We start from the raw sequence: 55,454 nt of genomic DNA on the forward strand, positions 1-55,454 counted from the left end.
TTTGAATATAGTTTGACCAAATATTAGTTCCTTCTGCATTTTCTCCTTTAGAAATCCCAAATTTTGCATATGCTTTAGAAGGTTGATCGACTCCATTAATTCGCGGCATGACTTGATAAATATAAAACGATCCTGTACCCCTGTATTTAATATTGTCAGAACCAAGGACGAGTGAAGGTTGAATACTTCCATCATTTGTTTCCATAAATCCTATATAGCCACGTGGCTTATCTGCATCGAAAATCTTCATGTCTTGCTTATTTATTTCAACAAATCTGTTTCCACTCGTTTTAAGTGTTACTCCTTCTAAAACTTTCCCTTTGATATGCTCAGCTGTTACATATCCTATAAGATTAATTCTGGACCCCTGAATTAGAATTTCCTCAGCTGATTGATTAATCTGGGATATAACATCGCCTTTTTTAACCCTAGAATTAATATTTTGATTTGTTAAACTAAAAGCCGCTTCCATTTCCAAAACATAAGCAAATTTTTTATCGGCATCCGTCTTTGAGTACACTTCAGTCGCTTTTGCACGAAAACCTATTTCTTCGGTATTCTGCCGGATTTCTGTCTGCATGTTTGTAGTTACTGTATCAAAATCACTTTTTGCAACCTTGTCCGCTACTAAATCCACTAATTCTTTATAGTTGGTAATGTCTTTTGGGTTTGGCATGTATACAGATGGTTCTTTTCCTTGCTGTAGCTGCGGTTGAGATACCCACATTGTGCCATTACGGCGTACCCATATATCTCCTTGCAAACGAGTTACAGGAACGTCAGGAGCTTTAATGGTTACACTAACTAGTATCCAGGAGCCATTAACTAATAACTCTTTTATTTCAGTTTGCTCATAACCTAATGCGGTTGAACCATTAAAGAATTGAAGCTTAACGCACGCTCCTTGGTCTAATAAGTTTTTATCTACTACATAAACCCATGCAGACAATACATAGTCACCGCTATTTTGTGAGGCTCCAATACTTTGAGCAATACCAGTCCAGCTATTTGCTGCAACCCCCGCATTTGCAATTCTGACCGAGTTATAACCGTCATGGCGTCTGTCTGTTACTGGTGTTACTGTAGCACCTGATACAACTCCTGCTACTGTCCATTTATCGGTACTAGCAACCTCATTTGTTATATTGCCATTAGCATCAACTGTTTTTTTCTTAAACTCTGTGTTGAAGAATTGATTTATACTGCCAAGTGCCCCTACATAAGCTTTCATTTGCTTTTCCGAAATTTTTGAACTTAATGAGTCTTTTGTTTGTGTAATTTCATTCTTGTTTTCTTGAATGAGCTTTCCTTGATCTGTTTGCGTTTCTGTTAGTGTTTTAATACTAAGAGAATTCGAATTTGTGGTCTGCTTCACTTCATTTAGAGTTGTTTGCATTGTACCTTGATCTTGTTGTACTTTCGAGATTGTTTTGGAGTTTGTATTTACTGTTTGCTGAATTTCATTAGTTGTTTGAGTAAAATCGGCTTTAGAAGTAACTTCATCATTAGAAAGTTGCCATGTAGTTCGTATGTTACCTTCTTCAAATTTAGCGTGATGTGAGTTTAAACTCCCATCAATATTGCGCCCAGAGTAATAAAATTTAACTTGAGTTACATCTTTATCTTTTGTTCTAAATGTAACTGATAGTGGTTCGTCTTTATAATCCACATTAATCTTTAATTGCGAGTCAGCACGTACAGATTGCCATTCTTGCTCTCCATCTGTATACGTTATCGCTGTTTCTACGCCAAACCAAGCATTTGTATTGAATTTTGTTATTTTACCAGTAAACAAAAATGAGATAGTAAAAATTTTATTTCTATAGTTGACCTTATCCGATAAAGTCATTTGTTTACTGTCTGACCAGGTTCCAGTCATGTTCTGTTTATTTAACCCTGTTTCTGAACCGCTAGCTAAATTGATTGAACCTACAGAAATATTATTTACAGTAGTTTTTAATTCTGTAATGGTGTTAGTGTTAGATTCGGCTGTCTGTTTAGCAGTATTAGCAGTTTGACTTACTAGTTTAAGATTATCGTTTAGAGTCGTTATCTCCGTTTTCTCTGCTTTATTTTTAATTTCTTCAGCTGTGCGTTCAGCAGTCGTTTTTGTTTCATTTAATACTTTTATATCACCTTTACGGTTTGTTTCGTACACTTGCTTTCCAATAAGGTTTTCGTTTACCCAATCTTTTGTATAAACACCTTCTTTGTTGGCCTTTCCTTCAAGTTGCTGATTTAACCAAGTCTTATCAGGTATATCTTCAATTGTTTCTTTTAAAGTATCAATTTCTGTTTGTGCATTCTTTATATCTTTTTGTAATGGTCCCGTATCCGGAACAACCGATTCCCAAGCTGTACCTGTCCATATTTTTAAAATACCAGGCTTTCCATTACTAATATCACGCCATAGCGTTTTGTTTGGCTTAAGATCAGTAGTTGGTGGTTCTTTACCTTCTATAATATTAACCATATTATTTTCAATATTTTTTTTTAGTTGCTCTGATATATCTTTAGCCTCTTGCGATTCCTTTACAGCTTTTCCCGATTCTTTCTTTGCTTCTTCGGCCAACTTTTCTAGTTGTTCTAACAGTTCCTTGTTAGCCTTCCCCTCTAACCAAGCACGCATTTTATTATATAATTTTCGTAACTCCTCGTTCGAATCTATAATCTCTCGATAGTCTCCGAATACATATTTATCTTGCGAAGGATCAGTATATGATTCATCACCAGCGATTGCCCTTGCTTCAAGGTATAACTTAGGTGTGAAGCCTGTATCTTTGATTCGGATTGTATCGCCTTCATTGATTAGTTCATGTGCTAGTCCGAAAATACGTCCAATCGATTGCGCTTCTACTTCATACGAAACTGACGAATTGACACGTTTTTTTAATTCCGTCTTCATCAAAGTCAGTAATCGTTGCGGTGTCATATTTTGATCTTCTGTTTCTGGCGTGTAGAAACCAAATTTATGTTTACCATGTGCATTCCAGCGTTGAAAAGCATCACTATCTGTAATATAAAGAAGTCCGTTATTGATGCTCTCAATCGTGATAAGTTCTTCACCTTCGCCCCGTACAAATCCGACAAGTGCTGTGCAAATATCCCTGGAATGTTCAATCCGTCTAACGCCTACTAAGTCTTTCCCCAGAGTTACTTCCTTCCCTGTTTCTCTCCCTCGTTTATTTATCATATCGACGTACCATCCAGTAATTTGAGAACCAGATACTTCAACACGATATTGTATTTCCAACTCAAACAAGGCCGCAATTTTCTTTAAAAAAGTGAGGGGATCGATGAATTCATCAATCGTCATCGTGTGGAATGAAGAATAATCCGTTATTCCACGTTGCCATTTTGAATCAGCAAGAGCGATATCAATAAACGTATTAACTGTTTCGCTCTCTATACGTTGAGGTTTAATAATCCCATCTTTGGCGATTTGAACCCAGGCACCAGAAGCATGTACAGTGAGCGATCTATCATCAGAGTCTTTTTCTACTTCATTATTGATAACATATGGAACAATGCGACCATCACGCACTTCCTTTAAAACTAAGTTCTGCTGTTGTAATGTAACTGCATGTGGAGTGCCGTCAAAAGTTGTAAAATCAAATATATCAATGTTATTTTTGATTTCCCAATGACGATTGTCAGCCCAGTAGTCCTTTGGTTGAATAGCGGATAGAATTTGATCTGTTTTGAAATCAACAACATGAAGTAATCCGCTTGGTGTTCTCATCGAAATCTCTCCCTATATTTAACTTTTGCTGTTCCAATATCAGATGGTATAATTTCGAGTATATTAGCGCCTTTATTAATAACAGGAAAATTACTGAAAAACTCTTTTATGCTAATTGCGTTTTTCCCTTCAATACTGACATGACTACTTTCTGTATCAATCACGACTTTATCACCGACATCAACTATATAAGGCGGTGTGTTATTCGTATTTAAATTCACTTTCCAAAACTTTAAATCACTAACTGACATCGCTTCTACTGGCGGTACATCCTGCCACTGCATGATACTAATCTGTATTTGAGCTGCTTTTTCCATATGTTTATTGTCTTTATCCGTCCATCTAGCAAAGCGCTCTGAATCATCCTTTTCTGTCCCAGGCAGAAATTTTGAAATATATGCTTCCCATACATTTCCTGTTCTAGCTATCCACAATCGACCAAAATACTGATTCCATGTATTCGGGTAATCACCACTCTCATAGATCAAACCTGTTTTCCCCGGCTTATTATCATATCCAATTACCATCGTTCCAAAATTTTGCTCAGCTTGCCAATAAAGATCATTCATAGCAATTTTCGAAAGAACTTTGCTGTTTTCATCGAGTATCGCTATCTCAACCCGTCCCATTTCGTTAATCTTTTTACTCTTACATGTAACATAGGCTTGCATAATAAAATCTTGTACTGGACCACCAGGGATACTTTTTTTAACAGCTGCACCGTGCCATCCTTTTCCCGTTCCAGTCCCAAAATCAGAACAATAAAATTGATATTTATCTGATTTCATTTCACCAACCGGTTCCCCATCTTCCATTGAGCTGACTTTACTCCATCCGACGGTAGTGGCCATTTCATCCCATACTATACGTTGATTCCTTTCTACAGGCTTTTCCACAGTTTTTAACGGCATCCCAATACGAAAGTAATCTCGATCACTTAAAGATCCTCCGCCGAACCATACATCTAAAAAAGTGTTTGGCTTTGTAATATCGATTTCAATGATAGGGTTAGAATGAACTGTTCCTTTATTTTGGATATTAGCAACTAACCCACTAACGTCTTTTTTAAATTCAACGGTTTGCTCTTTTCCTAACTTATACGGCATTGGACATATTAGTGTAATAGTTGCTTGATGAATATTAGATTTTTCTAAAGTTTCCTCTACAGATTCCTTAATCCCGTAATACACAATATCCGGTTCGTCTGTGAAGGTAATTTTTACAGGTTCTTCTGTATCTAATAAACCATTCAATTCATCTATCCGTTTCCTTAGTTCAAAAAGAGAGACTCCCTTAAGAGAGAAATCTACTTCTAATACTCTCTTGGGAGTCCTTTTACTTAAAAAATATGAACCTGGGCGGTGAGGTACCGTTAACTCATTAATTTCGTCACTTAAAATTCCGCGACCTCTTATATCGTTAACCATAAAAAATCCTTTTTCGTATTTTTGCTCGAAATATTCTTCTAAATTAATCCCATTAAAAACTAACAATCTACCGCCCTCCTTTAAAATACATCTTTCCGTTTTTTCACAGCTTCTTGCTCTCCAGTAATATCATCAACGAACCTATTAAACTCTTGTCTACCAAGCTGTATATTAATATACGCGGGTTGTCTTTCACTAGCTGTAGAATTTGAAGCAGTTCCGGAATCCGCATTTCCTGAGCTTGCTTGTGGCTTAGCTGTCTGGTACGCACCAAGTCCTCTTGGCATTCCGTATACAGTCTCTACTTGTAGAGCTTCCGGTTTCATCCATTCAGTCATTTGTTCGGTTGTTCTTTGTACAGCACCTTTCATAGCATCTATACCATTAATCCAACCTTTCATCATATTGACACCAATGAAATCTCTGAACCAACGACTCGGTGAGTGAATCGATAACAGACCAGAAATTTTATCTTTAATTCCATTTCCGATGTCCGTAATTTTGTCCCAAATAGCCCCAGCCATAGAGCTTATACCGTTTAAAAGCCCCTGCATCATATTTTTTCCTATGCTTCCTAAATCAATTCCGCTTAGGAATGACTTTACATTGCCAAAAATTTGAGTCACTGTGTTATAGATAGAATTTAGGATGTTAGATGTCGCTGACTTAGCAGCATTCCAAATTGAGGAAATGATGCTACCTGCTGCATTCATAACAGATGAAATAACCGAGCCTATCCCCGAGAAAATTGAGCTTACTAGAGAACCTATCGCTGATAGAACACTAGAAAAAATAGATTTCACTAAATTTAGCCCACCAGTCACGACCGCGGAAATTAAATTTATTGCCCCTTGGATGATATTTCCGATTAATGACATCACACTCGACGTAATGCCTTTCACCGCGTTCCACGCCCCACTCCAATCTCCTTTTAAAACTGAAGTGAAAAGCTTTATTATGTTGGTGATTATCCCAATAGCAGAGGTTATTACGCCCATAATAGCGGGGAAAACCGCCTGGACAATCGACAAAATAAATTGAATCGCCGGGATCACTACGCCTTTTATTATTGTTGCTAGGCCTTCAAGTATCGCAGTGGCTACAGGAATTGCCGCTTGAATTATAGAAACTATTACCGGGAAAACCGCCTGGACGATTTGTAAAATTAAAGGGATAACTGTAGTCGCTATGATAGAGATTACCTGGCCTAATAATTGAATAATAGGAATCGCAATGGAAATCGCAGCAGCTATAATCTCAGCTATTACTGGGAAGACCGCTTGTACCGCCTGGAGAATAATCGGAATTACTGATGTCGCTATGATAGATAGGACCTCTCCAAATCCTTGAATCAGCATCCCTGCTATACTAAACACCGTCTGGATTACTTGTAAAATAATAGGAAATGCTGTTTGAAAAGCTTGAGCGAATATCGGTAAAACTGTAGATGCTAGCTCAGTAAAAATTTGAGCTACTTGTTGTATAGCCTCTGTTATCAATGGCATAATTTCTATTGTCGTATCAGCAAACATCTGAATTAATTCAGTAATCATAGGCATTACTTCTTGTACCACTTGACCGAAAAGTTTGAATAAATCAGATGCTAAAGGTACTACGGCTTGTATTGTTTCTCCGAACAAACGGAATAAATCGAGTGCTATCGGTACTACAGCTTGTACTACTTCACTAAACAAATTAGCTATTGTAGAACCTAACTCACCAAAAGCCGCACCTAGCTCAGAAAGAGCAGGTCCAAGTGTGGCGAAGCTTTCTGCTATAACTTGTCCCGTTTTCGCAAATTCAGGAGCTAGTGGTGCAAATGCTTGTGTAATCCCCTGAGCTATTGACTGAACAACCGGCAAAATCGCAGACATCACAGAACTAAAAATCGATTGTATAGACTGCCAAGCCGACATAAAAGCAGACTTCACTTGATCATTTGTATTTATCAATTTAAATATCGTAGCACCTAAAGAAGCTACAATAGCTATTATCCATCCTACGGGGCCTGAAACACCTAAAAATGATAAACCTAAACGTACAATTAATGGTGTTAAAGTAGCTATCGTATTTCCTATTGAAGAGAAAGACATTTTTATAAAGTTAATTACTGGAGAAAGAGCTGATCCAATTCCAGCAAATGCTGAACTAAGTCCTGATACTGCTGAACCAAACGCACCACTTATCCCCTGACCAAATTCACTAAATTTCGATTTTATTACAGCTAGCGAAATCTCTACAGCTGTCGCAAAACCAGAAAACACTTGACCCGCTTTAATTAACCCTGCCTCTAACGCTGCGCTAATTGCTGTACCCATTGCTGAAAATTTTTCCGGTATTGTCCCGAGATAAGAACCTAAAGAATCAAAAGCAGCTTTCATAGCCTCAACGGCTGCTACTGTCCCATTTTTTATTGATTCCCACGCATTATTCACAGCATTTCGGAAAGTCTCATTATGTTTGTATAATTGGACTAGCGCTACCCCAACTAAGCTTAGAATTGCAATCGTTGCTCCGATTGGTCCTGTTAGAAACACAAAAGCTGCACGCAATGCTATCATGGCATTTCTAGCAATAAAAGCTACAGCTGAACTTTTACTTATATAATTAGCTAATTTACCAAATAGAATCATGGTTGTACCTACAGCATTTGTTACCATACCAATTACCGTTGCTATAACTAAAAAAGCCGTAGTAAATGCTACTACGGAAGCAATCACCGTCTGCACAGGAGCTGGTAATTTCATAAACGCGTTTGCCAAGGTTTCGACTACTCCAGCTACGGCCATTAATGCAGGAGCTAATGCATCAGTAAATGCACGTGCCGCAACATCAATAGAGGCTTCCATTTTCGTCAGTGCTCCGGCCCATCCTTCAAGCATGGAGTCCGCAGCTTTTTTAGAAGCACCGTCCGAGTTCACTAAGGATTGTGTTAAAGCATCAATCTTTTCAGGCCCCGCTGCTACAAGTGCCATCATACCTGATACAGCTTCTGTCCCAAATATTGTTGCTAACGCCGCGCCTTTTTGTGCACTTGTCATACCTTCCATTCCCGTTTTTAATTCTCCAATAATTTGAGACAATGGTTTCATATTACCTTGTTGATCCGTAATAGATACGCCAAGTCGTTTTAACTCATTCGCCGCTGCTTTTGGCGGTTTAACTAAACGTAGTAAAGATGCACGTAATGCTGTACCAGCGGTCTCCCCTTTAATACCGCTATTTGACATAATACCAACAGAAGCCGCTAATTCTTCCATCGATATGCCTAATTGAGCTGCTGGACCCGCCGCATATTTAAAAGCGTATTGCATATCCCCTACACCTGCAGCTGTTGCGTTTGCGGCTGTTGCTAGAACATCAGCAACATGTGTACTTTGACTTGCCTCCATACCAAATGAGTTTAAAGCTGACGTAATCGTATCAGCAACCATCCCCAGGTCTTCGCCTGACGCAGCCGCTGCACTCAACACACCAGGTAATGCGGACGTTGCCTGAGCCGAATCAAAACCTTTCGCACCCATTTCAGCAAAAGCCGCTGCTACCTGCCCTGTTGAATACACAGAATCCTTTGCCATATCAAGAATCGCTTTCTTTACTTGACCGTAGTCACCTGCAGTTAAAACCGCCGCTTTACGAGTTTGTGATTCAAATTCTCGTGACTTTTGAATCATACTCCCTAAAGCAAAAGCCGACGCTGCAGCTGCAGGACCAAATGCATTTTGCATTGTTTGCCCTGTTTGCTGTACACGTCGGCCCATTTCAATTGCTTGATTACCTACTTCTTGAAATCTAGCACGCCACCCTGAATAATCAGGAGGCGGTGGTGCTGGTGGCGCTGGTGGTAATGGTGGAGGTGATGGCGGTTGTGGAGCCGGTGGGATAGGAGGTGGTCTACTAATCTGTTGAAAAAATGTATTCCATGCTTGTGTAGCTTGTCCAAGGTTACTTATTAAATTAGATATATCCGCAATCACCTGAGTTTCTACCTTGTTCTGGCTCATTCACCTCACCTACCCTTCCTCTTCTTTTATTTGACTTCTAATCATCGATTCTATTTGATCAAAGAACGATTCGTTCCTTTGAATTTTTTCAACTACTTCTTTCCGTTCATTTGCTTGTTTTTCAATATCACGAACACTTTCTGGACGTGTATATATATCTGCTAATGACTTGATTTTGTCACTTTGAGCATTTCGATTAAACAAAGCTTGTACACTTGCAAACTCGTACTTATCAAGTAGTTGTTCCTTATATCCGTTCAACATAAGGTGATATTCCTTGAGACTAATACGCCAAGATTGCAAGGTGGTCATATTAAAAAAACGAAAACACTCACCTTGCAATTCATCAATATTTATGCGTACAGGTTCTCGAACGATTTCTGTTGCTCCACTGTCATTGTCCCTAGAAGTTTCTTCACTGTCTTCTGGAAGAAAAAACTATTTAGCACAACTGCTTTGTTGTACTTTAGAATTTCATCAAGGTCTAGTTTTTCAGCATTAAACATATTTTCAATCTCTTTCTGTACAGCTTCATACGTGATTCCCTCATTTGTATGAATCAGTGCGTAATAAACCACATCCGTGAAATTAGTAATTCCGCCCTGCATGGTTTGAGAAACGAATTGCATCGGCCCACCGTTTTCATCTAATAACCTCAGTGCTTGTAAACAGAATTTCAGTTCTTGTTCTTTACCATTAATTACGAAACGTGTATATGATTTTTCAGCCATAATAATTACCTCCAATTATTTTTTGTTCAAAATAAAAAAGCGTCTATATGAACGCTTATTCAGATCTCAGTTATTTATTTTCCACAAATTCATCCATTGTTTTATTAAGCAAACTAATCATTGCTTCTCTTCGCTCACGCGGGGTTGTATTATCGTATAGCTCATTGTGAATATCACTTACTTTGGCCAACTTCTTAGGATCGACATAATTAGTTACCTCTTCATGCCCACCAAGCATCATAATTGTATTGCCTATAATAACCGCTTGCTCTTGTTGATCTAGCTTCATTGTCCACCCTCCTCTGACAAGCTATCAATAATCTTATTTAAAACACTAACTGTCGCTTCACCACATTGTCTCGCTGTTGAATTTCGAGTCGATTCCTCACATAATTCTGATAAACGATTTAAATCAACGTGAGGAGCCAATGCATCCTCTCCGAATGTTGAAAGAATTGAAGATGCGATTGCAATTTTTTCGATTTTAGATATATCCAAAGATCTCCACCCCCATAAACATTCTTAATTAATAGTAAATAGACTTACTATTACGCTTCAGGAGTAGCTACGTCACCAGTTGGCGCGCCATTAGGTACTTTATTAAGCGTCCCTTTAGAAATTTTTCCATTTAATTTTAAGCCGATAGAATACTTTGAGTACTCCTCATTTTCATGAGAAAGTTCCAAACTATTTAACATGTATGTTCCTGATTTAACTTTAAACTCAGAAGCGGTTGCACTACGTAGGTTAACTTCATGAATTCTTACTAAAACTTTATTAAGAATTGCTTCTTCTACATAATCAAGTCCCTCGTCACCTTCAGTACAAATCCCTTCAATACTAGCTGATTGTGTTACGTCACCGTAATCAGATCCACTCTTATCTTTCGTTTTTAACTCGATTTCTCCAGCCTCAATTGACCGTGAACCTGACGTTTGGTTAAAAAATCGGACTGTTTTTGTAGTTTTCCCATCAGGTTGCGGAATGTCAATCAAGTAAAGTGTTTCGGCACCTTTAAACTCAGGTGCATTACTTTTTTTCACTTCTGCCATTTTTAGTCCCCCTCTAATTTCTGATTGTTATAGTAATAAAACTCAAATGTTTCGCTGTTAAAATCTCAACGTCTTTTTGAGACAGTGGTTCAAAATCCTTTACTTTTGCATTAAAAAAACCGATTCGTTCTGGATTCTTTTTACTTGTATCGTACAAGTCAATTGAACCCTTTTCGAATCGGTTAATTATTCTATCTTGCAAATCGTTCCTATCAAAAACTTTATCTGCATACACACCAACTTGAATCAGATGATTACGCGAAAAATTCTCCTTTGAAAACCTGCTAATTGTTCCTGACAAATCCTCAATGGTTATGAAGGGTTTGTCTTTTCCTGATACAGAAACACCATCGTATATCCATGTAGTAGGCGCAAAAACATCTAGCAACTTTTTTAATGAATACATTACATCATTCAACATAATTAATGCCCCTTTGCTACACGTTGAACAGTTTTGTTTATATCCTCAACAAATGGTTGCTCACCTTCAAATGCTGTTTTACGCATAAAACCTTTTTTGGTTTTGTGCGTAAATTCTTGTACCGCCGCGTAAATAAGAGGAGATCCATACGTACCAATAATTCTCGCACCGACTACCATCTTTACACTTGCAGGAATACTTTCAGATAAAGGACCGTGTAATATCGGTGCTCGATTAGAAGCTTGATTAGCTTGTAAGCGTGTATGTTTTTCTACTGTTTGTTCAATTGGTGTTTTGTATCTATTGGGATTATGTGCTTTTAACACATTTGATTTTCCTTTAACAACAACTCTGATTCTCATCAAATCACCCTCTTTACAATGACCTCACGACGGTTTACGCCACCAAGCCCTCGTTCATCGATAAGTTCGATAACGTAAAAAACACCTTTACGTTCAATTTTTTCAATATTCTCTAAGTCCACATTAAGAGGAAATGTAACAAGCGCCTCTCCTTTTTTAACATCGAGATCAGCGAACTTCGTCTTTTCCACTGACGTGAATTTCTTCCAAACTAATTGAACAGTTTCTTTTCGGGGATCACCTTGGATTTCTTCTCCTGTAATTGGATCCTTTTCAGAAACCCCTTTAATGTATAAAATCACCGGTTCTCTACGTCCCTGCTCAATCATTTCACGATTTTCGCGAATCTCTTTAATGTCATCTTCAGTAAGCAATTGCTACACCTCCTCGCTTATTAAGTAGTTCAACCGTGACGAACATTGTGGATGTGGGCTTATTAATTGATTCATAAGGCTTTCCGGAATATTTTTCGGATACTTTCCAGCCCCTAAACCGTACGCATCGCGTCTCGCTAGCTTGTAACACGTGTGCTTTGAATGATATCTGTGACGGTGACCATTATCAATAATTTGATAACCTGTCACAATTTCACTTTCTAATCCATTCTGTATAGTAGCTGCTCGGTATGTGTTAGTACTCTCAGAAACTGCTACACGCTCAACCTTCCATTTCTCATTGTCGTGTACGTCCTTTATCTTTTGAGAAATCATTGTAATGCTCTCGCCCCTTAATACAGATGGACGAATGACACTACTTAATCGATCTCTCATATCTCCAGATAAATTCCATACACGATCAGACAGAACTAAGCCATCTTCACCAGGTCTTTTTATAACTCCTTGAATAATTTGCTTATTTACTGCAGTTATAGATTTCACGTCCAAACCTGCTTCTGATAATTTTGATGTGGTCCATTTCGACGTGTTTTCAATCAATGTATGGAATGACCGCTCTGCTTGTTTACGAAATTCTTTTTCGTATAAAGTAAGGTCTCGTAATAACGCATTTAACCTACTACGCTTCACGATTCCATCCTTTTGATAGTCATTCAATAAATCAACTAAAAACAAACGTATTAGGATAATGGCCTTTACAGTATCAGAAACTTGTTTTTCATGCTCCTCTTTAAATTCTTCGGAAATGGTATCGAGCGCCGCATCCATCTCTTGTTGAGAATCGCTCATGTAATCATCTCCCATCTGCCCGCTTAGCAAATGTTTGGTGAGTACCTTTTCCCCGTCTATACTTCCTGTACTTTTTAAGCGCGTCCGCTGATAACTTCTTATAGTTTGCAAAGATCATCGATTTATCAACCGATTCTTCACCATCTGTATAAGAAAAATAGCGCGCTGCGTCTGCTGCAATCGATTCATAAGCAAATGACAGAGCAAGATAAAAAACAGCATTTGCGTTTAATTCTTCGGTTAATTCTGACTCAGTTTCGGCTTCAGCTAGCCAATTTCCGATGTCTTCCGGAGTTACTTTTGGAACTTTTGCTAACCGACTCTCCAGCCTTTCCGACACCTTCATTTGGCGTCACCTCCGTCACTGTATTTTGTTAAGGCGTCATGATTCCTGCAGCTTTTAACTTTGCAATAAGTGCATTTAAGTCTTTCACTACACCCGCTACGTCAGTCGCTGTACTATCTGGTTGTTTATCAACCTTTTTGGGTATTAGAGATACTTTTTCTTCAAGACCTTTAATAATAGTGCCAAGCGATGTGTCTTTCGCAATCGGCATCGATTTATTTAACCGTTGAGCTTGATTTTCAGAAATAGACATGTATAAAACTCCTTTCAAAATACAAAAAAGGTAGCATAGACGCTACCTTTTAAGCCATTGTTTTAGAGATATTTTCAAGAACAGCGATAGACTCTTTCGCATTCTTAACTTCAAATCCAAATTCCCCACGAATGACACGAGAGAAGTAGTCAGCGCCATTTGGTGTAGCATCTTGATCATAAATTGGAGTTAAGTAACGTGCCTTTACTTTTTCTGTATCAAGAAGTAACGCACGATCTTTAGGCATATTTAAATCAACTACTACACTAGAAATCGCTCCACCTGGTAAATCCGATACAAACGATAAGATTTGGTAACCTGCCGCAGTATCTTGACGCGTAGTACGAATTGTATCGCCACCAAGTTTTGTGATTTGTCGTGCGATATTCGGTCCACATAGAATCGTATTTGCTGAACCGCCTCGAGTAAATACTTGTTCTACAGCGTCATTTAAAGGTTTTGCCGCAATTTCGTTCCCTTTAAAGTCTTGCTTATGTGAACCTTCAATACCCGCAAATGCAAATAAACCACCTGTAGTACGTGGTTGTGTTGGAGAGCCAACATTTCTACGACCATAGATTAGAGAAGTGTTAGCTTCACGAATCATCTCTTGTAAACGCAAGTTTACTTGATAATCTAATTCGTTTGATACGCCGTATGTGTTCACTTGTTGTTGTGTACGTGAAACAGATGCGTATCTTGAAAAGATTTGTGAGAAGTTATGTGACACCAAACGGTCATTGATCTCATTCTTACGGAAAGCATCTTCACCTTCTGGTCTCGGTCTTGCAATGACTTTTAATTCACCACCAGCTGTAATTGCTTCCGCTTTCGTACTATCATAACCACGTTGCACAGTGATTTTATCCGCGTTTTCATCGACACTTACTACACGTAGCACTTCTAAGCCGTTTTGTACCAGAGCATTTTCAGTGAATTTACGAGCCTCACCTTTTTCTAAAACTAGGTCCGTATCCCCAACAGCTGCGGCAGTTTTTACAATACCTGTATCAGAGTTTAAATAGTCGTTCTGCCATTCAAATTTAGTTTGTGTTAAAGCGTCTCCTACACCAATTAACCCGAAAAGAACTGGTGCTTTCGTGAGAATTAAATCCACATTCGCTTGCATTTGTCTTACTTGTTGTTGAAATTCGTACGTAGTTAGTACTGGCATATTTGTAGCCCCCTCAAATTTTTAAAATTAAAAAACCGCTGACTTTTAATCAACGATCCGTTATTTCTTCGATTTTGCTTCTAACAACTTGTTATAAATACGTGTTACTTCGCCCGCAAATTTTGAATCTTTTAACGCTTTTGTTTTTGCTTCTTCCAGCTCTTTTTCTAAAGCAAGAATTTCATTCGCTCTCGGATTTGTTCCTGGATTCGCGCCACCAGCTGCATCTGCCCCCACAACTTTCTTGAACATCCAAGGTTTACTTTCCTTTAGCGCATTAACAGCCTCTTCAACTCCTTGATAATTACCATTCTCATCAAGTTGAATAGTCGACTTATCTAAAAGCGCCAATACGTCACCTGGATCATTTGCATCTAAAGCACGTGCAATACTTTTAATTTCCGTATTTAGAATACGTGTATTTGCTTTTTCTTGTGCTTTTTGCGCTGCTTCGGAAGCTTCTAGTGCCTTTTTGTCAGCTTCTTCTTTTTCAGCCTGCAAACGTTCAATTTCTGTCATTTCTTGCTTTTTACGCTCTTCTTCAGCTTTTTCAAATTCTGCTAATTTCGCTTTTACATTATCGTAGTCACCGTATTTCTCAGCGGATTTACTACGTTCACGTTCTAAGCGCTTCTTAACAATTTCGTCTAGTTCTTCTTGCGTAAAAGTTTTTGACGGGTCGTCAGTATCTCCAGTTTTTTTGTCTGGATCATCTCCAGAATCTCCACCATCAGAGAAAAATTGAAGGTCTAATCGAAGTGGGAACTTAGGTGTTTTTTGTACTTGTTCTACAAAATACTTTAATGTTATAGCTTGTTTTGCGTATTCCATTTGCAAATCCTCCATTTTGAGCCTGTCGGCTATAATTTCCGAAAGTTTATAGCGCCATTTCGTAAGGCAAGTATTACTTTTCGTTATACGGATCCTGAGACTGTCTTTTCAACATCCGCTCTTGCATAATCTCCATGAACTTTTGTTCCGCATTTTCTTTACCACTTCTCGTAATAGCACCTTTAATTGATTCGATTTCGTTTGAAATTTCATCGCCTAACTGTTCGATAAGTGCTTTTTGATCTTGCGGTAACGGTAAACCGAAAATAATCTTACTAGCATAATAGTTATCTACTTTTGCTAACATTTCTTTATCGTATTTGAATTTGGAGTCATCCTCCCTAGCTTTCATATAACGTAAAATATACTCATTTAAGGTTTGTAGACGGGACTGCCATATCACCCATGAGCGTTGTGTTTTTGAAATGATATTACTGAATAAAAGCTGTACCGCCATGTCATTTATACCGCCCGTATTCATATCAGCAGTGTTCACCATCGGTACCTCTGCTTTTTCGTGTAAGCGTTTCTGCAATCGGTCCAGATACGCTTCAATAGTTTCTTTAAATCTAAATCCACTTTCCAATTTCTTAGCACTTGGTTCACCGGTCTCTTCCGCACCATCACCTAAATCCCATTTCGCACCTGGTGCTACTTGAAGTGGATTCTTTGGATCCTCGTCTACATTCGTTAGTAACGTAATGGCGAACATTTCAAAACGTAGCGCATCCGAGTAATCAGACATCTTTTTGTCGATTTCGTCAGAAAGCTTAATCGTTTTTTCAAGCTCACTATAACCTGTAGTTCGCTTACTGAGCTTTTCAGTCGGCACTGGTACAACAGGAATAAAATCGATGCCCATTGATGAGCGCTCAACCCTATCCTCTTGTTTTTCTAAGTCACCATTGTATACAGCCTCTTCAATTTCACAGTCGTACTCACCCGCTTCTTCATGCCAAACTAAGTAATACGATAATTTCCACATTTTCGTTTGTTCTTCATCAAGCCATGCAATAAAATGAATCTCTTCCAGTTGGTCTATATCCCAGTCGTTATACTTTGCAATAACTTCTGTTGATGGATGCCAAATAATCTTAAATTCACCGCGACGTTTATCGTAATGAATCCGAGCATACACACCAGTTTTTGAAATAGCCCTGTCTTTTGCTGCTGCTAATAACTTCTCATGCATTCGGTTGTCATCCCAAACCCATGTTAATAACCGTTCCTTTGCTTTCGCTCTACTGTTTTCTGCTTGTTGCTCCTCACTAGGTTCATATCCTGATTGAATCATAAGAGCTGGATCGTCTATCACATCAGGAGGAACTGTGACTTTCGGTTCTTTTTCAAATTGCCACGCTGCAATCATGTTTACGATTTTTTGAGGATAATCAAGTTGTATTTTCGTAGGTTCGTAGTCGAGATTGTCTGGTTTTTTATAATCAGACCATACGTTTAAGTCTCCTTCATAACGCTCATACAAGCGAACCTCAGACATAATGCGTGTCCACTCAGAATCGCCGAGTGCGGTACGAACTGGCATTACAATTTCCACTGGATTCATAAAATTACGATCACCTTGTACTCTCATTCAAACCCCTCCTTTCTCAATATCTTGAATTCCCTGTAGTGCCTGCTTTACGTCTTGCACGTTTATATGCGATAGAAAAAGCCATTTGAACCGCATCCGGACCGTCATCGTGTGGGTGCATCGGATACATTTCAAATTGCTCCAATAAAGCACGTAAATGTTTCATAAAACGTAATTTACCGCTCTGTATATCTGGTAATAACGACTCAATACGTAGTGCTTTTCGTGTACGCTGCTTAATTTGTTTTAAACGAGTCGATGAAGGATATCCTTTTTTCTGCAATGCCTCTCCAACCTTATCCGCAAACCATTCCTGGGCTTGTTGTGCCTCTACCGCAAGTGCTTCGTATTGATATTCCAGCGTGTATTCTACAGCCTTTTCTAACAACGTATTTGGATGCACACGCTCCATAAAAATATCGATAACGTAACAAGTGCCTGTTTCAACATTTTTCGCAAGTGTAACTACTACACTATAGTCACCTTTTTCTTTACCCATCGCGAAATCAACCGCACCGTAATACAAAAGTTTTTTATCTTTTAAATCATCTTCAGTACAGTACGTGAAATATTTAGGTTTAAATATCTGTCTTTCCTCATCAGTCGGGTTACATAGATACTCCTGGTTAAACGCTTTGGTACCGTCATCTTCCCTAATTTCCATCAGATCGATGTATGGGAAATGAGATGGCCATAACGTTTTTGTACCACGGAGCATTTCTTCTTTGTTTTGTTCGTAAAATTCACGAGCTTTATCAGAAGCGCCCTCTTCATCCACTTGACGAATCTCACGCCATTCTTGCCATAAGTCTTCGCGCTCTGACCATTTCAAAATTGCCGGGAATGATCTTGATACAAAGTCACGACGGTTTTTAATAACATGGTGCAATAAGCTGTCGTAACAAACGATAGTACCCATATAAATACAGGCACCTTCTTGTCGACTTAAACCTGGAAGCAATTCTTCCTTGAACCAACGCTTATTTTTCGCGATTAAATCAACTGTCGCGGTATTTTCTTTACTCTCCAAATCATCCAAAATATAGAGCTGAACCCTTTTGGAACCGTGACGTAACCCACGTACCTGTGTCCCTATACCTTTCGCTTCGACTTTCGTGTTTGTTAAAGTCACGAACTCTTTATCGTTATCTACTTCATTTCGGCTTTTTTGTTCGTGAAGTAAGATACCGAAATCTTGACGCAATTTTTCGTTATACTTTAACTGATCACGTGCCCAAGATATAAAGTCACCGGCTACATCGGAAGTTTCAGAAATCAAAACAATGTACTGCTTTAATCGATACACGACTTGATGACACAAATAACCGTTACTCAGGTATGCCGTTTTCGCATGGCCACGCCCTACACTCCAGGCCACTTTTTTCTTTTTCTCCCTACCTGTTGTGATGTCATCTAAAAGCCCACATAACGTTTGGTGAAATTCAGCTGCATCATCCATCGTTACTCCAGCCGGAATTAAGTTATCCGGATTCCCGGGATTTCCTTCTTCCGAAAAATACTCATACATGAAGTACAACATGTCATGTTCTCCACGATGCACCCTTTTTAACTTTTCTAGCTCATCGATGTCAGCAAGTAGTGTATCCATGTAATATTCTGTAGCCTCACCAGTTTCGTATAACTCCTGTAACTTCTTTGCTCTTTCTGCTACAAGATCGATACGCTCCTGACGTTCATGACGGGCTAACCATTTACCGTCTATATATGCCATGTAGCCCGCCCTCCTTTTACTCGCCTGTCAATTTTTTTAATTTCTGAAGCTGTTCTTCGATTTCCGCATTTGTACGGGTCGCATTTCCTAGATCACCCTCGATTACTTTCTTATCAGTCAGTAAACCAAATCGCTGCATATACAATTGCATAGCTTTTACACTCGGTTGCGGCCCTAAAATTAACTGCATTAACTTGCTGTACACCTGCTCACGCTTCTCTGCGAGAAAACTATCGGCCACTTCACTCTTGAATGCGATGAAGTCCTGGTTCTTAGTTCGCCACTCCCAAAGCGTTGTCCGATTTATGCCTAGTTCGTTGGCCATTTCGTCCTGAGTCCTTTTTTCTTCGTTGTTCGATTCCATCAACTCGTTTTCTACAAGCAGGTACGCCGCTTGAATTTGTTTAGCCGTAAGTTTCTGTTTTAACTCGTCTAACTTAGCCATTGTTTCGCTCCCCTTTCTTCGTGAAATAGAAAAAGGCAACCGATTTAGTATCGACTGCCTTGAAATTCGTATATTTTGTATAACCCCCCGAGTTTAAAAATTCTGGCGGAACGTTACGAGCGCCTGCCAGCCCCTCACCAGATTTGACCTCCCCCCGGGGGACTGAATATTTTCTCGAACAAAAAGAAAAAGCCGAAATTATTTTTCCGACTCTTTTTTCTTTTTTGCTCGTATTAGTGTACTTTTACTGATTCCAGTCATTTCTTCTACTTGCGTATATGAATGCTTATCTAGTAAGCCTAATGCGTGTTCAATTTGTTTCTTGTTATACTTCCTCGGTCTACCTTCTCTGAAGTCTGCACGTTGTTTAGCGATAGCTTTACCTTCTTGCGTTCGTTCAACAATCATGTCACGTTCAAATTCAGCGAACGCACTCATGACATTGAATACTAAACGTCCTGTCGGTGTATCCTCTATCAGCCCCATGTTTAGCACGTGAACCTTTACACCTTTCTCAAATAGTTCTCGTACAGTATGTATCGCATCGACAGTTGAACGTGCGAAGCGATCCAGCTTAGTAACTACCAACGTATCACCTGACTCCAACTTCGATAGCAATTCCTTAAACTTAGGCCGATCAGCTTTAGTACCGGTGAACTTCTCTGAATAAATTGTATCGCAACTTTCCTTCTCTAGCGTTTGAATCTGTGCTTCTAAGTCCTGGTGAACTGTACTTACCCTTGCATATCCGTATTTCATTCGTATCAGCTCCATTTCGGCGCTAACTAATGAATCTAAGTTATGACACCGTTTGATACCTTGATATTATCACACCATCAAAACGTTGTCAAAACCTTTAAGTTATGATACCGATATGAATGATTATGACCCCCTGAGTCTCAAAGACCCTTCTCTCTCAGCGAGCTCGGCTGATAAAAACACCCATCGGTTTCACCTTTCGTGTTGCCGACAGTTAGATAACTACTACAGTAGTCACCTTAGTTTCTACCTACTATATATGCCACAGTCAGTCCAATCCAACGGGCATAGAAAAAGCCAGGTACCCATGTGCTAGGTTCCTGGCTTTTGACATAATGAAAATATGGAGGATATGTACACAAAATACCTATCCTAGCATAAATTGTACCTAGAAAAACCCTACTTTGTCAAGCCTTGCTCAACTTTTTTTATTAGCTGGTTCATACCAACCATGTCACCATTGATTATCAGATAGAGCGTATCTACAGCTTTATCACAGTACTTATAATACTCATTGGCATTAATACTCAGCGTATGCAGTATTCGTTTCCGCGGAACCTTAACCACGTACCGCGCAAGTACGACATACCGCATATTCTTCGGTAATTGTTTAATCGCCTGATCCAGCACAATCTTATTCAACCGCCCATCACCTTTCCCGTCCTGTGCACCAGGTCCAGTAAAGCTAGGCGGGGCATCAGGGAACCGATCACCTACAGCCAGTGACTCGTAATTCTCCATCCATAGTCGTATTGTCTTCTTTGAAACATAGCCATCAATTCTGGTCATCTCCGAACCTCCTGACTCAGAAAATCAAACCCCTAAAACAAACATCTTAAACCATTAATAGTATTACATACTATATAACTATTAATAAATACTACTATATATATAATATATAATTATTAGTTTTATATTTATATTATATATATAAGGTATATTTTTTTAAGGGGGGGTTCTTTTTTATTGTCTTTTTCTTTTTTGAGTACTGTAGTGTATTAGACCCCCTCCTAAAAACTTTTCTTTTATATATTTTTATTTTCGTGTAATCAGCTGTGAATCTCCGAATCTCGAAACACGTGCCACGCCGCTGTTGTCTCATAACCACGTAGCACCGACTTTCCAGCTAAGAGAAACCGTTCCTCAGTCACTTTCGCAATCAATCCTTCTCCAGCATATACATTGCCCTGCTCTGTCTCGATATTCACATCACGTAACTGGTTCGTGGCCACAAATTCACTTATCCCATAATCCACAACATGGAGACTCCAGGTGAGCTTACCCGTAACAACTCCTTCTTGTACCGTCACATATCCATCGTAAAACGGAACATCTACTCCATCGATTTGTAAGTTACGGATTTCTTCAGATGTCATGTTCCTTACTCCCGCAGCCACACGTTCCACGAATTTCAGTTGTTGTTCAATATACGAATCATCTTCTTTCCCGCCACTTACGATCCAATCCTTAATCCGGTTCATCACATCTTCTAAAACGACCGCCGGTACTTGCGTGGCAAATTCCGTGATACGATCTATATAATTCACTTGCCTCATTCTCTAAACACCTCCGTATTCGTTAAAAATTACTCAAAAAAATCTTTGTTACAGTTTAGAATCTTTCAATCTGGTTATAATGTTAATAGAGACTTATAAATAAAATAGGAATGGAGAGAGAAACGCATGACTTTAATTGCAGGAACTATATTACCAAACGGAATCATAATGATGAGTGACACTCGTGCAATAGATAGCAAAGGACGTCCTTGCGAAGAATACCGTCGCAAAATTATAGAAGTCACTCCTAAAACTCTGGTAGGAACATCAGGAACCGGTAATACCGTTTTGGCCGCTTTAGCTCAACGACACGCTTTATACGATAAATCAGAAAATATGAAAACAGGCGAAATTCGAGAATCATTAATAGATCAATATTTAGAACTCTATGAACCTTTCCGGAAAACAAATGACACATTTGGTAGTTTTCTTATAGCTGATTACGATAGTACTAGTAATACTTACTCTTTACTGTCACAAATTAATGACGATTCGCGTGCGTTTAAAAATGTCACTGATACAGTATTGATAGGTTCTACCCCACCTATAAGAGATTCTGCGAAAAGTGATATTCAAGATTTATTAGAGCAATTTACCACTGAACAAATCGCTGATCCGAATTTTTTTATGAAGTTTTCACATCATGTGAAAATTATTTTTGAACACTACTCTAACCAGGATCACACTATAAATGATAAACTTTATTGTGAATATTTAACGATTCGTAATAACAAACTAACTATCTTGAAATATTTATTCGAAACAGACAACTCCATTCATTTGATTGACAGAGAGTACGATGGGTTTACAATTGTTAAACAAGGCAATTAATTAGCCTATTCCCTTCTTCGCTAGAAACTGTCTTGCGTTATCCGTAAGCCGGTAATAATAAACATGCTCATCATCTTTCGTGACTTGCTCCAGTAGTCCTAACTGAGAGAGTTGCCCCAGCCACGTATCGAACTGCGTGGCTGGGATTTCTCCTCCTGCCTGGTGCATCGCCCGTAAAATCGCCTCAGAACCTTTCACTCTATACCACGTGATTTTACGATTTCCAGCGCTTGTTGTTCCGTAAAACCTTCCGAAACAAGTGCATCAAAACGCGCTTTAAGTAATTTAGACATTTCACGCTGCATTCGTATCTGCATCGGTAACGCCTTTACAAAGTTGTCCAAAATCATTTCTAGTTCGATATTTGAATATTGGCCACCCGAATTACTCATCTTATCGCCCCTTCAAATGTGATTCGATTTCCACTAAAATTTGGTCGATTCCCTCAGGACTTAGCACGAGTTTCCCACCGGCTAATTCAATATTTTCGTCAGAAACTTCACCTGTAATTTGGCAAGAACCATTTGGATTATATTTTTGTAGAATAATAGATTCACCATCTACGAAAATCTCCATTGGATCCTTTTCCTGAATACCTAATGTACGACGTAATTCCATTGGAACTACAATTCGTCCTAGTGGGTCGATGTTACGAATGATACCTGTTGATTTCATTTCTCTTCAGCTCCTTTTATCCAACTAGATTGAAGACGTCGTTCCCCTAGTTCTACAAGAGTGTTAACTTCATATTTTTCCGCAGGGATTGGAACCATCTTTCGCGGTTCACTTTCTGTATCAATATGAACACCTGGTACATACGTTAAAGCCTCAGCTACCGCATAACTACCATCAGGATTCTTCTGCTGCGTTGTCACCTGCATCACGCAACCGCCTTTTACGTTACAAACCTTAGTTGATTTCATCCAACCTTGTTCTTGAGAACTCGCTTTGCAAAGTAAAGCGAACATATCTCCATCACCATAAACTTGTAAGTCTGAAATGTTCTTTTTCGCACCACGTACTTCTGAAATGTTTAAATCTTTTTCTTTCATTTCTCTTCAGCTCCTTTTCTTTACTTCTTAATCGTTTCTATAACGCTAGCTAAACCAAAGAATATTACACAGATGAACCACGTTGTCCAAATCGGATATTCGTATATAAGTTCCATCCAGTCACTCCTAGTCTTTATTAATTAGAATTACAGCCGGACCCTCAACCGTAATACCGGCTACTTCAATCTTTTCATGGGGGCTTACTTGCACCGTTGTGACACCTTCACGTGTTTCCAGTTCTTCACTTATGTTTTTTGTAGGTATATTCTTCATCTTTACTCACCATCCAAAATAATGCTGTATTCATCATTAGCTACGTAAAAGTTACCGAATGCATCGCGTTCAGGGAATCCATTTTTCGTTGCGTGTACTATCTTGAGTTTCGCATTACATTTATGGCATTTCGTGAATTTGTTCTCTTTGTACTCATATTGATTCCCGCGATTCCCACACATGCAGCACTCATAGCGTGTACGATATCTCGGTTTACCTTCATCGTCATACTTAATACCTGTTTTCCAATGAGTCGGATCAGCTTCTTCTTTCTTTGTAATCTTTGCTATTTCTTCCATAGAGAACGAGCTACGATTCACTTCTACGATTGGTAGTTTACGAGTCGGCTTATCTTCGGTCGTCTTAATAGCCGACTCACGTAGTTGTTTATACGTACCCCTTAGATCTAAAGCCTTATGAACTTCCGCTTCAGGTGGTTGTTGATTAATCATTTTCACAAGTTCTGTTGCTGTATTGATAAGTGAAAGCCCTTGCTGCTCTTCTTTCTCTACTTTTTTCTCAGGAGACGTAAGCACCAGGTATTCATAACCTACAAAGCTGGAAACACCACCACGAATATTATTTTTAATAAAATCGAAAAAGACTGTAGTTAATGCGTTTACGTTTGCTTCTTTATTTAAACGATCAAATCCATACTCATAAAGCATTGCGTGAATCGCCTCATGAAGTACGTTTTTCATTTGCCCTTCATGCTTCGCTACATTGTCCGAAATCTTGATTTGTTGTTCGTGATACGTTACTTCAGCAATTCTTACTTCTCCGTTTTCTCTTTCATCAATCCATCCTTTTACTACTTCCACATCGTATGGAACGCTACCAATCATTAATTGTTTAGGTATAGTCATATAACTTTATCCCCCTTTAATTTGGTAAATTCGTTTCAATTTCTGTTCGCAATTTATCTCGTAACCACTTAAACTCTAAATCTTTTTTATCGATTTGCGCTTGGATCACCTTTGCCTGTTCTTTCGTAAAACATTTACGGAAACCGTTGTATAATTTCGAAATTTCTTTCTGCAGCTGTCTCATTTCACGGTTCGAATAATAACTTACAAATTCTGTTTTACAGCTTGGACAAATAAAATAGTGCTTGTCCACACGGTTTGATAATCGCGCTACGAGCATCTGAACACGAAACACGTGCTCACATACTTCACATTTCGCTTTTACAGGTTTCATTTTTCTCCCTCTTCTTTCGAATAAAACATAAAATTATGGATACAATATTTATACATCATGATTTTCATCCATGACTGTATTTCTCTCTAATTGAGCAGTTAGTTTTTGCTAACTGTTCTTTTATTTTTCAACTAACTTATTCAAGTACCCGGCTGCAGACCAAGAATAATATGAAGTTGCTTCTGGAAATAACTCACAGAATTTCTTCCTTATATTCTCTGGATACATCATCTCTGCTTGGTAATAATCAACACCATATTTTTCCTTTATTTCTTCTTTCGTTCCTACCATTTTCCCATTAAGGTAGAACTTTCCGTTCTTCATAACCAGACAATCTTTATCATAGAAGAACACTGTAGATTTAATAATGTCTGCTTTTACAGTATTATCCTCTTCGTAATCGTTGTAATACTCATCGATAGCCTTACCGCATACACACTTCTGATCAGCGCACCAATGCTCAAAAACAAACATCTTATCGTTATACTCGAACATCGATGTATTTTCTTTTGGTTCCATTCCATGACGCATCTGCAACTCAGATAATGTGAGGGCCGCTTTGTGTAGGGCATAATCAAAATTCCCCATTCCCTCTGAATACTCTAGCTCCCATTCACTATCAACATCTACTTTGGAATAATATTTAATGGATCCACTTTTTCTGATGTCATTCTCCGGATCTGACCAAGGAGCTCCCGAATCTCTCCCGTACACATGCTCACCTAGTTCAACTTTCCATAAAGGAAAATGCTTATTTGCTTCTGTTTTATTCATCTTGCTCCCCCTCTAAATACGTTTTCTTGTCTTGCTAAAAAGCTTTTCGCTTCATCATAAAGCCGACCAGTTGGTACAAAATTAAATCCGTAATGATCAAAGAACGCATCATTAGACATCTGAAAATAGTCTTTTGCTAAATCCCATTTATTATGGCCTTTATGCTTTCCGTACCAAAAACGTGGTTTTCCCTCTTTAAACGTATGGCTAGGTTGCACTGGAGTACTTGCTTGTACTAAGTTAATACCATTCATAAATCCTGTAGAAAACTGTTTGCCACTTTCTTTTACGCTTTCTAATGTCATGGGTGTAACGTGAAGTTCACTCTCTAAACCTTTTAAGCTCTCAAGCACTTGATCTAGCACCTTTGTATCACCTATAACCCCGCGGTTATTTTCAATGTGCCAGATGATGTTTCCCAGCTTTTTCTTTAGGCTCATGTTTACCAGTCCTTTCTATTAAAAGAAGTTTTTATTAAGAATCATTTCGTAATTAAATTAACCTGTTTCCATACCTCTAACTTTTCATACCCTGCATTCATTCCGTTAGCCCTTAACCCTAAAATTGCTTTTTGAGCATTCTCTTCATCTACAACAATAGATACATTACTTTTTTGATCAATAGTATCTATTGTGTAAATTACATACATAAAATCCATTAGATCCCCTCATTTTCTAAAAATAGCGTTTTTTATTACAATCTATAATTATCAATATCCTGGAGTACCTTATTTAAAATTTGTTTCATTTCATTTTTCTTCCGCAGTTCAGGATACAAAACAACCTCATTAACCTGAAATCCTAGTAATTCAGATCCTTCCAGAGTACCTCTCATTAAATTTTGTAAATTATAACTGTGATACTCATCAGTTATCTCGATAATTAGTTCTAACTTTTTCCCGACAGGAAATGTGAGACTCTTTGCAGCCTTTCTAAATTCTTCATCTTCCTCCATTAGTTTGTTGTGACGAGCTAGTAATTCATCATATTTATCCGATTTAGTTACTTTTATCATCTTGATCCGCCTTTCTGTTCAAATAACGATTTTATGTTGTTTCGTCACATGTACAATCGTGTAGCCACTCATCGCACTTTCTACATTCGCACTCACAGTTTTCTAATTTCTCCTCACACTTAGTGCAATAATCTATAACTTCATAGACCATGTTAATTCCCCCGATTCAAATAAAAATTTTATTAAATTACATCCGCACCATCGATTGCCTCTATTTCAGCTTCACACTTCTCTTCTGACCAATCTTTAATCATATCCCACGGATAATGCATTTCTACTAAAATCCTTTTATAAGTACCTTCTTCCGTTTTACTGATCGCAACTGGATCAGGACCATTCAGTTTTAATACAGTGTCATAAATTTCTTCATTACTAACGTCCAGTTCTTCGCCTAACTTATCTAAAGAGTTATCCGGTTCGCACATCCATCCGTAATTCTTACCACTCTCAGAAGCATCAAAAACCACTTGTGCTATTAACTCAATTACTTTTGCTTTATCCATTTTCCATTCTCCCTTTCCTGTTAAAATAAGAATTTTGTTCAGTTTTAAATTCTCGTTACTTTAACGGTACCCACCGGCTTAATAGGTTTACTCTGTTTGTTCTGCTCCAGTCGATTCGTATGTCTTACTAATTCATTTATTTTATTCATCATTTCTTCTGCATTAGGCAGTCGAGTTATTTGCGTTCCGTCCCCTAAATTCTCTACTACAACCCGTTCAAGTTCTTTCAGTTCACTCAATTCACTTCCCTCACTTTCTATCCAAAATAACTATTTTGTTTGATTTCCTAAGATTTCCTAACTTTAAATCCTTAAATTACGATATAATAAAATATATAGTCACAACATTTTATTATTAGGAGGTCTAATTATGTCTTTTGCAGCATGGAGTATACTCTTACCAACTTTAATCGGTGCAATGTCAGGTACTATTTTCGGTATAATTTCTTCTCGAAATAAGAGCAAACATTCAAATTAAAAGCTTAATAATAAGATTTAATAACTACTTTATTGGCAGCTGATTCATCCTTGAATTTTCAGCTGCCATTTTCTATTCAAATAACGCTTTTGTTATAAAACATTTATTCCTACAATTACAATGATTGTGAATGTAACATCCCATTCGTCATACGCAAAACTGCATTTCTACCAAAATTTAATAGATTCTTCTTATAAAGCATTACTACGCATCATATCTTTTTTCTCATTTCTTACTTCAACTGGCTTTTTACCTGTTTTTCTTAACAATCGCTCCCTTATAGAATATTTACTTTAAATTGAGGCATTCTATTATTATGTAAGGTATTTATTCAATTCTAAGGAGTGTGAATTATGACAGAGATATTCGATGAATCTAAGGTTGCGGATTACGCGCCTCAAGACGAAACATTTCCACGTGAAGTCCAATCTATAACGGATGTGGGTCGAGTTCTGGGTGGAACCATAGTTGAATTCGGCTTTCATAACGAAAGTGGTCCCGCTCATCTGAAACCCGGTCGCACCATGGAACAGAGAAAGCGTGTAACTCGACCGGCGGGGGCAAACTGGACTTTTGTCGGGTTAAGCTCAATCAACTGTGCCTTCACTGATGGGAATTTGAGTGCACCTAATTTGCGCGAACGGCCACTGGGACAACTGCTTGCCTCTACCTGGGTAGAGGGTGACGATATCGTATGCCGAATGCGGCTCACTGATGTGAACATGGACGACGCATGTATGATGCAAGTCAGAGTCAATGTGCTATTTTTTCAACCATAGAACAGGATGAGAATTTCCCAGTACAGTAACGAGGTTGAAAATCAAAGGAATTGACGAAAATCTGTACAAATAGCGAATCATCTAAGGGCTACTGTTAATCGGTAGCCTTTACTCGTTATTTATAGTTTTGAAACTATTGATTTTTACAAGATTAAAAAATCCAATCTTTCTTGCAATATTTAATCTCCACTTTCTCATCTCCATTTCTAAACAAAATTCAAATTTGATCGCTATCAAAATCTTCAATATCATGTAAAGTTTACGTAAAGATTGCTGTGATTCAGCTTAACTACCCAAGAAACGTTATATAATGAATTTGCAAACACCTGATTTGCGCACAAGTACCTTTTTGTACGACATAACTCTTTTGCTAGGAGAAATCCTAGCCTTTTTTAATTGAAATCTAAAACACGGGGTTCTCAGGCTTTATCACCATTTTTGCTCTGAATCGATACCCCTTACTTTCTAAGTAACCAACAAGTGTTAATGCACTTTTCCCAAACCTTTCTGCAATTGCATCTACCGTGTAACCTTTTTCAAATAGTTCTAAACTAATTCGTATTTCATCTTCTGTATAAGATGCCTGACTTTCTACAGGTCTCTCGAGGATCCCAAGCTCCTCCAGTTTTTTCTTTATTGCACTTTCTGTTCGCTGGAGTCGTTTCGCGATATACAAATACGTATAACAATTCGCTTTGACCATACTTCTTAGTAATAATTCATCTTGTTTGGTCCAAGGCTCTCTCTCTTTTTTCCTTCTATACACATCCGCATCACGTTTCCCTTTCATCCATTCGGGTTCAGGTCCTAAAATCCCATATTCAACTTTTGAGAAATCAACTACCTGTTTATGTCGTTTTAACCAATCCCAAAAGTCCTTATAGTAAACAACCTTTATTTTTTGAGTTTTTGCAAATAGCTTTAGTCTTATAGGAAATGCGAATCTCTCATACCACGATTCGATTGTTTTATAATTTATCTGTAATACATCAGCTAATTGGAGCACTGTAAGCCCGTTAAAATGTAACCGTGGATCACTTAACCCTATACGATTTGCTTTTAGTTTTATGGCATTTACAGTGCGATTTAACTTCTTTGCAATACTTTTAATGCTATATGTCCCCCAGGAATCCTCCAGATACGCTATTTCTTCTTTTGTCCAAAGAATAACTTTCCCCACCATTTCGCCTCCTTTTAGTACCCGGATGCCTGACGATCATGATTGATTTTATTTTTTTCGATATATGCGTTGTAAATTTCAATAGCCGAAAATCCAAGCGCTGCACCTAAGTAAGCCAAGTCATTCATCAAGGTCATGTAATGTGCTGCAGTCCATAATTTGTTTTCATATAAATCGTTAAACACATCGATAATTTCTGTTTTTGTATTTCCTTTGTTATTACGCACTACAAAGGCATCAATATATTTATTCCATTCACGTTCTAATCCAATCGATAAAGCAAAGTGAAGTGCATCAACAAATTCGTCTAATAACGGATTGTAGTACACCTTATCTTCTTCCATCATTTGTCCTTTGTTACGTACACCTTTTGTAATCGGCTTGTTATTTTCACTCCAAAATTTATGACCGCGCCACATATGAAGCAATTCACTTAGTTCATCACGAAATGATAATTTCTTTTCTTGAAACAATGGAACGTTTTGTAAACTACGTTTTTCCACAATCTTGTTATCCAGGTCTTTTTGAAGCTGGAATAAATGAGTGATGTTCATTGTTTTGCACGCTCCCCTTTTTTAAACAAATCTATAAAACTTTTGACCATTCTTTCAACACTGGCACCAGTTAAGGAATTAACAAAGGGTGCAGTTTCTGCGAATTTTAAAGAGTCCTTTTCAGGTATTCCCGCACAAATCAACTTTTCTTTTACAGCTTCAATAATTTTTACTCTTTTCTCGTTCTTACTATTGAGCTGAGCCTCCACGACCTTTACAGCCTCATCCTTATAACAGTTGTGCTCTTCCATGTAGTAGTACACTTCTTTCCAGAACTCATTATCATCTTTGAAAACCTTATTATCGTTTAATTGACGCACTATAACTCCTCCTTTACCCAATCGATATAACAGCTCGGTCGTTCTTCTCTTATAATTTTCATCGCTTGTATTTTGTTATCTGCGGTGACTAAATCTACATATGCTTTGTTGCCCACAACAAATTTCACAGCATACAAGATACTCATCCTAGTACTACTAAACTTACGATTGTCGCTGCGATCATATAGGAAACTACTAATGCAAGGAATTTCTTTCGTAAACTTTTATTCTTCTCACGTAATTCGTTATTTTCTTTCAATACACGTTTTGCGTAATTGTCTTTCACTTTCACCTGAGACTTGTATAAGTCAACTTCTAACTGCAAATCACGATTCTCTTGCATCACATCTTTTAATTGTTGCTCCGAATTGTCCAAATACACTACCGCCTTTCGTGGCTCACCTTTTGCTACTTTCCTTTTTTGCTTAACCATTTCACGTTTTAATCTTTCCATCTTCCGATCACTTTTCCGATTTTCGTACCCCTTCCCTTGCTGTCTACCACCCACAATCGCACATCCTTCCTACAGCTTTTTATTTTCTTAAATGCTCTAAAAATAGTTCATTGAAATTCTCGTTTTCTAGTTCTTCTAATCGCTTCTGTACACGTTCTAAACGTACCGGACCCAAACCTAACACTTCTTTTACTGCACGTAATGCTAATGTTCGGCCATCTTTATACGATAAAAGGGATACTTGCTGCACTTCACCTCTGTGAAAACTTTGCCGCTCCCTTGTTTTCTTTCTCTCACGTTCACTCGCCCGGCGTTGTTGACGGTTCAAGGCGTTCATCTTCTTCCCTCCATTTTTTAAAGCAACTGCTAAGTAGTAATTCTGCGTATGGATCTTGTGGTACTGGGTCTAGCACACCAGTCTTTTTATCTTTTCTTAATGAACTTACTACCCAAACCATGTTGTACGGTTCTCCAGCAATACTTCCTACAATTCTTGCCGGCTTTACACGTGGTAATGCTGTTGCATGACGCTTCGCAAATAATGATTTACGTGGTCCCTCTCCTCTTCCCACATGCTATTCCTCCCTTTGTTTAAGCCAGGACTCAACACTCATTTTCTCGCCCCATCGATAACCTACACTTCCTTCTGCCTCAATCGGAACTGGAAATCCTGGTACTGGAGGTTGCTCCATAACTTGTTTAATTTGTTTTTCTACTGCAACTACAATTTCCGGATCATCATCTATTTCAAAAATGATTTCATCGTGAATTTGTGCAATCATATCGGCACTTCCATGAGAAAGTACGCCTTCTTGTTTACCGATAGATTCATAAATTTCATTTTGTACTTTCTTCATAATGTCAGCGGCACTTCCTTGTACTGGTGTATTTGCTGCTTGTCTTTCAGCAGAGCCACGATCTCTTCTATTCGCGCTGTTAATGCCAGGTAGTAATCTCATATATCCATAAATTGTTTGTACATAGCCTTGCTCCCGTGCTTCTAAAACAATCTTGCGTTGATACTCTGGTATGCGTTTGTACGCTGTTTTAACGGCATTCACGATCTGCGCACATTCATCTAATGTTTTACGAATCATGTATTTCGTTTTAAATGTGAACTGTAGAGCGTGTTCCGTACCGCCATAAGAGATACCGAAGTTGCCAGCCTTGGCATCTGTACGTTCTTTCTTTACAATTTCAGCCTCAGACTTTCCAGTCATTACAGATGCGGTTCTACGGTGCATATCGCCACCTGTGTTAAATAACTCAATCATGACCTCATCGCCTGATTTCCATGCCATTAGGCGAAGTTCGAACCCCGAGAAGTCGATGAAGAATAATATCTTTCCTGGTTTAGGTACAAAGAAGTTTCTTATTTTAAACTCGTCATTATCAGGTCTAGGAACGTTTTGTCCGTTCGGATTAAAACTGTTTAAGCGTCCTGTTTCTGTGAATGGACTGTACCCTGCATGGATCCGTCCACTCATAAAGTTCAAGTACTTTTCACGTCCTATGATGTGCGAAGAAAGTAATGTCGTGTATTTTTGTATTTTCTTTAGCTGGTCAATAACTTCTAGTGCCTGTTCTTTATAGGGATGCGGTTCACGTTTTGCAATACGAATCGCTCCGCGTTCTAGCTTATCTAAAGTAGGATCCTTTTCCGGATCGATATTTTCCCAATTTTCAGGTAATGAAACACCGAGGTATTTTTCCTCGTCGATATCGTTCAGCTTGTTTTCAAGCATAAATGCCATATCGATAAGCGCCTCTTGATCAAGACTCGCGCCTGTTTTTCCATATTTGGCAATCGGTATTTTTAAGTAATCAAACATTAAGCTTTTCACTTCGTTCGTTTTACCTGATTTACCGGTATTTATATCAATATTGAACGTTTCTTTCGCGATTTGTTTAATACGTTCAGCCGCTTGCTCTTGCATAATTTCTGCTTCTTGTTTCTTTTGCGTTGCAAGGTTTGGATCCCAATTCATCCCCCAATATTCCATAAGGCCGATAACACGTGTGAATGGCATTTCAATCTTATGAAGCCATTCCTCATATCGCGGAATTTGAGCTGCAATTTGAGACCAATATTCGTAATGCTGCACAGCATAATCCGAGTCTTCAGCTGAGTAAAGCAACCCTTCACCTTTACTCGCATCAATTTCGTCAAAGAAATTGACCTTGTATTTCTTTAAAAGGGCTGAAAAGTCGTTCATCGTTACACCAAAAATGTGTTTCGTAGCTGGTTTTAAACCCCATCCGCTTGTAGGTTTTTTCGGGTTATTAATCTTTTGAGGTGCTGCGATTTGTAAGCACCGTACCCACATAATCAATGGATCTGCTACTTTTCCTAAAATGTATTTACCGTACTTCGCTGCATATTTCGTTTCAAAAGACAAATTGACCGCAATCTTTAATACCTTTTCATTTTTAAATAGGTATTCATCAAGCAAATCTAGAACTAATTTCCTAGCTTCATCTCTATCCATACTTGGTTCAAATACTTGGCCAACCTTATGTGAGATTGGAACAACTCTTGACTCGTGTGCCGCCGCTGACAGCGATACCGTACAAATTTCACCTTTCCACGGATCCAATGGTGTTTTTAAATACGCTTTTTCTAAGCTCTCACTTCGGCTTTCCGCTTCTTTATCATCGATAATCCCTGTAGTACGTGCTTCTTCTATATCTTCAAACGCCTTTTTATAATGCACTCTAATTTCTTTACTTGCTGCAGTCTCCCAGTCGAATCCTACTTTACCTGTTTGTATACAACGTTCTAAGTATTTCTTTAACTCTGAGACTGTAAGAATCGCTTTATAATCTTTCACTTGCTGCGGTTCTACTTTTGGCCAAACAATATCGAATTGTCCCGGCTTTTTCTTTTTTTCCATTTCAACCGCTAGTTTTGATTCTTTTACCGGTACCTGTTTTTTACTACTTGCTAATGTTTTAGGTCTTCCAAATAAACTTCCGAGTTTCATATTTTCACTTCCAGTCATATTTGTAGTGCTTGTCCATATAATTAGTAGTACTCATCCTGTATATGATCAAAGAGTCCTTTCTTCATGCAATACGCAATGTAGGCATTAAAGCGTGGTGTTTTTCGATAACCACCGCTTGTTAAAAGAATCATCCTCATTTTCGCTAATTGATTTACGATTGCTTTCGCTTCTTCTTTATCGATAGAAAGCATCGCCTCAACATCACCAAGTCGTAAATACTTCTGCTGAGCGAACAGTTTGATAAACTCATAGAATTTCATTTCGCCTGTTAACGTATCGATTTTCTTAAGATCTGCCGTAAACTTCTGGTATCTTTCTTCTGTCATTTCTTCTTCTTTTATTGCTAAACGAGCATAGTAATTTAAGCCGCAACCTGGAGCATTGTATAAAGCTTTTAAATACTCCCCAATAAACTCAACGTGTCCCGGCCAAACTTGAATTCTTTCGCCTGATTCATCAACTGAATGCGTAAGAGCTGCAAGTGCAACTGCTAATCTTGCTACTTTATTCCGCTGATCTGAAGGAGAAACAAGTGGTATGTCATTCGCATTTCCATATACTTTCGCAAGGTCTGTCGCAACCTCCAGTACTTTATCAATCGTACCGTCTGTAAATAGCACGTCCTCCGGCTTACGTGACCAAGCATATAAGATGTTATTTTTCAAAGTATCCTTCTGTATAATCGATGGATACGTAGCAAGCGTTTGGTTGTACAACTCAGGATCCACATCACTCGCTCTCATAAAAACTGCAAAGTCAAAACGACGTATATCCTCGTTATTGAAAATATCTTTTAAACTTTCTGCGCCTTGAGAGTAATCAGCAAGTCGTTTCCCTTTCGGTACGTTCCCTGACATGATGGCACGTACTCTACAAGGTGTTTCAGCTGTTACAGCTCGTTTTACTTCCAGCTTCCCGTCAGAACGAGCAAGCGTCATTTCACCATAATCATCTTTCGTAATACCTGTATCTTCATCGATCCAAATCATTTCTTTGTCCGCTAACGGCCATGCACCCCAAACGATGTACCATGCACCTTGAGCACCTGACTGTTCCATTTTGTACGTTAGACCTGTACGAGAAGTACTTTCCGCATTCACTCGTGTTCCAAGCCCTGCATATTTCATTACTTTTTCAATGAGCGCAGACTTACCAGTACCTGTGTCACCTACTATTTTTAATTCCACCCATCCGCGTAACGGATTTAAATCCCACGGTACTTTAAAACGTAAAACACTATGAAGCGTTAGCAATACTGCAAGTAATGTCTCATCACGTTCTACGATGTGTGTTACGTTGTACGTTAAATCGTTACAAATTGCTCCTAGTTTCTGTTCAATTGATTCTGCTGTATAATCTGCCGGCTGAAATGTTGCTAAATCTTCTTTCACTTGTTCATTTAGCTCAAAACTTTCAACCACATCCTGAAGCGGTACCGCACTCTTTACAAGTAGTGTTGACTCCTGATTCTTTGGATGTGGGTATACATAACCTGTTAATTCGTAGTACTTATTCTCACTTACGTTTAGTCCATTTACGGCGTACACTTTTCGTAGTACATAATTCCCTTTATGCTGCTCTTGCTTTTCGTCATCTTCTTCAGCCATCGGGATTACAAGCAACTCTTCAACGTTCATGTTTTCTAAAATATCGGTATTGTATTTCGGACAATTTGGAATGCCTGATATTTCTCGTAAAATACCTTTTATATTATCGTCACCTACACCTGTCATTTGAATAACTTCCCGATCACTTACGCCCAGGTCTTTATATCCTGTATGTGTATGGATGTCGTATAGAGGGCAATGTACCTTTTTACAACTTTCTCTGCCCCAGCAATGGTACTCAATGTTTTTCGGAATGATGTAAGGCGTATGCTTTTTCCCTGCAACCATGACACGTGTTTTTACGAGCTTTCCAGTAAGATCCGCATTGCCTGTCTCTGCTAGATGAAGTAACTTTGCATTTTCTTCTTCCTCAGCGTTCTTCTTAATGCAGTGACACATATCACCGGCACATGCTACACGTTCATATTCTTTGCTTCCTGGTTTCTTTTCGCCATGTAGCGAACGAATAAACGCACAACCAAATTTGTATGTATTATCACCGCTGTATACCGCATCGATCACACTTCTCGTATTTGCAACACGTTGTTGCTTACCATACTCGTTATCCTCAGATGTAAATTTAAGCACCCAGTCTTCCAGCTCTTTCATTGTTTCTTCTCTCGTGTAACCAGCATCTTTGAAATAACATGCAAGCTGTACTGTTGCCTGGTTTCGGTCACCGTCTTTTTTCCATCCACCATTTAAAATATCAACTACACATGCCGGCGGTTTATCTTTCTTAAACTGGAATTCTTCTTTCGCATACTTACGAGCACTCGTTGCTGCAGCTTGTTCATATTCTTCTGTCTTATTTATTAGTAAATACCCTGTACGAGGTCTGTATTTCATTGCCTTTTTACGTTCTTCTGCCGTATAAGGTAGATCGTCAGCATGTCTTGGTGATTTCGCTAAATCTTTAATTTCTTCCAGTGTTAATTTGTTTAACTCATTTACACTAATTTCTGTTTTAAATAGGTTTGTTTTTTGATGCATACTGTTCGGTAAACGAATCATCCGCTTTTCTGTATACACCACAAGGTCTAATGACGTGAGTCCTAATCTATGGACTAAATACCCAGCCATATGTTTGAAGATTTTATGAAGGTCGTTTCTCGGTTCAATACCGAGCGCATCGGAGCTTATTAAGATGTGGAATCCTTTTGATCCAGAAAAGTAAATCCACATATCCGATTCACGAATGTCCATCTCTTTCGTAAAAAATTCCACCAGCTTTATTGCATCCTTTTGGCTGACTGATGGGTCTTCCGCATGGTCAAGGTCAAAATATAGGGGAGCAATAAATGCCTCCCCCTTTACTTTTGTGTCGTTCGCAAATCGTTGAACTGTAGCAAAGCAATTGAAATTGAATGCCTCTCCCGTTTGGAATTGCTTCACTTCAGAGGAAGGGATTCGTTTCCACGGAATGCTTCTACCGTTCTGATTGCTGTACCATGCGTCTACATATTGATACTCACTTGTTTTGTCTTTCTTTTTTGCCATTTGTAGACGCCCTCCTTAATTATTCTGAAGCTTTTTCTGCTTGTTCTGTTTCTTCTACGTTAATTCCGTAATCTTCTGGTTTAAATACACCTACAGGCTGGAAGTCGATACCGATCCACTGGTTACTAGCGTTTGTACGACTTTTACGTTCTGTTGTTACTAAGCGTGTAACAATTTTATTGACACCTAATTTAGACGGAACACCTAGAGCTTTATATTTCCCTGTATACACATTCATCGCAAAACGCCCGAAAATAATTGTGTCTGTTGGGCTAAAGCTCATTAAGTAGATACGAGGGAAGTCTTCTGGGCTTAACGTTGATACTGGAACAACTGACGCCATATAGCGAAGTTGAATATCATCTAATTCATAACATTCTTCTGCTTGAGGGTTTTCAGCTAGCCATTGATTGAATACAACTTCCGCATCTTCTTTTGTTTTTTCCGCCACGATCAACTGACCATCTTCAGGAGAATCTTGTTTCCCCCATACAGACCAACGTTGCTCACCGTATCCGATTACTACATCAATATTGTCGCCGTACATTACATTTTCATCATCTTTTTCTACGAAATTCCCTTTCTTGTTAACCGTTAACCACTCGCCCATACGGACGAAATCCATATCAAGACCGTTATTCGCTTCAACGAATCCCTGCTTTGTTTCTTCTAAAATTGCTGAAATATAATTGCTGCCATCGTTTCTTTTCGCCACCGCGTTATTTTGTACCACTACTTCATTTTGATTTGTTTCTTGTGTCATTATTTTTTCCTCCCGCGCCCCTGTAGGCCATGTTTTTTCCATGCTTTTCGTTTTGCTTGGCTTTTCTTTTTTTGATAAGTTACTTTTCTGTTATACGAAAACTTGTAATCTTTCGAATCGTATTCCGGAACCTCAACCATTATCGGGATTCCTCGTTGAAGAGATAGACTTTTACCGGATCCTCTTGCAAACACCCTTATCACTTTTTTAACGATTTTTTGACCTGTTTCTTTCAAACCCACTTACTCCACCTCTTTCGCTGAAGCAATTAGTTCTGTGATTTCATAAAGCGCACCCACATATTCGTACTTTTTCATCGTTATCACCCCTTTCACCAAGGCATATCATTTAAGAAGTCAGCCACTGTATCGCGTTCTGTTTTCGGCTTTCTTGGTACCGTTAGCCCGATTCTGCTGTATACTTTCCTACGGCTGTGATATTGGTCCTTAAATACTCCAACATTGTAGTCAACGTAATCGAACCAGTATGCTTCTTTATCCGGATTGTTCCGATCTGGACGCATAATACGTCCAATTTCTTGCTCTACTGATGAACCGCTATTACTCTCACGGGAGTCACCACGTTTCGGCATTACCATGTGACCAACTACTAAATGCTGCATGTCCAGTCCTTCACGCGCTAACTGAGTGGCAAACAAAATATCTACTTCTTTTCGGTCGCAAGCTTCTAAAATGTCTTTACGTTGTTGTTTTGTTACTTGCCATTCACGAATTTCTTTTTCTGAATACTGAGCAACCTTTACCTGCCAACCGTACTTACCTTGCTTTTTATCTACCGCATGACCACTATTGATAAGCTGCTGTGCATGTTTCTCGCTTTTTGCTTTTCTCCAGGTGTAGCGACTAATACCTCCGTGTACTACAGCGGTATTAATCTGTTTCCCGTAATACGTATCTCCGTAACGTTCTTTCAATAATTTTTGTACGAGTTGTTGTAAGACAAAACAGTACCGGACAGATTCCGTAATAACTATCGCAGTTCCTAATGGATAATGTTCTACGATACTTTCAGCGATTAGCTTCGCACGTTTCTTATCTGAAATAAGGTGACGAATTAGGTCTGTATAATCGAGATCTTCTCCACCAGCATCTACACTATCAATCTCGTTACGGTTACTTGCCGTCTCGTAATTGAACTCGGTATATACAAATTTCACTTCCGGTTTTATCAATCTCCCAGCTTCATACATTCCGTCTCTGCTAATCTCGTACACTTTTGGACCTACACCGTTGTACATGTAAATTTCCAACCCATCTTTTCGGGAAGGTGTTGCGGTGAGACCAATCATATTCTCAGCGGTTAACCTCCCAGCCGTTTCAATGAATTGTATTGCTGGAAAGTGATGGGCTTCATCCACTACTACCGTCCCGATAAAATCATTTAGTGCATCGATTATTTGTGGATTTCGCTGCAAGGTTTGTACTGTAGCAACGATTAGTTTACCGTCTCCCCAGTCATGCACGCCGTCACCGAAAAATCCGATACGACCGATATCAGGCATTGTAGCCTTAGCTCGCTTTGCGGATTGATACATTAAGTCTTTTGTATGCGTAAGCCATAATGCTGCTTTACCCTTTTCGTAAATGTAGCGCATGCCCATTACGGTTTTACCTGAACCAGCCGGTGCTACACCTATTCCGTTTTCTTGCATAAGTGCTTCAACCATCGGTGTCTGGTCCTCTTTTAATACAAACCCGTCATCCCATTCCCCGAAACTAACATCTCGGCCATATGAAATCTGTGAGGTAATAACTTTACTTGGGTCGTAACCTAAGTTTGTCAGTACCTCTTCTAGCTTTGACAAGAAACCTCGAGGCGTAACAATATCGCCTCTGTCATGTACAAACAATTCAAGTTTTGCTTGTACACCCCATGTAGGTCTACGTTGTTTTTTTGCTTTCAAATACGCTGGATTATCAAATGTTAGCGTCTTAGTAATTGCCGCCTTAAGAGGTGTACTAGCACCTCTTATTCGGATGTTGTGTTTTACAAAGATTTGTAGCAAGTGAGCACCTCCGATAAATCGTAAGAAGGTTCATGGTATGTAAGTCTTGGAAGTGGTAAACAGGGAACCGTCTGACTTTGAAATTCTTCAAGTTTTATATGGTTCACGTTTCGTTTTTTCATATGAATAAGAGCTGTAATAAGTCTGAACGCATAAGCCTCGTCAAGCCCTTTGCTATCATTTAGAAAACTGATAAACACTAAACCTAAATTTCTATCAATAATTTGATCAAAATCCCGTAGCCCGAGAATCTGATTCGGTCTCATATAATCTAGTGAAAATCTACGACTCTCTGTACGTTTCATTTCAGCTAATATATTTACTTCAGGTGTTATTACAATCTCGTCACCTGGACGAGTTGCACCTGCACCATCTGCAATTCTCATACGCCATACATTCGGAATTTCTCTCCAGCTTCTTCTGATTTCAGCTTGGAAATCATCCCCACGTTGCTGACGTTCACGCTGTTTATTTCTCATTGCTGTTTGTTTTGGATCCATAGCAACCTCCTATGCCAAAAACTTCAGTAGATTCGCTTGTACATAAGCTTTTGCTTTTACAAGATCCGCTGATTCTTTAGCTGTTTCCCAAGCATCTTTTGTTTGATAAATTTTGATATCAATGGACGCTAACTCTTGCTCTACGTCTGTAAGTTGTTGACGTTCTTCTTTGCTGTAATGCAGGCGGTACGCATCACGTAACGTATCATTCGTGAGAGCCACTTTTTGATCATTCACATAAGCGTATTGGTTACGTCCCTCACCTTGAATTTGCATAAATGCCTCTGCTTCTTTTAGCTCTACTGCAGTTTTCAGCTTCACTTTTTGCTTAATTAGGTCTGCTTTTTTCCCATAAGCTTCTTCACGTGCTTTACCTTTTTCAAGAACATCCTGTACTGCAGCATCAATTTGTTGTAAGGATGCTTGTAATTCAAGTGGATCTAATACTCGAACATAGTCAGTCGGTACTTTCTTGCCTAAAATCTTGGTTGCCGCTGCAAGTAGCTTTTCTTTCCCATGCTCCTCTTGTAAACTAAGAATTTCATTATTTAATTCAGTCATTTTCTGGCCCCGCCTCACATTGAATTTTTGGTAGTTCTACTACTAACTTTTTAAGCGTCACGTGCTCTTTAACAATTGAGTCAATTGTTATGTTCATCGTTTCTACTCGATCATGTTCCTCTTTGTTGTAACCAGCTACGCTTATCATCAGCGGTGAAAACTCTACTACTACAGCATTCCAATCATGTTTATTATTGCTATAGTTAGGGCGTCCAAATGGGTTACCACTTGTGACCTGTACCGCCGTACCTTCGCCTAGTTCGTTCTCATCAAACTGCGGTTTGTTTACAATCATGCTCGTAATCCCTCCTTTACTTCCGCTATTTTCGTTAACGCTATTTCTACTACATCAGGATTAATACAATCTGTCTTGGCAATGCTTTCAACAATCGTATTAATATCAACTAGCACATCTTCTCCCGTTTCTGTTTGAATCAATGAAGCAAACTCCTCCATTGCGTAGGCACGCTTCTTCTCCGCTTCAATCCGGCTACGATCAAGTACTTCTTCACCATGTTTTGCACTTTGAAGTGGGATCCGTTCTAAGTCAAAAACTCCTGGTGATTTTACATCAATAAGAAGTACTTGTATCGGTCTATTAATCTCAGCTTCCGAAGCCGATAAACGTGTGATACTACCGATATTCGCAAACACTTTTCCATCCGAACGATTATAAATACCGAAACCTGTATGGTCATGTCCACACAAAACCAAATCCGCAGCTGTTTTTACATCTTGTACTTTTGTGTACCGATCAAAAGGTGGATCGTGATCTAGTAGCATTCCGTGTGCTACATGTATTTTAGTTGATTCATAATCTTCAGTAACTTCTGGCGAATAACCATAACCAGCTTTATCAATTTGATCACTGTACGGTGTAAATGTTAACTGGACGTGATTACCGTCTTGGTGAAACATATGAGCTTGGCCAGGATCATTAATGACTGTAAGCTGCGGGACGATTAACTCCAGTACTCTAAGGCTTGTTCGTTCATACGTTGCAAGATTGTAGCCGTAAATATCGTGATTACCAGCTGTTGTATAAATTGGAACTGGACTCTCTTTCAATACCTTTGCGAATTCTAGTAACACGCTTGTCGTAACCTCTGGCCTATCAAACGTATCTCCAGGTTGGATAATTGCTGCTACACCTTTGTATTTTGCTAAAGCGAAAATCTCACGTAGTTTCGCGATTAATGCCTCTTTGTAGTTATCCTTACGATTACGAGGGTTTGTACCTCGTATATGTGGATCACCGAAATATAGAAACTTCATACTCTCACCTCTGCTTTTTCGTGCTTTGCGTAACGTTGTATCTAAAGTAATTCCGCCTTCAACAATATGGCGCATTAGTGAAGGTTGCTTGATTCTTTTTCTTTTATAACTTCTTTTGTAACTTCACCTGTTCCAAGATCTATTGATACATCGTCGTCTTCTTTGATACCTAAAGCATTTTGAATTTCTATACAAGCAGCGTCATGACGTTCAAAAACTGGTTTTAATAGTTCCTCAGTTCGTTTTACATACTTTTCACGAATAGGAGCAATCTCAGCTTTATATTCAGCTTGCAGTTGTTTTTTAATAGCTTTCTCCGCTTCATCCGCAGCTTGTAATTTTTTTAACTGAGCTTCCGTTGCTTTCCCGATAACTTCCTCAGTAATTTTTAAACCTGCAGCATTAGCTAATGCACCTTTTAATGCATTTTTAATTTCGCATTTCATACACATATCCATATCTCCCTTTCTATAAAGCAGTTACTATGCTTTTCCCTTGTTTTTGAGTCACACCAAGTGCTACGTCACCTATCTCAGCCAAGTGAGTACTGTGCGTAATTAAAATGATTTGACGTTTAAATTTTGTACTGTATTCCTTCAAGAAGTACGCCACGTTCGGAGCATATTCTTGACTCACGTGCTTTCCAACCTCATCTAAGAATAATGGGCCTCTTACACCACTAATCTCCCCTACGGCCAATCTGAGCGCTAGACTAACTACGTCCGCTACACCACCGCCGCGATCATAATCAGGTGGCTTTAATTGCGTTCTTACATCTTCAGACTGTAACCAGTACTCTGCCACTGGTTGATTACCTTTTACGGCAATTTCAATTTCAAATCTGTAGTCTTTGTCAAATACAACTGTAAGGGCTGACGTAACAATTTCTTCTATACGACGTTTTGCTTGCTGCCTTGCATAATCACTTGTCTTTTGAAGAAGAATTTGTACTAAATCAAACTCCCCTAGTTGCTCCTCAGCTTTTGCTTTTCTTGCTTCTGCGCTTTTTTGTTGCTTAACTAACAAATCACGTTGACCGATTTTCATTTTCAATTTATCGCTTGCCTGACGGATATCCGCTCTTGCTTTTAGAAGCTCGTACATAAAAATAGCCTCCTTATACCTGCGGGATGAGTCGTTCTACATGCTCCAGGTTTTCTTTAACTGATGTATCAAGCTTATTGATTTCTTCCTGGATCGTTTCAGGCGTTACCCCGTACTGCGCCATTTGTTCAGCGATTTCCGTTAATTGCTTTTCAGCTGAAGACTTTTCCGCCTCTGCTTGGATTTTTGCTGTTTCTGCTTTCTTTAAATTTGCTTTTGCAATTTCAATACGTTGTTTTAATTCCATTACTCATTTCCCCCTTCAAGTTGTTTTGATAGTAAATTTTGTAGCTCGGATTCCACAAACTTTTCTTTATCTTTTAAGTGCCCAATTATGACATAGCGAATAAGCGTATCCAGTTCTTTACGATTTACCATATTTAATTTGTGAATACTGTGATAAACATGATGCCTACGAAGATCTATTTCAAATTGACCTTCCCCACTTTCTAGCGCAGCTAACGTTGACTGCACTTCAGAAAGTGCTGTATTTAAACGTCCAACGGTATTAACGTACTCATCAATTTCTTTTGTATTTACCAACACTAATCACCCCTCAATGAGAATGTTCAAAAGACATCGGCGATTCACATAGCGGACAAACTCCACCAGCCTCGTTCCATGTCTCTTCCAATTCCTTTGTGTAATTTTCAATGTGCTTTTCATATAGTTCCAATGTGCTTGTACTATGACGTACTCTTTGATGCCAGATCATATAGTTTCGTAACAACTCTTTTAATTCAGCTAAATGAGTGACATTGTTCTCAGCATTTACAATCTGTATTACCACTTCTCTCGGAACATTTAAACGTTCCACACGACTTGTCCAGCCCATATAATAATTGTGTATATTCTGGTATTTTTGTAAGAGCACACTTATTTGACTTAGTTGTGTAATACTTGTTTCGCATTCTTGTAGTTGATCTGACGCATTACCAGGTACAGATAATCTTTCTACATCCTTACTTGTTTTTTCGTAGCCTTGTTTAACCACGCTATGTTGTACATAGAGTTTCTTTAACTCATCCATTTTCTTTACTTCCTCTTCAATCACAGCTACATTAATGTTTTCAATTACAGTTAACCTCTCGACCTGTAATTGAGCTTCTTGTAATACTTGACTATACTTCTTATAGTTTTGTGATAAGATAGAAAGCAAAGAATATATTTCTTCGGATTTAGTAGAATCTTGTAACAAGTTACTTACTTCTACTAATCCATCAAATTGTTTTAATGTTTCAGTCAATGTCTTCTTGGCGGTGGACAGTGACTCGTATCTTTTTTGTAAGTCCAGTAGTGTTTGCAGACGCTGCTGGTCTTTTTCTGTTTCTTCAAGTATTTGTATAAGAACCGGCACTTTTGAGAGTCTCTCATCCTCAACAAGCGCTACACGGAATTTTTCAAATGCTATCTGTTGTTGAGTTTGTAGTTGCTGCAGTACCTCTTTCTTTTTATGCAATTCTTCTACATGTTCCATCAAACTTTCAGCTGTTTTTAACTGCTGTACTTTATCATCCACATCCAAGTACTCGAGTAAGTTACCTGCTAATCTCTCAATTTCTTTTTCCGCTAGTAACCTCTCTTGCCTTGCTGCGTATGTATCTTTTGAAACACTTTTTACCGCGAGATCGACAGCTTCTGTTCCTGCTAACTTACCTAGAACTTTTGCACCCGATGAAGGTGTCTCACTTATTAAGAAAGGTGCTTCAAGCTGGAATGCAAAGTTTAAAGCCGTAACAAAATCCCCAAATGTTTGCTTTGTGATGCCGAGTAATTGTTTTACTTCTTCCGGTACCTCTGACTTCTCAAATACATTTCCTGCATCGCCTGGATCCGTTTGGATTCTGTACGATGTTTTTCCTTTTCTACGGTGCTTTGAAATAATAATGCCGTTATCCATGTGAATCGCTACAGTAGCCTGTCCAACTGATTCGTTTACGAAAGCCTCACCTTGAGGTTCGTTAAATGCTACCCAGCGAACTGCTCGTATGATGGATGTTTTACCACTATCTGATGGTCCAGTAATTACGTTCAGCCCATTTCCTAAATTGAAATGGCTATTCGTATGTGACTGGAATCCTTCTACGAAAATCTCATTAATGTTGGCCAACATGTTCACTCCTTTCTGTTAGCTTTAACATGCTGTTTACTGCTTGCTCTTCTGATCCTTTCTTGAAGTAATTTTTACTTTCGCAACATATCGCTTTTACGTCCTTTGCCTTTACTAATCTAGTCGCATAGGTCACGTATTGTTGCATATGTATCACCCCCTTTCAATGATTTAACTTGCCTTTACTTCTGTTTTTTTCTTTCTTGTGACCTTTACTTTGACATTGAAATAGTGTTCATATACTTCCTTAAACACATCTTCAATTTTCCGACCCCCGTAAGTTTCTTCCCCAATATACAAACCTGATTTCTTTTTCCTCACACTTCTCAGCCCCCTGAAATTTTATCTACGTAATGAGGATAGTGTTCTAAAAATTTTTCTTTTGGTGGGAACCCCAGTTCAAACGATTGTCTAACCTCTTTCTTACTGGCGTTTTGCAAGTAAGGGGGTAAATAAAAATGTTCCATAGGGAACCCAAGTACAATTGCGATTTGCAAGGCTAATTTTCCTCCTGGATCACGTCTACCAGTCTCTAAATCTGCAATATGTCCAGGAGTCACGCCAACCTTATCTGCTAGAGCCGCCTGTGACATACGTTTTTTACCACGTAAATCGGCTAACCAAGTTCTTTTCATATGTCCACCTCCAGACAACCTTTAATGATTTTTATTATACTGGCGTTTTGCAAGTAAGTAAAGTAGTATTTTGATTTTTTTCTAAAGTGTTTTATCCATTTTAAGCTAAATTCATCCAAATAATTAAAAACTTCACTTGCAATATGCGTATATTTTCCATTGTGTAATTGTGCCATAAAGTGTTATCTTATATATAGATAACATCAAAAAAATAAAAAACGTTTTACATATTTTTATAAAATTTATAAAAAATAAAATCGATGAAAAATATAAAAAAGAATTTAACGGGGGTAAAAAGTATGGATATAGGAACTCAATTAAAATTCTTACGAAATAGACGCGGTTGGACAATGCAAGAAGTCGCAGATCGTATTGGTAAAAACGATTCTACGTATAGTGGATATGAGACAAATAAAAGAAAACCAAACGCTGAGGTTCTTGTACAGCTAGCAGACATATTTGATACTACTACAGACTTCATCTTAGGAAGAACAGAAAATCCAAACGGTCTTAACTTTAATGTAAAAGACTTTTTAGATCAAGGCAGACTTCATTCTGATGGGGTAGAAATTACGGATGAGCAAGCTGAAATTGCTAATGTTTTATTAAGACAACTCCTACAAAGAAAGCAGCAATAAGTAAAAAAGGATTAGCCAGATGCTATTCCTTTTTTTGTTGCAATATAGCTGTAATTTGTTTGTACTGCTCCAGAGTAATCTGTCCTTGCTTATAAAGTTCCCCCATCAGATAATTCATATCACAACTTACATTTTCAGCACCGAATAATTCCTCGATTAAACGTTTTGTTTCTTGTTTGGCCGTCTCTTTTTTCACCTTATTTCCTCCCCTTCATCCAATTAATTATTCAAAAATGTTAAAATAAAGAAAATGAATAACCCCTATAACGTACGAAATGCCACTACACTCGAGAGTGTAGTGGCATTTCTCTTTTAACAATTAACCGATCGTCCCTGGATCCATCCTCATTTGTACAGGTTCTTTAACTTTTGCTTTGCTAAGTTCACTTGATACCGGTGATAATGTCAGCGCAAGAGCACAAACAATAACTAAACCAGCTAGAAATTTTTTCATTTTAACTATCCCCTTATTTTAAAATATCAAAAATTTTTATGTAAAATAAATTACCTTCTTTCAAAAATCGATGATACGCTTTCTGACGCAACTCAGGATTTTCTGTAGCAACAGCTAAGTATAGATCCTGAAAAGCTGTACGATTCTCAATTTCGTACAACATTTTAGCCGCTTCCTCATACTCATTTAAAGAAATTTTCAGCAGCGCTTGTTCAGCTTTATCATGGATATATTCCAATTTTACAGGAAAATTATGAATTATACAACAAAACGAAGATGTATTTTCAACTAATTTCCGCTTCAATAGCGACTTACTATTTGTTATTTTATCCAATTCCTGTAGTGACTTTTCAAAATATTGAACGGATTTCTCCGCATCTTCGAAAACGTAGCTTTCCCCCAACACACTATATGCTGTAGCTTTTAACAAACGTGGGGCTTCTTGTACCCCCAGTACCTCAAACAGCAAACATCTTGCAGTTTCTACTTCATTCTGCATTAAATACGCGTATGCACATATCGCTTTTAATTCAGCATCAATTAACGTTTTTTCTAATCCTTGCGGCATTTCACATATTTTATCTTTAATCATATCATGCATCGTAGTAAATACGTTGTAAGCCCCCATGTCAAAATACCCATAGACACTTAATAAGTTTACTAAAACATTTACATTAACCTTATTTAAATTCACTTTTGCTCGAAGATTGTCTAGGCTCTTAAAAAATTCTTTTGAGCGTAGATTTCCAGATTGACGTTCCAAACCAACTTTTAAAATATCTTTATAGTTCTTTGTTACCGTATGTTTACACTTTCTTTCGAGCAATTCTTTTAATATATCTGTATAACCCGCTAAATACACGTAGTACATGGCTGTCCTAATGTCCGATTCTTTTTTCGTAGATTCCAAAAACTCTTGAACTGTTTTTATTTTTTCATTCTCGTTTTCCGTACTCACCAAAATTTTCATCAGTTTCGAAAAATTCATAGGCACCTGACCATTCATTGTTTTCCACAAATTTGACTGGGATAAACTTGTGATTTTAGAGAGTTTAGTAGGCGTTATATCTTTTTCTACCACAATGTTACTTAAGCTTGTAAAATTCTGCACGACGGTCCCTCCCTTGAACTTAAGACACCCCCTCTGTTTTTCTCAATAGGAAAACATACCACCATGCTAACATGGACTAAGAAGTATGATATACTTGAAGTTGACTCATGGAAAGTTTTACCTACGCACGATAGGGTAAAACGTTACAGTGGTGTTGCCGCACTGCTGTAACGCTATGGGTCTTTTTGCTCTTTTATTTTATTATTTTCATCTTATCATAAAATTTAGAACATTCGTTTCACTCTTCCTCTAAACCATATTGAGAAAGTTTTTTCTAAATCTTCCATAATTCCCACAAGAATATCTTACCATCAAACGAACTAATGTTCTAGTTTGTGTTCGGATTTTATCCAAAAAAATTATCAAATATTGTATTTAAGCCAAATTTATTGGTATTTATAGTTTAAAAATAACGCCTTATTTATAATATAGGCATGAACACATTTGGAGAAAATTTAAAAAAGTTTAGATCAAATCGTTCTTTAACACAAGCGGAACTTGGAGATATGGTCCAATTAAGTCGTAGTCAGGTAAGTAACTTAGAGACCAACTTTAACGAACCCGACTTAAAATCTTTAGATCGTATCGCCAATTTCTTTAACACATCGGTCGATGCACTTTTAGGAAGAAATATTCCGGAATCTGAAGAACAATTAAAAACCATTCTCGATGAGATCCAAACGGTTTTCGCAGGCCTAAATGAATCTCAACGAGAACAATTCTGTAAACAACTCCTTTTCTACACACAATTTCTAAATGAGAAAAAAGAGTTATTATGAATCGATTGTAGTAGAAAACTTTTCCATATTCAACGGTAAAGTTTCCCTGCAACTAAATCTATAAAAAGCAAGAGCTTTTGTTTGAAACAAGCTCCTGCTTTTTATTTATACGCATCTTTGTCGCTATTAGTATACCAGACAGATGTTCATTATATCAATAGCTACAAAAATTAAATATCAAAAGTATATTCTATATCTAGCTTCCCATCTTGATAAAACACTATTTTTTTTATTAGTTTCTGAAAAGCTTTATGTAAGTCCTGTTCCTCCTGCAACAGCATAAAAGCATCCTGTATATCCTTTGTTTCCCTGTTTTGAATATCTTTATCTTTTAATTTAAGTAATTGAAGTTCCTGAGCTGTCATCTCATCTTCTAATTTCCTGTTTCGATTAACGAAAGTTTCTTTATCAATGAACGAGTCCATGTAAAGTTCTAAGAGTTTTTCTTTTTTACTCTCCAGCTGTTTAATCGTCTTTTTTGATTTTGCTATTTTTCCTTGCAGCTTGTCCTTAATTTGTGCAACTAATCTAGTTTCAATATACTCCTGCTTTTGTTTTAATCGTTCTAAGATTAAATTACGAAAATCTTCGTATCGGACTGGTATATGATTTACACAAGTTCCGTACGCCTTATACGTCGAACATTTCATATACACACGCTCATATTTACTGCGTACTCCAGCATAAATTGCTCTTACTCTTTTACCACAGTGTGCACACCATACTATTCCCCGAAACTCATTACGATAATCTGATTTTGTTTTTTTATCCTTCACGCCACTTACTAGATTTATACGTTCCCATTGTTCTTTTGAAATTATAGCATCATGGTGATTTTCAAATACTAACCACTTCTCTTTAGGATTTTTAACAGTTTTCTTTTTACCATCAACTTTTACTGTTTTATATTTGTGCATTACATGTTCACCAGTATATAAAGAGTTAGTGACTATTGTTTTTACAGATGCCTCAGACCATAAGTTTCCGAATCTTGTCCTGCATCCTTTTTTATTTAAGTTATTAGCAATCATACGATATCCGCGCCCGTCTTCGTACCAGTCAAACATTTCCTTAACAAGGAGCGCTTCCTCGTCATTAATTATTAATTTTTTATCAATACGATCATAACCAAAAGGAATGGTTCCTGTATGCTCCCCACGTCTTACTTTAGCACTTAATGCTGCTGAGATGGATGTTGATAATGTCTTAGGGAGTTGTGCAGCAAACATCGCATATATCTCGAATTTCATATCATTATTACCCTCATAGTAACTATCGTAACCTTCCTCAATTGTTACTAAACGCACACCATGACCAAGTAATATTTCTTTAATCTCTAGTGCATCTTTAAGGTCGCGGGCTAAGCGGTGTATCGATTTAAAAACTACCGTATCTAATTCATTTTTCCTAACTTTCTGTAATATAAGCTGCATCGCATGGCGCTCAAGCCATGCGGTACCCGAAATACCATCGTCAAAATACACAGCATTCTGATCCCATTCATAACCATTCTTCTCAATCCAGTATCGGCAAATATCAACCTGGTTCTCAACTGATGACACTTGTTCGTCCTTATCAGTTGATACACGTACATACACAGCATACCGCAATTTTTACACACCCTCTCTTGTTTGTTGCTAAGAATAATCATGATTAAATTATATGATTAACCGCGAAAACTGACAATCTATTACCAAAACAAAAAGACGACTTTCTACAGTCGTCAAAATAAAAATATATAAATCTCAAAAATTCAGGAGGGGGTAAACAATACACAACAACATCTAATAAAAACAAAAAAGAAAAAGAACCCCCTCTATAAAAAATATACCTTATATATATAATATAAATATAAAACTAATAATTATATATTATATATAGAGTATACTATTAGTAATAGTATATAAGTATTATTACTGTTAGGGTTCTAAGTTTTTTTAGCTGTAGATTCATTTAATTAGGTGCCAGTATTCATTAACCACACCAATTAGTTCATCAACTAACGCATCCAACTGTGCCATTCTCTCGTCACCAAGTTCTTCTAAATAATTATCACGGTAATCTTCTGTCATTCTTTCAAGTGTTAGATACAACCAATAAGCAAGTTGAGACCCGCTTACCTCATACTTACGTAAAATTGCATTCAATTCTTTTTTCGATTCTTTCATGATAGACCACCTCAATTTTAAGAATTAAACACATGGAATCACATAAACTTTCGCATACACATCGTATTTAGCTGCAAGTTGCTCCAGCTTTTTTTGTCTGTATTCTGTCATAGTAAAGAAATGAATGAGAGGTATTTTTCCGTTGTATTTGTTTTTGTAGTATAACGAAAATTCCCTATACCTGCTCATCTTTTCAGCGTTCACAATCATCATTTGCGTACGATCTATCTCTACTGCATTTAGTGTACCTTCTTCATCTCTGAACTTCACATCAGGAATAATTGTCTTCTTTTTATCATCTACTTTATAACGTATGGGTGTTTCTATCTGCCAGTCGTCGGGACAAAACAGATAGAGCCATGCTTCATTTCTCATTAAGCTGTGTGCTAGTCGACTATTTGGTACAATCTTCTCTGTATCGTCGAACAGCTCACGGCCCTTTTTATTTAAGTAATACACGTACTCTTTTTGGTACACTGTGTTATTTACATATGGACTGAGGTCTTTTAAAATACGATTCGCGTTACGAATCCCTCCCATATCGTGCACCGCCATTAGATGCCTACGTGTTGCGAATTTCAGCTTTCTAATCAAGGTCAGAATCGTCATCTGACGGTTTATTTTGATATGTGTCTGGATGTTCATCTTTTTTCACCTCGTATTGTTTTAGATGTTCCCACATCATTTCATCGCTAATAAACGGCACCTGCAGCTCAGTTAGTCGATCAGTTTTATAAATAGCTCTACCAGGTAAGGACGGCAATGTTTCTAGTCCCGATTCATCAAGAACAACCTCAGATGCCTTATATGTTGGTAGCCGAAACCCTAACTTCGCATCAGACATCTGCTTTACTACTGATGGAATTGATGTGACTGTAGGATACTGTGTAGCCAGAATCAGACGAAATCCTAAGCCGCCCGATACAGTCGCTATATAACTAAGCATGTACTGGCACTCTTCTCGGATCTTATTAACATGACGTGGTAATCCTTTGGCCGGAGCAAGCACGGCACCCTCATCAACAATAACGAAATACCGATCTTTTTCTTTTGTTTCAACAATATTTTTGTAACCATTTTCCTTCATGAATTTTCCACGCTCTTCGATTTTTTTCATTATTTGTTTTAGTACATGATGTGCTTTTTCTACAGAATCAGCCACTTCTTCCACCTGTTTTAAGCCGCTGAACTCGCTAAATTCCAAACCCTTTTCCTTTAAATCAATTAAATATACGTGAGCATTTTCAGGATTCGCCTCAATCAGAGTAGTAAGTAGTACTTTCATAAATACTGTTTTCCCCATTCGTGTAAGACCACCTAGTACCATATGAGGAGTTTTATCAAAGTCATGATAAATTAACTTCTCGAGGCTTTGCCCCATCGGTACTTGCCATTCACCTTTTTTTACTAGCCCTTCATTCCAACACCACTTTTGTGGGATACGTTTACTGAATACCCGAATCATTATCTTGTAGTTATCGTATTTGATACGTACAGGCTTATTTAATCCTTCACTTACAACATCCTCAACCTTTTGTATTAATTTAGACGGCATCCCTAACGGTAGTTTATATACATAAGTCGTACTACGATCATCTTCTTTTCTTTCGAGAAAAACCGGATAATGTAATTTTTCATCCTTCCTAATTGCAATCCCACTTACTTCAAAGAATACTTGTATATTCTTTCTATCATCCTCTTTACCTTTTAAACTATCATTTAGCAAAGCGTACCCGAGCGAAACTGCAGGTATTAATAACAATTCAAGCATAGGGGTTCACTCCTTATATATCCTTAAAGGATATAGTTGCTCTTTACTGGAAGATTTACATACAAGTTGTTTTTCTTATATAACAAAGTGTCCCATGATTCTAGGTTCCATTCCTTCAAAGAAACACCATTAGCACATAACGTAGAAGATACAAAAACGAGCCGGTAAGAGTTGTATACATCGTCATACGTGGAAGCCAATGTGGAACACTCATCCCCATCTTCTCAGCTGCCTTCATCGCCACTACAGACAATCCTGTCGCTGTCCAAATTACTACAACTTCCCCAGCAAGTGTCATATCGAATCCCTCTTTCTCTTTAGTTGTAATCCTTTTGACGTGAGAATCGGTTGATACTGATTAACCATTTCATCCCATTCAAGAATTTCTTCCTCTTCCCCGTATAGATCTTCCATAATATCGTTAGATAAGCTGTAGTAACCGCGGTACTCTTTGTTGTTAGATACCTCGTGTCTTTCCATATGTTTTAGAATAGAGTTTACTTCACCTTTACCCCTGGACTCTTTATACATGCTTCTCAGCTCTTTAGAAGGATACAGATACGGTGTGTCATTCAAGTAATCATATTGCCACCTCATCGTTCATCCCTCCACTGTTTACAGTCCTCTAAGTATGCATCAATCCTTTTTTGAATCCCTATTTCGTTATACGGACCATAAGGGTCTTCTTCTCCTAATAAGTCAACGATATCGACGTAGTTTGGATTTTTTAACATACTGTGATTTGCGATGTGATTGTACACACATTGCACTTCATCATGATCATCAGCCTCTACGTACATGTTGTAAAGTGTTTGTGACGGATACAGTTGCATGCGATTTAAATACTTATATCCAGGTCTCATTGTTCCTCACCTTTCCCTTCTTGATGTCCTCATTTCCACTTGGTATTCCTCGTGGTCTTGATGTGGTATTGATATAGGTATATGACCTGGAGAATTATTTTTGCACGTCCACACCAATTTTTTTCTTTCTAGCTTGTACTATTTATAAAGGAGTTTATTTTTGTATATAGAAAGTAAATCCTTGAGGTGAACGTATATGAAGTTTAAATGTAAACTCAAAGTAATCTTTGCAGAGCTTGATATTAAGCAGAGTGATTTTGCAAAACGTATTGGAGTTGACGACTCTACTCTTAGTGCAATTGTTCGTAATCGTACTAAACCTCGTTTTGATACAGCCTATCTAATTTGTAAGGAACTCGGTAAACCAATTGAGGAGATCTGGACCATCGAGGAGTAATTCCTCCCCCTCCAGCCTTAATAAGTTTTTATCTTTATTTTTACACTTGACTTTTGTGTTCGGCAGACAATCATGGGATGAGGGTATAGGACAACGGCTAGGGCAGAGAATGACTACCTTACAACGCTTCAAAAATAAAAAGCGTCGTAAAGTAGACGTTCTGTCAATCATGGTCTATCGGGTTAAGGAATCCGTATAGTAACACCCTGTTTAAACGCTGTAATCTCTTACACAGCTGACTTTTTACAGATAAAGCTTGTCCTATCTGCAGAAAGAATCAGGGAAGGAAATGCACTACTGGCGTATCCTTCATTACTCGTAACTTATAATTCTTTCATTATCAGCTGCTACCCGTGCCGTAACACGCCAAGCAACCGCCGTACCGTTAATGGCCGTACTCACCTAGACTCCTAACAACGCAAACAAGGAAACGTTATTCATTAGGACGCTTTACTTTCTGACGTTGGCTTAGCTAACCTGTTCAAGTTTAACGAGTGTTAGGTCATTCCTCGTGTGGATCATCCCCTTAATTACTTAAAAAAGACAATAAGAAACTAGACCTCGTGTACATCTGTTTTTTCGAATGAAGATATTCACGAGGCTGGGGGTTGTCCGATATTTAGTTAACGAAAGAGTTTATAGAACATGAGCTATAAGCATATTGATAAGGAATAAAACCGAAGCTACAGTATAAAAACCATAAAACCAAATACAATCAGATTTTGTTTCTAAACCGAAATAGTTATTAAGAGTTTTCATTTTCGTCCCCTTTCAACCTAAAAAGTTCAACTAATTAAGTTAAATATATAACTCAATTAGTTGAACGTCAATAGGTAACCTAGAAAAGTTTACTATTTTTTGTGTAATTGTGTTAGAATACGAGATAAGATGGTTGTGTATCGGAGGAGAATACATATGATATTTACATTGGGACAGACGTTACATGAGATAGGTGTAACCAAAAACAAATTAGCTGTAGAAGCAAAAATCCGCCATAATACAATTAGTGATTTAGTAAACGGTAATGTTAGTTCTATACGTATAGATACATTACAAGCAATACTTGATACATTAAATAAGTTAGCTGCTGATCAAGGAATAGCAAAAGTTTATGGTATTAAAGATGTTATCAAACATGAAAAAGACGCATAATTAGCGTCTTTTTT

74 protein-coding genes and 1 pseudogene are annotated in these 55,454 nt (G+C 38.0%); 6 read left to right on the top strand and 69 right to left on the bottom strand.

Features of this window, described 5'->3' with window-relative positions:
- The 23 genes and pseudogenes from GBN78_RS11315 to GBN78_RS30985 all read right to left on the bottom strand — a co-directional run.
- Positions 1-3,742 (bottom strand): phage tail spike protein (locus GBN78_RS11315; RefSeq protein WP_193224732.1); only part of this gene is annotated, 3,742 nt, incomplete at its 3' end.
- Entirely contained in the window at positions 3,739-5,235 is a 1,497-nt protein-coding gene (locus GBN78_RS11320; RefSeq protein WP_152127380.1) for a distal tail protein Dit, read from the bottom strand. The genes GBN78_RS11320 and GBN78_RS11315, both read right to left, overlap by 4 nt.
- Positions 5,236-5,249: 14 nt before the next feature.
- Positions 5,250-9,146: a phage tail tape measure protein gene (locus GBN78_RS11325; protein ID WP_152127426.1), complete on the bottom strand. Its 3,897-nt coding sequence runs from the start codon at positions 9,144-9,146 to the stop codon at positions 5,250-5,252.
- Positions 9,147-9,182: 36 nt separating this feature from the next.
- Complete coding sequence (locus GBN78_RS11330; protein ID WP_000931846.1) at positions 9,183-9,437, bottom strand: hypothetical protein; 255 nt, start codon at positions 9,435-9,437, stop codon at positions 9,183-9,185.
- Between the two features lie 89 nt (positions 9,438-9,526).
- Positions 9,527-9,904 (bottom strand): tail assembly chaperone, encoded by a 378-nt coding sequence (locus GBN78_RS11335; protein ID WP_136983591.1) that lies wholly within the window; start codon positions 9,902-9,904, stop codon positions 9,527-9,529.
- 70 nt (positions 9,905-9,974) lie between these two features.
- Positions 9,975-10,193, bottom strand: a complete 219-nt coding sequence (locus GBN78_RS11340) for a hypothetical protein (RefSeq protein ID WP_000762728.1) — start codon at positions 10,191-10,193, stop codon at positions 9,975-9,977.
- Positions 10,190-10,402 (bottom strand): hypothetical protein, encoded by a 213-nt coding sequence (locus GBN78_RS11345; RefSeq protein ID WP_053513156.1) that lies wholly within the window; start codon positions 10,400-10,402, stop codon positions 10,190-10,192. Before GBN78_RS11345 ends, GBN78_RS11340 begins: the two co-directional genes overlap by 4 nt.
- A gap of 50 nt (positions 10,403-10,452) precedes the next feature.
- Positions 10,453-10,956, bottom strand: coding sequence for a phage major tail protein, TP901-1 family (locus tag GBN78_RS11350; protein WP_000852563.1), 504 nt, complete (start codon positions 10,954-10,956; stop codon positions 10,453-10,455).
- 13 nt (positions 10,957-10,969) lie between these two features.
- On the bottom strand, positions 10,970-11,377 hold the full coding sequence (locus GBN78_RS11355; RefSeq protein ID WP_061684689.1) for a hypothetical protein: 408 nt from the start codon (positions 11,375-11,377) through the stop codon (positions 10,970-10,972).
- A gap of 2 nt (positions 11,378-11,379) precedes the next feature.
- The gene (locus GBN78_RS11360) at positions 11,380-11,739 is read right to left on the bottom strand and encodes a hypothetical protein (protein WP_025118136.1); all 360 of its coding nucleotides are present in this window, start codon (positions 11,737-11,739) and stop codon (positions 11,380-11,382) included.
- Entirely contained in the window at positions 11,739-12,113 is a 375-nt protein-coding gene (locus GBN78_RS11365) for a hypothetical protein (RefSeq protein WP_000954645.1), read from the bottom strand. Before GBN78_RS11365 ends, GBN78_RS11360 begins: the two co-directional genes overlap by 1 nt.
- A gap of 3 nt (positions 12,114-12,116) precedes the next feature.
- Positions 12,117-12,923, bottom strand: coding sequence for a structural protein (locus tag GBN78_RS11370; RefSeq protein ID WP_152127382.1), 807 nt, complete (start codon positions 12,921-12,923; stop codon positions 12,117-12,119).
- Positions 12,924-12,927: 4 nt separating this feature from the next.
- Entirely contained in the window at positions 12,928-13,269 is a 342-nt protein-coding gene (locus GBN78_RS11375) for a hypothetical protein (RefSeq protein ID WP_000868476.1), read from the bottom strand.
- A gap of 28 nt (positions 13,270-13,297) precedes the next feature.
- A complete protein-coding gene (locus tag GBN78_RS11380; RefSeq protein ID WP_098869043.1) occupies positions 13,298-13,522 on the bottom strand; it encodes a head fiber protein in 225 nt (74 codons plus the stop codon).
- A 49-nt stretch (positions 13,523-13,571) separates the two neighbouring features.
- Positions 13,572-14,696 (bottom strand): SU10 major capsid protein, encoded by a 1,125-nt coding sequence (locus tag GBN78_RS11385; protein ID WP_152127384.1) that lies wholly within the window; start codon positions 14,694-14,696, stop codon positions 13,572-13,574.
- A gap of 60 nt (positions 14,697-14,756) precedes the next feature.
- Entirely contained in the window at positions 14,757-15,527 is a 771-nt protein-coding gene (locus GBN78_RS11390; RefSeq protein WP_226798479.1) for a phage scaffolding protein, read from the bottom strand.
- A 73-nt stretch (positions 15,528-15,600) separates the two neighbouring features.
- On the bottom strand, positions 15,601-17,118 hold the full coding sequence (locus GBN78_RS11395) for a phage portal protein (RefSeq protein ID WP_152127385.1): 1,518 nt from the start codon (positions 17,116-17,118) through the stop codon (positions 15,601-15,603).
- 16 nt (positions 17,119-17,134) lie between these two features.
- Positions 17,135-18,850 carry a phage terminase large subunit gene (gene terL / locus GBN78_RS11400; protein ID WP_152127387.1) on the bottom strand — a complete coding sequence of 572 codons (1,716 nt, stop codon included), beginning with the start codon at positions 18,848-18,850 and terminating at the stop codon, positions 17,135-17,137.
- A gap of 16 nt (positions 18,851-18,866) precedes the next feature.
- Positions 18,867-19,295, bottom strand: coding sequence for a phBC6A51 family helix-turn-helix protein (locus GBN78_RS11405; RefSeq protein ID WP_001086032.1), 429 nt, complete (start codon positions 19,293-19,295; stop codon positions 18,867-18,869).
- A 198-nt stretch (positions 19,296-19,493) separates the two neighbouring features.
- The gene (locus tag GBN78_RS11410; RefSeq protein ID WP_030025191.1) at positions 19,494-20,054 is read right to left on the bottom strand and encodes a recombinase family protein; all 561 of its coding nucleotides are present in this window, start codon (positions 20,052-20,054) and stop codon (positions 19,494-19,496) included.
- Positions 20,055-20,453: 399 nt separating this feature from the next.
- On the bottom strand, positions 20,454-20,843 hold the full coding sequence (locus tag GBN78_RS11415) for a hypothetical protein (RefSeq protein ID WP_152127389.1): 390 nt from the start codon (positions 20,841-20,843) through the stop codon (positions 20,454-20,456).
- Between the two features lie 260 nt (positions 20,844-21,103).
- The gene (locus GBN78_RS11420; protein ID WP_152127391.1) at positions 21,104-21,430 is read right to left on the bottom strand and encodes a hypothetical protein; all 327 of its coding nucleotides are present in this window, start codon (positions 21,428-21,430) and stop codon (positions 21,104-21,106) included.
- 75 nt (positions 21,431-21,505) lie between these two features.
- Positions 21,506-21,610 (bottom strand): annotated as a pseudogene (locus GBN78_RS30985) (DUF6877 family protein); the annotation flags it as partial.
- A gap of 126 nt (positions 21,611-21,736) precedes the next feature.
- Here GBN78_RS30985 and GBN78_RS11430 point away from each other — a divergent pair.
- Complete coding sequence (locus GBN78_RS11430) at positions 21,737-22,441, top strand: Ntn hydrolase family protein (RefSeq protein WP_152127393.1); 705 nt, start codon at positions 21,737-21,739, stop codon at positions 22,439-22,441.
- A 194-nt stretch (positions 22,442-22,635) separates the two neighbouring features.
- Here the strand turns inward: GBN78_RS11430 and GBN78_RS11440 are convergent, their stop codons facing one another.
- The 12 genes from GBN78_RS11440 to GBN78_RS11490 form a co-directional block, all read right to left on the bottom strand.
- The gene (locus tag GBN78_RS11440) at positions 22,636-22,833 is read right to left on the bottom strand and encodes a hypothetical protein (RefSeq protein ID WP_042597805.1); all 198 of its coding nucleotides are present in this window, start codon (positions 22,831-22,833) and stop codon (positions 22,636-22,638) included.
- Position 22,834: 1 nt separating this feature from the next.
- Positions 22,835-23,116, bottom strand: a complete 282-nt coding sequence (locus tag GBN78_RS11445; RefSeq protein WP_063675347.1) for an AbrB/MazE/SpoVT family DNA-binding domain-containing protein — start codon at positions 23,114-23,116, stop codon at positions 22,835-22,837.
- Entirely contained in the window at positions 23,113-23,493 is a 381-nt protein-coding gene (locus tag GBN78_RS11450; RefSeq protein WP_063675346.1) for a hypothetical protein, read from the bottom strand. Before GBN78_RS11450 ends, GBN78_RS11445 begins: the two co-directional genes overlap by 4 nt.
- 126 nt (positions 23,494-23,619) lie before the next feature.
- Positions 23,620-23,766: a BC1881 family protein gene (locus GBN78_RS11455; protein ID WP_000790088.1), complete on the bottom strand. Its 147-nt coding sequence runs from the start codon at positions 23,764-23,766 to the stop codon at positions 23,620-23,622.
- A gap of 2 nt (positions 23,767-23,768) precedes the next feature.
- Entirely contained in the window at positions 23,769-24,632 is an 864-nt protein-coding gene (locus GBN78_RS11460; protein WP_152127396.1) for a hypothetical protein, read from the bottom strand.
- A 16-nt stretch (positions 24,633-24,648) separates the two neighbouring features.
- On the bottom strand, positions 24,649-24,966 hold the full coding sequence (locus tag GBN78_RS11465; protein ID WP_152127398.1) for a transglycosylase: 318 nt from the start codon (positions 24,964-24,966) through the stop codon (positions 24,649-24,651).
- A gap of 120 nt (positions 24,967-25,086) precedes the next feature.
- Complete coding sequence (locus GBN78_RS11470) at positions 25,087-25,740, bottom strand: hypothetical protein (protein WP_152127400.1); 654 nt, start codon at positions 25,738-25,740, stop codon at positions 25,087-25,089.
- Complete coding sequence (locus GBN78_RS11475) at positions 25,737-26,180, bottom strand: hypothetical protein (RefSeq protein ID WP_152127402.1); 444 nt, start codon at positions 26,178-26,180, stop codon at positions 25,737-25,739. The genes GBN78_RS11470 and GBN78_RS11475 overlap by 4 nt, the downstream gene beginning before the upstream one ends.
- A gap of 41 nt (positions 26,181-26,221) precedes the next feature.
- A complete protein-coding gene (locus GBN78_RS30165) occupies positions 26,222-26,398 on the bottom strand; it encodes a hypothetical protein (protein ID WP_193224733.1) in 177 nt (58 codons plus the stop codon).
- Positions 26,399-26,433: 35 nt separating this feature from the next.
- Positions 26,434-26,754 (bottom strand): hypothetical protein, encoded by a 321-nt coding sequence (locus GBN78_RS11480; RefSeq protein ID WP_152127404.1) that lies wholly within the window; start codon positions 26,752-26,754, stop codon positions 26,434-26,436.
- 182 nt (positions 26,755-26,936) lie between these two features.
- Positions 26,937-27,257, bottom strand: coding sequence for a hypothetical protein (locus GBN78_RS11485; RefSeq protein ID WP_063675340.1), 321 nt, complete (start codon positions 27,255-27,257; stop codon positions 26,937-26,939).
- A gap of 44 nt (positions 27,258-27,301) precedes the next feature.
- Positions 27,302-27,496, bottom strand: coding sequence for a hypothetical protein (locus GBN78_RS11490; protein WP_021729053.1), 195 nt, complete (start codon positions 27,494-27,496; stop codon positions 27,302-27,304).
- Positions 27,497-28,087: 591 nt separating this feature from the next.
- Here GBN78_RS11490 and GBN78_RS11495 point away from each other — a divergent pair.
- Complete coding sequence (locus GBN78_RS11495; protein WP_152127407.1) at positions 28,088-28,513, top strand: hypothetical protein; 426 nt, start codon at positions 28,088-28,090, stop codon at positions 28,511-28,513.
- A 403-nt stretch (positions 28,514-28,916) separates the two neighbouring features.
- On the opposite strand, the gene GBN78_RS11500 is transcribed toward GBN78_RS11495, so the two are convergent.
- From GBN78_RS11500 to GBN78_RS11600, 23 genes are all read right to left on the bottom strand, one after another.
- Positions 28,917-29,696: a hypothetical protein gene (locus GBN78_RS11500; protein WP_193224734.1), complete on the bottom strand. Its 780-nt coding sequence runs from the start codon at positions 29,694-29,696 to the stop codon at positions 28,917-28,919.
- A gap of 11 nt (positions 29,697-29,707) precedes the next feature.
- Positions 29,708-30,247: a dUTP diphosphatase gene (locus GBN78_RS11505; RefSeq protein ID WP_095021666.1), complete on the bottom strand. Its 540-nt coding sequence runs from the start codon at positions 30,245-30,247 to the stop codon at positions 29,708-29,710.
- A complete protein-coding gene (locus tag GBN78_RS11510; RefSeq protein WP_152127411.1) occupies positions 30,244-30,567 on the bottom strand; it encodes a hypothetical protein in 324 nt (107 codons plus the stop codon). The genes GBN78_RS11505 and GBN78_RS11510 overlap by 4 nt, the downstream gene beginning before the upstream one ends.
- A gap of 142 nt (positions 30,568-30,709) precedes the next feature.
- Positions 30,710-31,075 carry a hypothetical protein gene (locus GBN78_RS11515; protein WP_030025158.1) on the bottom strand — a complete coding sequence of 122 codons (366 nt, stop codon included), beginning with the start codon at positions 31,073-31,075 and terminating at the stop codon, positions 30,710-30,712.
- Between the two features lie 25 nt (positions 31,076-31,100).
- On the bottom strand, positions 31,101-31,358 hold the full coding sequence (locus GBN78_RS11520) for a hypothetical protein (protein WP_080598401.1): 258 nt from the start codon (positions 31,356-31,358) through the stop codon (positions 31,101-31,103).
- Positions 31,321-31,593 (bottom strand): hypothetical protein, encoded by a 273-nt coding sequence (locus tag GBN78_RS11525; protein ID WP_152127413.1) that lies wholly within the window; start codon positions 31,591-31,593, stop codon positions 31,321-31,323. The genes GBN78_RS11520 and GBN78_RS11525 overlap by 38 nt, the downstream gene beginning before the upstream one ends.
- Before the next feature lie 3 nt (positions 31,594-31,596).
- Positions 31,597-34,023 carry a bifunctional 3'-5' exonuclease/DNA polymerase gene (locus GBN78_RS11530; RefSeq protein WP_030025155.1) on the bottom strand — a complete coding sequence of 809 codons (2,427 nt, stop codon included), beginning with the start codon at positions 34,021-34,023 and terminating at the stop codon, positions 31,597-31,599.
- Between the two features lie 23 nt (positions 34,024-34,046).
- On the bottom strand, positions 34,047-37,133 hold the full coding sequence (locus GBN78_RS11535) for a DNA primase small subunit domain-containing protein (RefSeq protein WP_098368718.1): 3,087 nt from the start codon (positions 37,131-37,133) through the stop codon (positions 34,047-34,049).
- Positions 37,134-37,152: 19 nt separating this feature from the next.
- Entirely contained in the window at positions 37,153-37,896 is a 744-nt protein-coding gene (locus GBN78_RS11540; protein ID WP_152127414.1) for a hypothetical protein, read from the bottom strand.
- Positions 37,896-38,138, bottom strand: a complete 243-nt coding sequence (locus GBN78_RS11545) for a hypothetical protein (RefSeq protein ID WP_030025149.1) — start codon at positions 38,136-38,138, stop codon at positions 37,896-37,898. The genes GBN78_RS11540 and GBN78_RS11545 overlap by 1 nt, the downstream gene beginning before the upstream one ends.
- Before the next feature lie 89 nt (positions 38,139-38,227).
- Positions 38,228-39,820, bottom strand: coding sequence for a DEAD/DEAH box helicase (locus tag GBN78_RS11550; protein WP_030025147.1), 1,593 nt, complete (start codon positions 39,818-39,820; stop codon positions 38,228-38,230).
- Positions 39,821-39,903: 83 nt separating this feature from the next.
- Positions 39,904-40,422, bottom strand: a complete 519-nt coding sequence (locus GBN78_RS11555) for a M48 family metalloprotease (RefSeq protein WP_000371313.1) — start codon at positions 40,420-40,422, stop codon at positions 39,904-39,906.
- Between the two features lie 9 nt (positions 40,423-40,431).
- Positions 40,432-40,983, bottom strand: coding sequence for a hypothetical protein (locus GBN78_RS11560; protein ID WP_000137796.1), 552 nt, complete (start codon positions 40,981-40,983; stop codon positions 40,432-40,434).
- A complete protein-coding gene (locus GBN78_RS11565) occupies positions 40,976-41,278 on the bottom strand; it encodes a hypothetical protein (protein ID WP_000636791.1) in 303 nt (100 codons plus the stop codon). Before GBN78_RS11565 ends, GBN78_RS11560 begins: the two co-directional genes overlap by 8 nt.
- Positions 41,275-42,333, bottom strand: coding sequence for a metallophosphoesterase family protein (locus GBN78_RS11570; protein WP_152127415.1), 1,059 nt, complete (start codon positions 42,331-42,333; stop codon positions 41,275-41,277). The genes GBN78_RS11565 and GBN78_RS11570 overlap by 4 nt, the downstream gene beginning before the upstream one ends.
- Entirely contained in the window at positions 42,333-42,710 is a 378-nt protein-coding gene (locus GBN78_RS11575) for a hypothetical protein (RefSeq protein WP_030025140.1), read from the bottom strand. The genes GBN78_RS11570 and GBN78_RS11575 overlap by 1 nt, the downstream gene beginning before the upstream one ends.
- Positions 42,711-42,726: 16 nt before the next feature.
- Positions 42,727-43,362: a chromosome segregation ATPase gene (locus tag GBN78_RS11580; protein WP_000273132.1), complete on the bottom strand. Its 636-nt coding sequence runs from the start codon at positions 43,360-43,362 to the stop codon at positions 42,727-42,729.
- 13 nt (positions 43,363-43,375) lie between these two features.
- The gene (locus GBN78_RS11585; protein ID WP_000421150.1) at positions 43,376-43,609 is read right to left on the bottom strand and encodes a hypothetical protein; all 234 of its coding nucleotides are present in this window, start codon (positions 43,607-43,609) and stop codon (positions 43,376-43,378) included.
- Positions 43,609-43,905 (bottom strand): hypothetical protein, encoded by a 297-nt coding sequence (locus tag GBN78_RS11590; protein WP_000248330.1) that lies wholly within the window; start codon positions 43,903-43,905, stop codon positions 43,609-43,611. The genes GBN78_RS11585 and GBN78_RS11590 overlap by 1 nt, the downstream gene beginning before the upstream one ends.
- 13 nt (positions 43,906-43,918) lie before the next feature.
- The gene (locus tag GBN78_RS11595; protein ID WP_152127416.1) at positions 43,919-45,475 is read right to left on the bottom strand and encodes an AAA family ATPase; all 1,557 of its coding nucleotides are present in this window, start codon (positions 45,473-45,475) and stop codon (positions 43,919-43,921) included.
- Complete coding sequence (locus GBN78_RS30170; RefSeq protein WP_170962519.1) at positions 45,459-45,620, bottom strand: hypothetical protein; 162 nt, start codon at positions 45,618-45,620, stop codon at positions 45,459-45,461. Before GBN78_RS30170 ends, GBN78_RS11595 begins: the two co-directional genes overlap by 17 nt.
- A gap of 23 nt (positions 45,621-45,643) precedes the next feature.
- Positions 45,644-45,793, bottom strand: coding sequence for a hypothetical protein (locus tag GBN78_RS30175; RefSeq protein ID WP_193224735.1), 150 nt, complete (start codon positions 45,791-45,793; stop codon positions 45,644-45,646).
- A gap of 5 nt (positions 45,794-45,798) precedes the next feature.
- A complete protein-coding gene (locus tag GBN78_RS11600) occupies positions 45,799-46,107 on the bottom strand; it encodes a helix-turn-helix transcriptional regulator (RefSeq protein WP_033699290.1) in 309 nt (102 codons plus the stop codon).
- A 299-nt stretch (positions 46,108-46,406) separates the two neighbouring features.
- On the opposite strand from GBN78_RS11600, the gene GBN78_RS11605 reads away from it, so the two are divergent.
- Positions 46,407-46,745 (top strand): helix-turn-helix domain-containing protein, encoded by a 339-nt coding sequence (locus GBN78_RS11605; protein ID WP_000351123.1) that lies wholly within the window; start codon positions 46,407-46,409, stop codon positions 46,743-46,745.
- A 22-nt stretch (positions 46,746-46,767) separates the two neighbouring features.
- On the opposite strand, the gene GBN78_RS30180 is transcribed toward GBN78_RS11605, so the two are convergent.
- From GBN78_RS30180 to GBN78_RS11610, 3 genes are all read right to left on the bottom strand, one after another.
- Positions 46,768-46,941 carry a hypothetical protein gene (locus GBN78_RS30180; protein WP_193224736.1) on the bottom strand — a complete coding sequence of 58 codons (174 nt, stop codon included), beginning with the start codon at positions 46,939-46,941 and terminating at the stop codon, positions 46,768-46,770.
- 123 nt (positions 46,942-47,064) lie between these two features.
- Positions 47,065-47,199: a hypothetical protein gene (locus tag GBN78_RS30870; protein WP_000713858.1), complete on the bottom strand. Its 135-nt coding sequence runs from the start codon at positions 47,197-47,199 to the stop codon at positions 47,065-47,067.
- A 13-nt stretch (positions 47,200-47,212) separates the two neighbouring features.
- The gene (locus GBN78_RS11610) at positions 47,213-48,310 is read right to left on the bottom strand and encodes an AimR family lysis-lysogeny pheromone receptor (protein ID WP_152127417.1); all 1,098 of its coding nucleotides are present in this window, start codon (positions 48,308-48,310) and stop codon (positions 47,213-47,215) included.
- Positions 48,311-48,744: 434 nt separating this feature from the next.
- Between GBN78_RS11610 and GBN78_RS11615 the strand changes: the two genes are divergently transcribed.
- Positions 48,745-49,089, top strand: coding sequence for a helix-turn-helix domain-containing protein (locus GBN78_RS11615; protein WP_033699282.1), 345 nt, complete (start codon positions 48,745-48,747; stop codon positions 49,087-49,089).
- A 170-nt stretch (positions 49,090-49,259) separates the two neighbouring features.
- Here the strand turns inward: GBN78_RS11615 and GBN78_RS11620 are convergent, their stop codons facing one another.
- From GBN78_RS11620 to GBN78_RS11650, 7 genes are all read right to left on the bottom strand, one after another.
- Complete coding sequence (locus tag GBN78_RS11620) at positions 49,260-50,699, bottom strand: recombinase family protein (RefSeq protein ID WP_103623585.1); 1,440 nt, start codon at positions 50,697-50,699, stop codon at positions 49,260-49,262.
- 339 nt (positions 50,700-51,038) lie between these two features.
- The gene (locus GBN78_RS11625) at positions 51,039-51,257 is read right to left on the bottom strand and encodes a hypothetical protein (protein ID WP_152127418.1); all 219 of its coding nucleotides are present in this window, start codon (positions 51,255-51,257) and stop codon (positions 51,039-51,041) included.
- Between the two features lie 24 nt (positions 51,258-51,281).
- On the bottom strand, positions 51,282-51,902 hold the full coding sequence (locus GBN78_RS11630; RefSeq protein ID WP_152127419.1) for a replication-relaxation family protein: 621 nt from the start codon (positions 51,900-51,902) through the stop codon (positions 51,282-51,284).
- Positions 51,844-53,028 (bottom strand): FtsK/SpoIIIE domain-containing protein, encoded by a 1,185-nt coding sequence (locus GBN78_RS11635; RefSeq protein ID WP_152127420.1) that lies wholly within the window; start codon positions 53,026-53,028, stop codon positions 51,844-51,846. The genes GBN78_RS11630 and GBN78_RS11635 overlap by 59 nt, the downstream gene beginning before the upstream one ends.
- Before the next feature lie 115 nt (positions 53,029-53,143).
- Positions 53,144-53,326: a hypothetical protein gene (locus tag GBN78_RS11640; protein WP_000170792.1), complete on the bottom strand. Its 183-nt coding sequence runs from the start codon at positions 53,324-53,326 to the stop codon at positions 53,144-53,146.
- Positions 53,323-53,625, bottom strand: coding sequence for a hypothetical protein (locus GBN78_RS11645; protein WP_001267618.1), 303 nt, complete (start codon positions 53,623-53,625; stop codon positions 53,323-53,325). Before GBN78_RS11645 ends, GBN78_RS11640 begins: the two co-directional genes overlap by 4 nt.
- A complete protein-coding gene (locus GBN78_RS11650) occupies positions 53,622-53,891 on the bottom strand; it encodes a hypothetical protein (RefSeq protein ID WP_088362085.1) in 270 nt (89 codons plus the stop codon). The genes GBN78_RS11645 and GBN78_RS11650 overlap by 4 nt, the downstream gene beginning before the upstream one ends.
- 196 nt (positions 53,892-54,087) lie before the next feature.
- On the opposite strand from GBN78_RS11650, the gene GBN78_RS11655 reads away from it, so the two are divergent.
- Positions 54,088-54,288, top strand: a complete 201-nt coding sequence (locus GBN78_RS11655; RefSeq protein WP_000669088.1) for a helix-turn-helix transcriptional regulator — start codon at positions 54,088-54,090, stop codon at positions 54,286-54,288.
- A 636-nt stretch (positions 54,289-54,924) separates the two neighbouring features.
- Here GBN78_RS11655 and GBN78_RS11660 read toward each other — a convergent pair.
- A complete protein-coding gene (locus GBN78_RS11660) occupies positions 54,925-55,047 on the bottom strand; it encodes a DUF3961 domain-containing protein (protein WP_109140867.1) in 123 nt (40 codons plus the stop codon).
- 156 nt (positions 55,048-55,203) lie between these two features.
- On the opposite strand from GBN78_RS11660, the gene GBN78_RS11665 reads away from it, so the two are divergent.
- A complete protein-coding gene (locus tag GBN78_RS11665; protein ID WP_053513905.1) occupies positions 55,204-55,440 on the top strand; it encodes a helix-turn-helix domain-containing protein in 237 nt (78 codons plus the stop codon).
- Positions 55,441-55,454 lie beyond the last annotated feature (14 nt).

Origin of the sequence: Bacillus sp. B2-WWTP-C-10-Post-4 (genome assembly GCF_009183805.1) — a bacterium.
Taxonomy (GTDB): Bacteria; Bacillota; Bacilli; order Bacillales; family Bacillaceae_G; genus Bacillus_A; species Bacillus_A cereus.

Excerpts from the sequence above, each read along its gene's own strand:
- GBN78_RS11330 (WP_000931846.1), bottom strand. The coding sequence starts at position 9,437 with ATGTTGAACGGATATAAGGAACAACTACTTGATAAGTACGAGTTTGCA.
- GBN78_RS11335 (WP_136983591.1), bottom strand. The coding sequence starts at position 9,904 with ATGGCTGAAAAATCATATACACGTTTCGTAATTAATGGTAAAGAACAA.
- GBN78_RS11340 (WP_000762728.1), bottom strand. The coding sequence starts at position 10,193 with ATGAAGCTAGATCAACAAGAGCAAGCGGTTATTATAGGCAATACAATT.
- GBN78_RS11350 (WP_000852563.1), bottom strand. The coding sequence starts at position 10,956 with ATGGCAGAAGTGAAAAAAAGTAATGCACCTGAGTTTAAAGGTGCCGAA.
- GBN78_RS11355 (WP_061684689.1), bottom strand. The coding sequence starts at position 11,377 with ATGTTGAATGATGTAATGTATTCATTAAAAAAGTTGCTAGATGTTTTT.
- GBN78_RS11360 (WP_025118136.1), bottom strand. The coding sequence starts at position 11,739 with ATGAGAATCAGAGTTGTTGTTAAAGGAAAATCAAATGTGTTAAAAGCA.
- GBN78_RS11370 (WP_152127382.1), bottom strand. The coding sequence starts at position 12,923 with ATGAGCGATTCTCAACAAGAGATGGATGCGGCGCTCGATACCATTTCC.
- GBN78_RS11375 (WP_000868476.1), bottom strand. The coding sequence starts at position 13,269 with ATGAAGGTGTCGGAAAGGCTGGAGAGTCGGTTAGCAAAAGTTCCAAAA.
- GBN78_RS11380 (WP_098869043.1), bottom strand. The coding sequence starts at position 13,522 with ATGTCTATTTCTGAAAATCAAGCTCAACGGTTAAATAAATCGATGCCG.
- GBN78_RS11385 (WP_152127384.1), bottom strand. The coding sequence starts at position 14,696 with ATGCCAGTACTAACTACGTACGAATTTCAACAACAAGTAAGACAAATG.
- GBN78_RS11390 (WP_226798479.1), bottom strand. The coding sequence starts at position 15,527 with ATGGAATACGCAAAACAAGCTATAACATTAAAGTATTTTGTAGAACAA.
- GBN78_RS11395 (WP_152127385.1), bottom strand. The coding sequence starts at position 17,118 with ATGAGAGTACAAGGTGATCGTAATTTTATGAATCCAGTGGAAATTGTA.
- terL (WP_152127387.1), bottom strand. The coding sequence starts at position 18,850 with ATGGCATATATAGACGGTAAATGGTTAGCCCGTCATGAACGTCAGGAG.
- GBN78_RS11405 (WP_001086032.1), bottom strand. The coding sequence starts at position 19,295 with ATGGCTAAGTTAGACGAGTTAAAACAGAAACTTACGGCTAAACAAATT.
- GBN78_RS11410 (WP_030025191.1), bottom strand. The coding sequence starts at position 20,054 with ATGAAATACGGATATGCAAGGGTAAGTACAGTTCACCAGGACTTAGAA.
- GBN78_RS11415 (WP_152127389.1), bottom strand. The coding sequence starts at position 20,843 with ATGACCAGAATTGATGGCTATGTTTCAAAGAAGACAATACGACTATGG.
- GBN78_RS11420 (WP_152127391.1), bottom strand. The coding sequence starts at position 21,430 with ATGACATCTGAAGAAATCCGTAACTTACAAATCGATGGAGTAGATGTT.
- GBN78_RS11430 (WP_152127393.1), top strand. The coding sequence starts at position 21,737 with ATGACTTTAATTGCAGGAACTATATTACCAAACGGAATCATAATGATG.
- GBN78_RS11440 (WP_042597805.1), bottom strand. The coding sequence starts at position 22,833 with ATGAGTAATTCGGGTGGCCAATATTCAAATATCGAACTAGAAATGATT.
- GBN78_RS11445 (WP_063675347.1), bottom strand. The coding sequence starts at position 23,116 with ATGAAATCAACAGGTATCATTCGTAACATCGACCCACTAGGACGAATT.
- GBN78_RS11450 (WP_063675346.1), bottom strand. The coding sequence starts at position 23,493 with ATGAAAGAAAAAGATTTAAACATTTCAGAAGTACGTGGTGCGAAAAAG.
- GBN78_RS11455 (WP_000790088.1), bottom strand. The coding sequence starts at position 23,766 with ATGAAGAATATACCTACAAAAAACATAAGTGAAGAACTGGAAACACGT.
- GBN78_RS11460 (WP_152127396.1), bottom strand. The coding sequence starts at position 24,632 with ATGACTATACCTAAACAATTAATGATTGGTAGCGTTCCATACGATGTG.
- GBN78_RS11465 (WP_152127398.1), bottom strand. The coding sequence starts at position 24,966 with ATGAAACCTGTAAAAGCGAAATGTGAAGTATGTGAGCACGTGTTTCGT.
- GBN78_RS11470 (WP_152127400.1), bottom strand. The coding sequence starts at position 25,740 with ATGAATAAAACAGAAGCAAATAAGCATTTTCCTTTATGGAAAGTTGAA.
- GBN78_RS11475 (WP_152127402.1), bottom strand. The coding sequence starts at position 26,180 with ATGAGCCTAAAGAAAAAGCTGGGAAACATCATCTGGCACATTGAAAAT.
- GBN78_RS30165 (WP_193224733.1), bottom strand. The coding sequence starts at position 26,398 with ATGGATTTTATGTATGTAATTTACACAATAGATACTATTGATCAAAAA.
- GBN78_RS11480 (WP_152127404.1), bottom strand. The coding sequence starts at position 26,754 with ATGATAAAAGTAACTAAATCGGATAAATATGATGAATTACTAGCTCGT.
- GBN78_RS11485 (WP_063675340.1), bottom strand. The coding sequence starts at position 27,257 with ATGGATAAAGCAAAAGTAATTGAGTTAATAGCACAAGTGGTTTTTGAT.
- GBN78_RS11495 (WP_152127407.1), top strand. The coding sequence starts at position 28,088 with ATGACAGAGATATTCGATGAATCTAAGGTTGCGGATTACGCGCCTCAA.
- GBN78_RS11500 (WP_193224734.1), bottom strand. The coding sequence starts at position 29,696 with ATGGTGGGGAAAGTTATTCTTTGGACAAAAGAAGAAATAGCGTATCTG.
- GBN78_RS11505 (WP_095021666.1), bottom strand. The coding sequence starts at position 30,247 with ATGAACATCACTCATTTATTCCAGCTTCAAAAAGACCTGGATAACAAG.
- GBN78_RS11520 (WP_080598401.1), bottom strand. The coding sequence starts at position 31,358 with ATGAACGCCTTGAACCGTCAACAACGCCGGGCGAGTGAACGTGAGAGA.
- GBN78_RS11530 (WP_030025155.1), bottom strand. The coding sequence starts at position 34,023 with ATGACTGGAAGTGAAAATATGAAACTCGGAAGTTTATTTGGAAGACCT.
- GBN78_RS11535 (WP_098368718.1), bottom strand. The coding sequence starts at position 37,133 with ATGGCAAAAAAGAAAGACAAAACAAGTGAGTATCAATATGTAGACGCA.
- GBN78_RS11540 (WP_152127414.1), bottom strand. The coding sequence starts at position 37,896 with ATGACACAAGAAACAAATCAAAATGAAGTAGTGGTACAAAATAACGCG.
- GBN78_RS11555 (WP_000371313.1), bottom strand. The coding sequence starts at position 40,422 with ATGGATCCAAAACAAACAGCAATGAGAAATAAACAGCGTGAACGTCAG.
- GBN78_RS11560 (WP_000137796.1), bottom strand. The coding sequence starts at position 40,983 with ATGACTGAATTAAATAATGAAATTCTTAGTTTACAAGAGGAGCATGGG.
- GBN78_RS11565 (WP_000636791.1), bottom strand. The coding sequence starts at position 41,278 with ATGATTGTAAACAAACCGCAGTTTGATGAGAACGAACTAGGCGAAGGT.
- GBN78_RS11570 (WP_152127415.1), bottom strand. The coding sequence starts at position 42,333 with ATGCGCCATATTGTTGAAGGCGGAATTACTTTAGATACAACGTTACGC.
- GBN78_RS11575 (WP_030025140.1), bottom strand. The coding sequence starts at position 42,710 with ATGTGTATGAAATGCGAAATTAAAAATGCATTAAAAGGTGCATTAGCT.
- GBN78_RS11580 (WP_000273132.1), bottom strand. The coding sequence starts at position 43,362 with ATGTACGAGCTTCTAAAAGCAAGAGCGGATATCCGTCAGGCAAGCGAT.
- GBN78_RS11585 (WP_000421150.1), bottom strand. The coding sequence starts at position 43,609 with ATGGAATTAAAACAACGTATTGAAATTGCAAAAGCAAATTTAAAGAAA.
- GBN78_RS11595 (WP_152127416.1), bottom strand. The coding sequence starts at position 45,475 with ATGTTGGCCAACATTAATGAGATTTTCGTAGAAGGATTCCAGTCACAT.
- GBN78_RS30170 (WP_170962519.1), bottom strand. The coding sequence starts at position 45,620 with ATGCAACAATACGTGACCTATGCGACTAGATTAGTAAAGGCAAAGGAC.
- GBN78_RS11600 (WP_033699290.1), bottom strand. The coding sequence starts at position 46,107 with ATGAAAAGAACTTGGTTAGCCGATTTACGTGGTAAAAAACGTATGTCA.
- GBN78_RS11605 (WP_000351123.1), top strand. The coding sequence starts at position 46,407 with ATGGATATAGGAACTCAATTAAAATTCTTACGAAATAGACGCGGTTGG.
- GBN78_RS30870 (WP_000713858.1), bottom strand. The coding sequence starts at position 47,199 with ATGAAAAAATTTCTAGCTGGTTTAGTTATTGTTTGTGCTCTTGCGCTG.
- GBN78_RS11615 (WP_033699282.1), top strand. The coding sequence starts at position 48,745 with ATGAACACATTTGGAGAAAATTTAAAAAAGTTTAGATCAAATCGTTCT.
- GBN78_RS11625 (WP_152127418.1), bottom strand. The coding sequence starts at position 51,257 with ATGAAAGAATCGAAAAAAGAATTGAATGCAATTTTACGTAAGTATGAG.
- GBN78_RS11630 (WP_152127419.1), bottom strand. The coding sequence starts at position 51,902 with ATGAACATCCAGACACATATCAAAATAAACCGTCAGATGACGATTCTG.
- GBN78_RS11635 (WP_152127420.1), bottom strand. The coding sequence starts at position 53,028 with ATGCTTGAATTGTTATTAATACCTGCAGTTTCGCTCGGGTACGCTTTG.
- GBN78_RS11640 (WP_000170792.1), bottom strand. The coding sequence starts at position 53,326 with ATGACACTTGCTGGGGAAGTTGTAGTAATTTGGACAGCGACAGGATTG.
- GBN78_RS11645 (WP_001267618.1), bottom strand. The coding sequence starts at position 53,625 with ATGAGGTGGCAATATGATTACTTGAATGACACACCGTATCTGTATCCT.
- GBN78_RS11650 (WP_088362085.1), bottom strand. The coding sequence starts at position 53,891 with ATGAGACCTGGATATAAGTATTTAAATCGCATGCAACTGTATCCGTCA.
- GBN78_RS11655 (WP_000669088.1), top strand. The coding sequence starts at position 54,088 with ATGAAGTTTAAATGTAAACTCAAAGTAATCTTTGCAGAGCTTGATATT.
- GBN78_RS11660 (WP_109140867.1), bottom strand. The coding sequence starts at position 55,047 with ATGAAAACTCTTAATAACTATTTCGGTTTAGAAACAAAATCTGATTGT.
- GBN78_RS11665 (WP_053513905.1), top strand. The coding sequence starts at position 55,204 with ATGATATTTACATTGGGACAGACGTTACATGAGATAGGTGTAACCAAA.